Raw genomic sequence first — 57671 nt, 5'->3', positions numbered from 1 at the left:
ACATCAACAAATCCTTCATAACCTTTTTTTGAGCTACTTTTACCCACAACAGCAGCCATTTTGCGGGTGAAGAGAGCAATAAACAGGCGATCGAATAGGTTATCTTGGTAGGTGCTGGGTTCAGGTGCAGTCATAAATCCTGTTAATATCTGAGAAGTTTTTTGAAGACTTTGAGCTTGTCACCATAGGGAGGATATCGCAAGTTGAGATCGAGCCAAAACCAGCGCCTTAAGACACTTTTATAATGGCTAAAGGTTTGAAAGCTGGCTAATCCATGATAACTGCCCATACCACTTTGTCCAACTCCTCCAAAAGGCAGTTGGGGAATGCTCACCTGCAAAATGGTATCGTTGAGGACTGCGGTTCCCGATGAGACTTGTTCTAGGACTTGGCGCTGAAGTTGGGCGTTTTTGGAGAACAGATAGAGGGCGAGGGGTTTGGGGTGTTGATTGATTTGGGCGATCGCCTCTTCAATTCGGCTATACTCTAAAATCGGTAAAATCGGCCCAAAAATCTCCTCCTGCATCACCGAAGAATCCCAAGTGATTCCCTCAAGTATAGTCGGGGCAATATAGCGAGTTTCTGGATTCACTTGTCCACCACAAATGAGGTTTCCTTCTTGTAGGAATGCCTGGAGAGAATTAAACCGTTTTTCATTGACAATGCGGGCATAATCCGGACTCTCTTCAGGATTTTCACCATAGAATTCTTTCACTTGAGACAGCATCGCTTGAATTAGATCGGCTTTCACCCTTTGATCTACCAGCACATAATCGGGAGCAATACAAGTTTGTCCCGCATTCAGAAATTTACCCCATATAATCCGTCGTGCTGTGCATATTATATCACAATTTTGGTCAACAATACAGGGACTTTTCCCCCCCAATTCTAAGGTAACTGGCGTTAAGTTTTTCGCTGCTGCTTCCATGACAATTTTACCAATTCTGCCACTGCCAGTAAATAAAATATGGTCAAACTTCTGGGCTAATAACTCTTGACTAACTTCCCCATCTCCTTCAACTACAGCAATAGAGTTTGGATCGAAATTTTCACTAATAATTTTTGCTAAAATTTGGGACGTTTTCGGGGAAATTTCTGAAGGCTTAATTGTGGCACAGTTTCCGGCTGCTATCGCTCCCACCAGAGGCGTTATGGCTAAACTAAAGGGATAATTCCAAGCGGAAATAATTAGCACTACGCCCAAGGGTTCGGGATGAATTTCGCCAATCGATGGCCACATCACAAGATCGGTAAATGTGCGCTTAGTTTTAGCCCATTTGTCTAAGTTTTTTAAGGTATAATCGATTTCGGCGATCGGATTGAATTCATAATATCCTTCCTGTTCAGGTTTATGTAAGTCCTCTTTCAAGCCCGCTAGTATTTTGGACTTATTTTGCTCAATGACATCCCTGAGTTTTTGGAGCTGGGCTTTCCTAAATTTTAAGTCCCTGGTTTTTCCCGATTGGAAAAATTCTCTTTGTTGGGCAACCAGTTGTTCGCAGTTCCTGTTCATAAATAATTATTAAATTCTCAATATACGGCTCATCAACTCTCTTCATATTCTAGATCATTTTTCGATATTGGGGGAATAGAGGAATCTTGAGAAGAGCCGATCCCTAATTCTCTACGGTAAATCATTCCTTGTTGGGGCATTCCTAATTCTAAACCTTGTTCATCGAAGGTTTTCTTGACTCGACGCAGATATTCTCGGATTGCATAGCTATAGACTCCCGGTTTGGTTTCAAAGCGCACTCCAATGTGCGTTCCTCCCGCATCAATGGAATGTACACCGCGCACTTCAGCTTCGATAATTTTCTCATTCCAATCTGGATCTTGCCAAAGGTCTTGGGCTAAGTTATCAAGGAGTTTTAAGGCATAATCTACATCAGTTTTATAGCCAACATAAATCAATATTTTTTTTCTAGCCCAATCTTTAGAGGAGTTTTGAACGACGCGAATTTCACTATTGGGAATGGTGATTAAACAACCTTCTTGATTTCGTAGGCTAGTAATCCGTAAATTCAGGTTTTCGACACGACCAAAAAAACCATTAATCGCAATAAAATCGCCGATCGCGTACTGATCTTCAAATAAAATCAAGCAGCCATTAAGAGTATCTTTAATTAGGGCTTGGGAGCCGAAGGAAAGGGCAAAGCCGACAATTCCAGCACCCCCTAAAATTGGAGCTAAGGGAACACCCAAGGTATTTAGGATTAATAGGCTACCTAAACCTAGAAAAAATAAGGCGATCGCCCCTTTGATAACAGGAGTAAAACTCTTAACCCGCAGGGACATGCGGTAAGAATCTTCTTCTGAGGTCGATTGATGCTCAATTAGGGCTTTAGAGAGGTAATTTAAGCCCACAAAAGAGCCTTCAATGGCCATATGGGTAGCGAGAACAAAAAAGATGAGTAAGACGGGTAAATCAAAGAGCCAATTACCCAGGGGACGGGTGAAGGGGAAGCGCCATAAAACTAAGGATAAAGACCCTAACCAGAGCAGTAATTGTAGCCAGTGTAAAACTTGAGTTTTTAGCCGAAATACTTCTTTTTGCTCTTTTTGGTTAAGGTCACGATCTAGGGCTGCCAATTGATTCCCTAAATTCGACTCTTCTGGTGAAGCGGATGTTTGCTCTTCTTTTCTCTGGTTTTGGGTCTTTTTTTTGAATCTAGACTTGATTAATTTTTCTAGATAAATTACAACTAAACTCGCCAAAATAGTCATAGAAAAAATTCCTATAGAAATCCTAATTTGGCGATGAAGATAGCTCGGCTGTAGTTCTTGATAGCCTTCAATTAGGATTTTTTTTAATCCCTCAATTGCATTAGGCGTTAATAGGGAAATGGGTTGTCCATACAACTGGCTATCTGTCTCTGTAATCTCTAAAATCTGTATGGGTTGAAGCTGGGGAGGATCGGAGGCAATTAAGACTGTATATTGGTCATATTCTTTGGCCGTAATTTGTAAGGTTTCGGGGTTAAATCCGGTGGTAATTGCTTGGTTGAGGTTGCTTTCAATGCGATCAATACGCTGCTGTAAGGGGGTTTTGCGTCTTCCTGTTTGTTCTGCTAGAGAGGGACGAGCGGCGACATCAAAGAGCTTGCGTCCATTGAGGGTAATCGTCCCATAGACTAATTGGGAACTGTCCGAGGTGACTTTTGAGATTTGATTTCCCCTAAGAAGACTGGGAATTTGCGGATATGCAGGAGGGGAAAAGTGAGGCAGGAATAGGGTGAATAGGGCGATCGCAATACCGATCGCTATCAGTCTACCATAGCGTTTGAATCGGACTTTGCATAAGGGCATCATGGGTTAGGGCGAAGAGATAGACTCTAATATTGAACCATGAATCAAGGCTTATGAGCGAAAACAAGGGGCCCTAAACCCCTTGTTTAGCCTAGCATCCTAGAAATATGTCAATCAGGGCGTTAACCTAAAATGGCTTGAGCGGCTTGTCTTCCAGAAAGGGTTGCTCCTTCCATGCTGTCAATATAATCTTGTTGGGTATAGCTTCCGGCGAGGAAAAAATTGGGAATTGGCGTTTTTTGCGCCGGACGATAGGGGTCCATTCCTGGTGCTTCTCGATAGAGAGATTGGGCGAGTTTGACCACAGAATACCAAGTCATGTTGAGATTGCGGGCAGAGGGGAACAGATCCTGCACTTGTTTTAGCACATGATTGGCGATCGCCTCATTACTTTCGCGAATAAACGGATCTCCAGGTGTTAACACCAACTGTAACAGCGATCCTTGTCCCTGTCGATAATAATCTCCAGGACTCGCCAGGGCTAAATCGGCAAAGCAGGAAAAATCAGCATCCGCCGTATACAGTAAATTATCAATTCCCGCCGCTTTTTCTAATTGCTTGCGTTGAGTTTCATCATTTAATTCCGTCACCCAACCATCAAAGCGCAATTGCACTGTAGCCACCGGAACCGTATCTAATTTATAAATATTATCGAACTCCGGCCACTTGCGCCAATCCGAGGGTAAAAGCTTTTGAATTCCCGGCACATCACAGGCACAAACATAGGCATCAGCCGTAATAGTTTCTTCCCCTTCTCCATCGGCAACCACGATGCCAGTTACCTCAGTTTTACCCAGATTTTCTGTAAACTGAATCTCCCTAACTCGGCGACGAGTGTAGATTTTTGTGCCCCGTTCTTCTAAATAATTAATAATCGGTTTATGCAGATATTCATGGGGCGATCCTTCCAACATTCTTAGCACCGAAGCTTCCGTTTTTGCGGCAAAAAATTGGAAGATAGTGAGCATACAACGAGCAGAAATATTTTCCGTATCGATAAATCCTAATGCATAGGCGATGGGGTTCCACATACGCTTCAGGGAGCCATCCGAGCCACCCTGCTTGCGAAACCAATCGGCAAAACTGATAGAATCGAGGTTACGAATCGTCCTCATTGCGCCGTCAAAGTCCACCAAACCGCGTACAATAGGACTGGTTGATAGGGCGATCGCATTCATCACCTTATCCTGAACCGAGAGTTGGGAAGTCGTGAAAAAAGCCTTCAAACCATTAAACGGCGCACCCACCAGAAAACGGAAATCTAACTCTCCCGTCTTTCCTCCCCGGTTGACAAAGATATGGGTATGTTCCTTCAAGCGCAGATTTTCAAAGGCTCCCACCTTCCGCATCAAATCAAACAGATTGTAATAGCAGCCGAAAAAGACATGCAATCCCATTTCAATAGGATTGCCGTCTGCATCCACCCAACTGCCAACCTTCCCCCCCACAAAGGCGCGGGATTCAAAAAGTTCCACCTGATGACCAGCATCAACCAATTCAACGGCAGTAGACAAGCCAGCTAAACCTGCCCCAACAATGGCAACACGCATCGAACGTCCTAAATATCCTTAACAGTTTCTTTACAGATTGTAACAGACTTTGGGTAGCCTAGATCGTCTTTTCACCCGCAGTCCCTAGGACTTCTTGATATAAAGAATCACTGATACGAAAATTTGCTTCGTTAATCAGGCGATCGATAATGGGTCGAATTTCTGATACCCATCCCCGATGCTTCGTGACTAGCAAAATTCCTAATAAACCGGTAATCGATAAACCTAAACGTAAAGCTTCTCTACGTCCGAGACGTTCATCAATTAATAACTCGTCTGCGTTTAATTCTAAGGCTAAAGCGATCGCTTCCGATTCTCCTAAGTCTAAATGATACTGATTTTGCAGCTCTTCAATCAGGGGTTGATTGCTGGGTTGATAAATCTCAATCCAATCTAGGGATAACGCGACTGCAATGCGTGCATCTTCCTGACTACCTCGCTCTAGTTCAGCAGCAACTGCGGGAGGAATCAAGACTTGTCCGTAAAGCTGTTGGAGCAAAGAAAGATAATCAATGATGGCTAACCCATTTAAAGATGATGTATCACTAACAACAATCATCTTCCTATAACCATCCCTTAGATCTCAAATGCTGGATATCTGCTTGCCATTCTTCCACATCATAATGGATGTTAATCCCGCGTTCAGCAATCAACTTTTGGAAACCGATCTGGGACAAGTTCAGGAGTTCTGCTGCTTTACCTAAACTAATTTTATCCTGCTGAAATAAGAATAAAATCAGTTCTTGCAGAAGTTGTTCTTCCGATAGTCCACTGGCTTTTACAATTTCTTCTGATATCACTAAACTCATACAATACTCTCCTTCCAGAAACCGGGTTTGTGCTATCACCTCTGTATCCTAATCTAAATTCCTCTCAGAAACCGGGTTTCTCATCTCCAGGGACAACTTGAGTCAAATGTAGGGGCGAAAAATTTTTCGCCCCTATAACCGTGTCTCATGGATTTGAATCGCCTGTTTAATTACCGGTGAAAGACTGTAGCGCTTATCTTTCCGTTCAATTAAGGAACGATGGCATAAGGAATGGAGCGCATTGATCGAGTCTGAAGATGAAAGCGCCTGATTTTGCAGCAATTGTCCTAACGTAAGCGGTTCCTCTGCTTGCGCCAACAGATGAAGCGCTTGCTGTTCTAGGGGGGATAAGCGATTGAATTGTTCCTGTAAATTGTCCTTCACATTTTCCGGTAATAATAGTCTCGGTTCGGCTGATATGTCCGTTGGCTCAATCTCTAGCTCTTGAATCAGAGAAGCCACACTTTTTAACCAGAAGGGATTGCCTTCATATTGGTTCAAAATTGCCCACTTTTCCATATCCTCTAGCTTGCTCTCTCTGAGCAGAGTTTGGCTTGATACAGGATCTAAACCTTTTAATTGCAGCATCCGAACCCCAGGAGATTGCTGATTCAGAGCAATACAGTCTCTAGGATGTTCCTAACCGATGAGAATCAAGCAACTTTGATGGGGTAAGTTTTTGATTTTCCTGAAGAAGGATTTATAAGATTCATAACCCGGTTTATATTGGCCAGCGAGTTCTCTAGGACAGCACAAGTTTTGGATGTCCTCGAATACAATCAAGCAGCGATTTTTTTGTAGATATTTAATTAGGGGTAATTCTTTCTTTTTCTCACCAGAAGCATCTTCAGCTTGAGGAGAACAGAAAATATCGATTAAGTCTGCTTCTAGCTCATTCAAAGTAGGAGCATGTTCTAGACTTCGCCAAATCACAGTTTCAAATTCAGATTTAATCTGTTCGACCAGTTGTACAGCGAGTTGAGTTTTGCCAAAAGACTGGAGGAGATGTAACCATGGTAATTCAACTTGGAGCAATCTATGATGTTGATCTCGATAGAACTACTGCTGGTGCTGTATTTACGACAATTGCAGCTCCTCTAATTGGTAGTAAAGTCGCACACTCAGTTCTTGACTTTGTTCCTGTTGTAGGATGGGCAGCTAAATCGGCAGTCGCTGCGGGTGTTACAAAAGTGGTTGGTGAAGCAATGATCCGATATTTTGAGGATTGCTCAACTCTGCCTGCATAGTTCTATTGGGGGTAGGGGCGAACGGCCGTTCGCCCCTACAGATTTTGTAAATAGTAATAGAAGGAAAAATATCAAGGAGATATTGCATCAAAAGAGTTCCTGTTCGTGAGGGGGAAGCAGTTCATCTCGATAGGACTCGAAAGCAGGGAAATCCCAGACTCCTTGATAAGATAATATTGCCTCTGGCCATTGGCAAGATGAAATTGTTGACGTTTCGATCCTGTGGCGTAATACTTGCAGAATTAAGGTCGATAGGGGCATATTAGATTGCTCCGCTTGACGGATGAGGTCTTGTTCCAGGTCTGGCGGTAAGTTGATGGTAATTTGCATCGATGATTTTCCTCAATTTATCCCTCTTTTGCCAAAATTTTATCACACCCTACTAGACCGGCAAGCTTGATTTTGAGGGTAAGAATGTAGTTGGGTTTCGTTCCTCAACCCAACACCCGTCTGACGAAAGTTGGGTTTCACTTCGTTCAACCCAACCTACAATTTTTTCGCTTGCCGGTCTACTACTGCCTAGAAGTAGCATTAATTCACGGCTGTAGGTAGACTAGAGGTAGCAAATACGGGAGGCTTGGTTTGAGCATTAATCAATCAACCGCGATCGCCACAAAACACTCTATTGGATGTAGGGGCGAAAAATTTTTCGCCCCTACGGGTTATGCTCAGGAGAAAGAATAACCACCATTACAGCGAGCCTATAGTGACACCAGCCCATCCTCTTGCGAAGATAGAGACGATATCTTCGAGAAATGACCACTCATTTAAGGCAACTATGTCCTACGATCGCGAAAAACAGGTAGCCATGGAAGCGGCCATCTTAGCCGCAAAACTCTGTCAGCAGGTACGCCAAGACATTCCAGAGGCGATCGAAAAACAAGATAAAAGCCCCGTAACCGTCGCCGACTACGGCTCCCAAGCCATTATTTGCCAAGCCCTCGGCGAAACCTTCCCCAACGATCCCATTGTCGGAGAAGAAGACGCAACCGAGCTACGCAAACCCGAAATGGCCGACACCCTCAACAAAATACTCGGTTATGTGCAAACCCTAATTCCCGATGCCACCGCCGACCAAGTAACCGACTGGATCGATCGCGGCAATGGCTCTGTATCCCCCCGATATTGGACGCTAGACCCCATTGACGGCACAAAAGGCTTTTTGCGTCAAGATCAGTATGCCGTCGCTCTAGCGCTCATTGAAGACGGGGATATCAAGGTCGGCGTTTTAGCCTGTCCCGCCATGCCCGTCGAAGGCTCAGAACCTGGTATGCTCTACATTGCCGTGCGTGGAGAAGGAGCGCAAATGATGCCCTTAACAGGAGGAGAACTGCAACCCATCCATGTCGTCAGTCCCGACGACACAGAAAACCTACGCTTTGTCGAAAGCGTAGAAGCCGCTCACGGCGATCAATCTCGCCAAAACGCCATGGCTCAAGCCGTCGGCATTACCGCTCCCTCCGTGCGCGTAGACTCCCAAGCCAAATATGGCATCGTTGCCTCTGGAAAAGCCGCCCTCTATTTGCGCTTACCCTCACCCAAATATCCCGATTACCGGGAAAATATTTGGGATCATGCCGCCGGTGCGATCGTAGTAGAAGAAGCAGGAGGAAAAGTTACCGATATGTATGGAAAACCCCTCAACTTTGCTGATGGCCAGAAAATGATGAATAACCGGGGAATTGTCGTCAGTAACGGCATCTTGCATGAGAAAATTCTCGCCGTTTTGAACAGTTAAATTCCGTAGGGGCGGGTTCACAGAGATGGAGCAATAAAAACCCAAAGCTTAATCAATCCGCCCCTAACTTGCTAACCGCTCCCAACTTAATCCCCCTTCTTTCCCCTGCCCAAACCAACGCAATAAATCGGCTGATTCACCCACCGAAAGACCAGGCAAACCCAAAGCTTTCCTCGGATTTTCTGTCGCTAAACCAATCGCTTCTCCTAACTCGCAAATCCCCCAACGCACCAAATTTTCTACCCCAGAAAACAAAGGTAAAGTCGTACCCGATAACGTACCATTGAGTAATCGTGCCGTTCCCTCCTTCACCTCAATTTCACGATTATCCCAGGGATAAACTCCATCCGGTAAACCCAAAGGAGCAAGCGCATCACTCACCAGAAAAACATTCTTAGAATTAGCCCGCAATAGAATATCAACCATCGTCGGACAAACATGAACACCATCAGCAATTAACCCACAATACACCTGAGAATTCACTAGAGCAGCACCCAATAAACCAGGATCTCGATGGTGTAAACTCGGCATAGCATTAAAGGCATGGGTAACCATAGTTGCCCCCTGTTCAAAAGCAAATTTAGCTTGCTCTAAAGTCGCTTGGGAATGCCCAAGACTCACCGTAATTCCCAAAGAAGTTAAATAAGGAATGACTTCACCCGTAGCATCGAGTTCTGGGGCAAGGGTAATGACTTTGACAATTTCTGCATAATCTCCTAACACCCGTTTCATATCTTCTAGAGTTAAAGGCAGCAGATATTCCCAAGGATGAGCGCCCCGTTTTTGCAAGTTTAAACAAGGCCCTTCTAAATGAATACCCAAGGGTTTCGCACTATTAGCTGGAGGTGAAAATTCCGCCAATACCTTTAGCGATCTATGGATATTTTCAATAGATGTAGTCACCAGAGTAGGGAGAAAACAGCTAACGCCTTGTTGCCAGAGAAATTGACAAATTTGATTCAATTTTTCCTGGTCGGCAGAGGTAATTTCTGGAAAGGCTAATCCCAATGCGCCATTAATTTGTAAGTCTATACCCCCTAAAGAGATCCAATCCCCTTGAACATCTAAGATGGGTTGCTCTCCAATCAGTCGATTTTGGGAGGGTAAGATAGCTTGAATCTTACCCTCCCGAATCACTAAAGTCTGTCTATCTGCATATCCGGGCAGGTTGGCGTTAATAATATTCAGGTTAGGATTCATCTGTTAAACCTTACAAGTCCAGTTGACCAATAATATTTTGTAGGACTTGAGCAGAGTGCTGAAGTTGTTCTTGTTCTATCTGATTCAGAGATAGATTAATTAACTTAGTCGCTCCTTGACGGTCTACTAAGGTCGGCAGACTAATACACAGTTCGGGTAATTCATATAACCCTTCTACAAAACGACTGACGGTCATAATTCGCCGTTGGTTACGCAGAATTGCTTTGACAATATCCGTTACGGCTAATCCGATCGCATAGGAAGTATAACCTTTGCGTTGAATAATTTCATAGGCAGCATTCTTGACCTGATTAAAAATCTCTGCCAACTGGGGATCGTCGCTACTTGGAGATCCCGGCCGTCCATCACAGAGTTTCATTCCAGCCACATTCACCATACTCCACACCGGAAGCTCGCTATCCCCATGTTCGCCAATAATATAGGCATGAATACTACGAGCATCAAGATTGAGTTTTTGAGAAAGCAAAATGCGGAAGCGAGCCGTATCTAATACAGTTCCTGACCCTAAAACTCGATGGCTGGGAAAACTGGATAGTTTCAGGGTGACATAGGTCATGATATCAACCGGATTACTGACAACCAGCAAAATGGCATGGGGACAATGTTGGACAACTTCTGCAATTAATCCTTGAAAAATCTTGACATTGCGTTCCACTAAGCTTAACCGACTTTCACCGGGTTTCTGACTTGCACCAGCCGTAATAATGACAATATCAGCATTTTTTCCCGCATCAGCAACCGTTCCAGCTCGAACGAGGGTAGGGGAAATGAAGGGCATTCCATGCATCAAGTCCATGACTTCGCCTTCTGTTTTTTCTTGGGCAATGTCTTGTAAGATTAATTCATCAAAACAATCTTGAATAAGTAAAGAATAGGCGCAGGCTAAACCAACTTGTCCTGCACCAATAATTACTCCTTTTCTGATGCTAAGGGGACTAGAAGTTGTCGATGAGCTGGGATTGGAAAAAAGATGTTCAAACATAAGTGGAAATGGGGAATAGGGAACAGGGAATTGGGTGAATCGAATCATGCCAAAATGATGCTGGCATATTGTGCTGCACCATAGGCGGCGCTGTCGGAAAGGGTATCAATTGACCATTCAACTCTAGTGTTTTTCAGATGGGGGAAACAATGATCGATTTCATGGCGAATCCAACCAATGGCATCGGTTTTAAATCGTTCATAGGAAGCATCTGATGCATTTTGCTGTTTTTCCTGCGCTCCCCCTGAGATCACGATCAGGTCGCAGCCAACAATATTAAGGACGGTTCGGGCTGCTCTGCCTAAGTTAGTAAAATATTCATGCCAGATATCCGTAACATCTTGTAGGGGGTCGTCGGACTGACCCAGTTGGCGCAGGGTTTTGGCCACTTCCATGGGTTCACCTTGCAGTGCTTCGGGTATGTTGCCTTGGGCTTGTCGATGTTTGACCATGTTTCTGAGTCCGAGTAAGGAGGCTCTGGTTTCAGCACATCCCGTTGCACCACATCCACAAAGGTCGGCTTTGTCGCTGCTATCGGTGAGAATATGGCCTAATTCGGCGGCGACTCCAGGAGCGCAGAAGATTTTGCCGTTGATAATTAAGGCTCCTCCTAATCCGGTTCCGGTAATAAACTGGGCCATGGAGGAGGAGGATTGATTTTGAGCTTCTCTGACCGCATATTCTCGGTAGGCGGCGGCATCGCCATCATTGAGGAGGAGTGCGGGTAAGTTGAAGCTATCGGCGAGTTTCTGTTTAACGTTTACGCCTTGCCAGGAGTGGTCAATGTTGGTGGGATAAATGCACAAGCCTGAAGGGTCGATGGGGGTGGGACAACATGCACCAATGGCTTTGACATCCTGGAGGTTGATGTTATGGGTTTGGCAAATTTCTGTGGCAGCGCTTTTAATGACACTGATGGTGGCATCGGGGCCTTCAGAGGCGCGACTGGGGTTGTCTAAACGCTCTCCAATCACCCCTTTTTCCCCATCCCATAATCCCAGTTTGACGGTGCTGGCTCCGATGTCGATACCCAGATAAATGCTCATTTTGACCTCCATTAAGCGCTATATTGCATCCTATCAAATCCTGAATCTTAATCCTCTACGCTTATGTCCGATCCTCTGGTTGGTATTATTATGGGCAGTGATTCCGATCTGCCCACTATGAAAGCGGCGATCGCCGTTTGCGAAGACTTTCAAGTGCCCGCAGAAGTGGCGATTGTCTCTGCCCATCGTACCCCCGAACGGATGGTGAGCTATGCCCAACAAGCCCATCAACGGGGTCTTAAAGTCATTATTGCCGGGGCAGGAGGGGCCGCCCATTTGCCAGGAATGGTGGCTTCTTTAACCCCTTTACCGGTGATTGGCGTGCCTGTACCCTCTCGCCATTTGCAAGGACTCGACTCCCTCTACTCCATTGTCCAGATGCCTAGAGGGATTCCAGTTGCCACCGTGGCGATCGGCAACGCTCAGAATGCCGGACTCCTAGCCATCCAAATTTTAGCCACCCATCAACCCCAACTGCTGCAACAGATTCAAGCCTATCGCCAGCAACTCAATCAATCCGTAATTGAGAAACAAACCCAATTAGAGCAGCTCGGATATCAAGATTACTTAGAAATCATGTAATATAAATTTTCAATTGAATAGACAAAAAGTATTCAAGAATACAGAATAAACTCATGAGAATTGATGCAATCTATCTATCGTATTTGCAGAACCAATTCAAGGAGTAGCCAAGCTTAAGTAAACCTTAAAACCGGCATTGAGTTTGACTTTATCTTCTATTGGACTGGTTCTATGAAAAGCTGGAAGGCTATTTGTCGTCCCCTACTCAGTGAGTAAACTGCATCTCCCAATTTGTGCGGTGATTCTCAGATCAAGAAATTCATGGAAAGACAATCATTGAAAACTCAACGCCTTGATATCGGAGGGAGTCCGAAAAATCTCCCCAACCTCTTAGCTAACCGATCCTGGAGGCAACAGCCCCCACTAAGCGCCCTACGCCTGTGGTTCGGTCGCAGTGCCCTAAACTGGATAGCCTGTATTCCCCTATCCGCAATTATCGTCGTGATTTGGGAAGTGGCAGCCAAAGCCCAAGAAGCAGCCGAAATAGATACAGGGTCTCCGGAATATATCCAAGGAGTCCTGAATACCATTTGGATTTTAATAGCTTCCATCCTGGTCATCTTCATGAATGCTGGGTTCTGCATGTTAGAAACGGGATTTTGTCGCCAGAAAAACGCCGTCAACATCCTCGCCAAAAACCTGATCGTCTTTGCCCTTGCCACTCTAGTCTTTTGGGCCATTGGCTTCTCCCTCATGTTTGGCTCCGGCAATGGCTTCGTAGGCAGTGGCGGTTGGTTCCTCAGCAGCACTGATCCAGCAACCTACGGACTCGATCCCTTCCCTGCGGGTTTACCGATTCCAGTATTCTTCTTGTTTCAAGTGGCCTTTGCTGGAACGGCTGCCACCATCGTTTCCGGAGCAGTAGCAGAACGGATTGAATTCATCGCCTTTATCCTCTTCTCCCTGCTGCTCGTAGGAATTGCCTATCCCATCTCCGGTCACTGGGTTTGGGGCGGCGGTATGTTAAGCGAGATCGGTTTCCTCGGTACAGGATTTTCTGATTTTGCCGGTTCAACCCTAGTTCACTCCGTTGGAGGTTGGTCTGCTCTCATGGGGGCAGCGATCTTAGGGCCCCGGATTGGTAAATACGAAGATGGTCAAGCCCGCGCAATTCCCGGCCACAATATGAGTATCGCCACCCTGGGATGTCTGATTCTCTGGATTGGCTGGTTCGGATTTAACCCCGGTTCCCAACTGGCGGCAGATGAAGCGGTTCCCTATATCGCAATCACCACCAACTTGGCTGGTGCTGCCGGTGGGGTATCGGCTACCATCGTTTCTTGGCTCAAAGATGGCAAGCCAGACCTCTCCATGATTATCAATGGTATTCTGGCGGGTTTAGTCGGGATCACAGCCGGTTGCGATGGAGTCTCTTACTGGGGTTCTGTGATTATTGGTGCGATTGCTGGAGTCCTGGTAGTCTATGCCGTTGGGTTTTTCGATACCGTTCTCAAAATTGATGACCCCGTAGGGGCAACTTCAGTTCACTTGGTGAATGGGATTTGGGGAACTTTAGCGGTGGGTTTGTTTAACATGGAATCCGGCCTATTTTATGGCGGTGGAGCCAATAAACTGATTGCCCAAATCATCGGTATTCTCACCATTGGTGGCTTTACGGTGCTGCTAAGTACCATCTTTTGGTTAGCCCTGAAAGCAACTGTCGGTATCCGAGTTCATCCTGAACAAGAGTTTGAAGGATTGGATATTGCCGAACATGGTATGGAGGCTTACAGTGGATTCCTAAAAGAATCTAGCGTGGTGATGAGTTCAGGCATGGCAGATGCCGTAAAGTCCACGAGTGCTAAAGGTCACAACTCTTAGCTCTTGCCCTCAAGTAAACTGATTTCCTCTCACGAGGACCGCTAAGGATTCACAGTTTTCCTTAGCGGCTTTGTTTTGTTAATGATCCGATCCTATGATGGGATTGGTAAACGAGTCTGTTGAATCGGTGTAGGGTTGTGTTCAGCCACAGAAAAAAAATTCCCATTTGGGTAGGATTATCCCTATCAGCCAATGTAGTCTTAGGTTTGTTGGCAATCCAGGGGCAGCGCGAGATTGGCTCGGTCGAAAGGCGATCGCTCCTACCGGTGACGGATCAGCCTTCAGGTATCCCGGCTCAAGCCCAGATCCTCTCAGTTACCGGGCCCCAAGAGAATTCTAACCCAGACCCTTATACCCCCCAAAGTCATCATCTCACCTATCAAGAATGGGTGGAACTGCTGGCCAAAGAAGCCCAAGTTGCCGCCGTTAAACAACCAGAAAAGTTATCGGTCTTAGCAGGAGATTCGATCAGTTTATGGTTCCCTCCCTCCCTCCTGCCCCCTGGGCGTACTTGGCTGAACCAGGGCATTTCTGGAGAAACTTCGGCGGGGTTATATCGCCGCTTACCCCTCTTGGATGGCACGAAACCGGATACAATTTTTATTCTCATTGGGATTAACGATCTCCTTAAAGGAGTGAGCGATCGCGAAATCTTGGATAACCATAAGCAAATTATTCAAGACCTAAAATGGAATCACCCCCAAACCCAATTGGTCGTTCAGTCGATCTTGCCCCATCAAGGGCCACAAGCGACTTGGGAACAAAGAGAACGTCTGCTGCAAGTGCCCAATGAACGAATTCGCCGACTCAATCAAGAACTCTGGGCCCTAGCTCGGGCCCAAGGAGTATACTATCTTGATCTATATCCCCTGTTTGCAACTGCACAAGGGAGTCTACGGGCTGAGTTGACCACCGATGGTTTACATCTCAATCATCAAGGCTATTTGATTTGGAGTGCCGCCATGCAAATGTTTAGCCAACTTCACCTAGACTCTCGCCAGGGCTATCCCTAACTTGACAACACTAAACCATCCATGGATACTAAAGCTTTTTCTAGCACGCTCAAAAAATCTGAGAATTACCATCGCAAAGGGTTCGGTCACAAAGAGGAAGTGACCCAATTGATGAATACCGCTTATCAAAGTCCCCTGGTACAACAGTTGCGGGAAAATAATTATACTCTGACTCAAGGCAAGGTAACGATCCGATTGGCCGAGTCCTTTGGATTTTGTTGGGGAGTGGAACGAGCGGTGGCCATGGCCTATGAAACCCGCGAACATTTCCCCACGGAAGCAATCTGGATTACCAATGAAATTATCCATAATCCGGCGGTCAATGACCATCTGCGCCAGATGAATGTGCAATTTATTCCGGTAGAGGGCAATACTAAAGATTTCTCTGTGGTTCAATCGGGAGATGTGGTGATTTTACCGGCTTTTGGCGCAAGCGTGCAGGAAATGAAGGAGCTATACGACAAGGAATGCAAGATTGTGGATACGACTTGCCCCTGGGTATCTAAGGTGTGGAATACGGTGGAGAGACATAAGAAAAAAAGCTACACTTCCATTATTCATGGTAAGTATAAGCATGAGGAAACGGTCGCTACCAGTTCTTTTGCCGGGAAGTATTTAATTGTGCTGAATTTGGCAGAAGCGGAATATGTCTGTAACTATATTCTTCATGGGGGAGATAAAACGGAGTTCTTGCAAAAGTTTAGTCGCGCTTGTTCTCAAGGGTTCGATCCCGATCGCGATTTAGTCGCAGTGGGAATTGCCAATCAAACGACCATGCTTAAAAGTGAAACGGAGCAAATTGGCAAGTTGTTTGAACATACTATGATGAAAAAGTATGGCCCTGATGTCTTGATGGAGCATTTTCATAGTTTTAATACCATTTGTGATGCCACCCAAGAACGCCAAGATGCCATGTTAGGCTTGGTGGAGGAAAAATTAGATCTGATGGTGGTTATTGGGGGGTTTAATTCCTCGAATACCACCCATTTACAAGAGATTGCGATCGCCAGAGGAATTCCTTCCTATCATATTGATAGCGGCGATCGCATCTTGGCTGATAATCGCATTGAGCATAAACCCTTGGAGGGCGATCTCACCATTGCAGAAAATTGGTTACCCCTTGGTGCAATTACCATCGGTATTACTTCAGGTGCTTCAACTCCCGATAAGGCGGTGGAAGAAGTGTTAGAAAAGATTTTTGCCGCTAAGGACGATTAACCGGGAAGGGAGATATGTCCCAAAAAAATGATACCCCCATTTTAATCATTGCCCTGATTGTGGGTTTGGGCGTGGTCGGTTTTGGTTTATGGTGGTTCCTGAATCGGGGAGAAGCAGAGATCCTGCCCAGTAATCCCCCAACTGAAACCCCAAATGCTCCAGTTAGCTTGGGCCCAGTGGAAGAGCGGCTCAGTCTTGGAGAGCGGCTGTTAATTGAGGAGGGGGCAACCCCCCAGAAACGGAGTGCTGTAACTCAGATAGCAAGGGCAAATTGGCAAGGGGCGATCGCCCGTAAACCTAGTCGTTCAGGTATCCAGGAAACTCTATTATCGTCGGATTTTCAGGTCATTGGGGCATCGGGAACCCTTCGCTTCTTGCCATCGGGCGATCGCAATCAGAGCCTTCAGTTAGTCGAAGTCCAACCGGGTAATAACAGTGGTTTCGGCTTTGACTTCCTGCTCCTAGATGAATAATGACAGCGCTTTGCGCCCTGTAGTGGGGGAATGGGGGAATGGGGGGAGCGAACAACAGACTCAATCTGGCTTTGAATTATTGCCGCTATCTTTAAAAACCAAAATTAATGTCCCACATAATAGCGAAAACTGCTGTATCAGCACACCATGAAAAAGCACCGATCCCAATTCCAGATCGGTGCTAGAAAAGTTTAGCCCCTTTGAATTCAGTTCAGAAGCTTGAGGATTTATTGTTTCGCGATTTCTTGAGTCAGAATTTTCAGTGCTTCGGCATATTGGGGATCGGTCTTTGTCCCAATTTCATCCCGATGTTTAACTAAATATTCTTTTTGCTCATCGGTCAGTTCCACCAAAATATCCGGTTCAATACCCAATTTATTGATATCCCGCCCATCAGGAGTCAGATATTTAGCAATAGTGACCGCTAACCCCGATCCATGGGCCAAGGGTTGCACAGACTGTACTAACCCTTTCCCAAAGGTTTGGGTTCCCACAATGACAGCTCTTTCATTATCTTGTAAGGCTCCAGAGAGGATTTCACTGGCACTAGCCGATCCACCATCAACTAGAACCACCAGAGGTTTATCCGTTAAGGGGCGACTATTAGCCCGTTGTCGCTCTGTTTCCCCTTGTCGGTCTACGGTAGAAACGATCGCCTCCCGACCCGGTAACCACATCCGGGCGATCGCCACACTTGAATATAACAATCCCCCAGGATTGGAGCGCAAGTCTAAGATATAACCGGATGCCCCTTTGGATTCCAGATCCTCAATCGCTGCACGCATCTCTTCAGCCGCCGGAGCGCTAAATTGGGTCAATCGAATATAGCCAATATTATTCCCAGCCCCTTCCTGGCGATAGCTATAGCGTACCGGATGAAGTTCGATGCGCTGGCGCTGAATGGGAAAATCCATCTCCTCTTGACCGCGTAAAATCGTTAACACCACTTGAGAATCAACGGGCCCTCGAATCAGTTTTACCGCATCATTGACATCCATTCCCGTAGTATCTTTACCATCAATTTTAATAATAAAATCTCTGGCCTGAATTCCCGCTTCAAACGCAGGAGAATCTTCAATCGGAGCAACCACCACTAGGCGATCGGTTTCTTCATCCATGGAAATCTGAATCCCGACTCCCGTCAGTTCCCCAGAAGTATCAATTTGCATATTTTTGAATTCTTCGGGGTCCATAAACCGGGTGTAGGGGTCGTTGAGTTCCTTCAACATTTCCCGGATGGCTCCATAGGCTTCTTGATCGGAGGTATAGTTTCGACTTAGATATTCTTGACGTACCTGTTCCCAATCCACCTGATTAAACGTACCATCAACATATCGATTGTTGATAATTTGCCAGACTTCATCGACTAATTCTTTGGGCCCATCTTGGAAAAAGGCTTGCCCTCTTAAATGAATGCCTGCACCAGCAACAGTTACAGCGGTCAGCATTACTGCCGTTGCACCTAAAACAAGTCCGCGTGTAGTTTTGGTCATAAGCTTCCTGAACCGGGGATATTACTTTAGCGGGAGTTAAGCCCAATCTAGCACATGCTACTCCATAGCGATCTATGGAGTAGGGGATAATGCGACCCATCGCTGCTGCGATCGCGCTTTTCTGGTTCCCTTATGCGATCGCCTTCGAGTCAAATCCGGAGATCTCGATCGAGGACTTTCTTTCCTTAACCTATTATGTTACGGATCGACCCAGCGGCCATCCGCTTTAATTAAATTGATTAACTCCTCCACGCCTCGATCTTCTGGAACCTTCTTAATTTCCTCTTTCCCTCGATACAGAGAGATATATCCCGGTTGTCTGCCCACATAACCATAGTCCGCATCAGCCATTTCCCCTGGCCCATTGACAATACATCCCATCACCGCAATATCCAAACCCGTTAAATGCTTGGTCGCTTCCCGCACCTTATGCAGCACCTCCTCCAGATTAAACAGCGTCCGGCCACAAGAAGGACAAGCCACATATTCCACCATCGTCTTACGCAGTCCCAGCGCTTGAAGAATGCTATAACATACTGGAATTTCTTTTTCTGGCGCTTCCGTCAAAGACACACGAATCGTATCCCCAATTCCATCAGCCAGCAGCGTACCAATGCCTGCGGTGGATTTAATCCGGCCATACTCCCCATCCCCCGCTTCCGTCACTCCCAGATGCAAAGGATAGCTCATCCCCAATTCATCCATCCGCTTAACCATCAAGCGGTAGGCCGCCAGCATCACCGGTACTCGTGAAGCTTTCAGGGAAATCACCAAATTATAAAAGTTGAGGGATTCACAAATACGGATAAACTCCAGAGCCGATTCTACCATCCCCTCTGGAGTATCCCCATAGGTAAATAGCATCCGCTCCGCCAACGACCCATGATTAACCCCAATTCGCATCGCTTTTCCTTGGTCGCGCAAAGAAATCACCAGGGGTTCTAAGGTTTCGCGGATTTTTTCGCCAATTTCCGCAAACTCCGCCTCTGTATATTCCTGGCGGTCTGCCTTGGGTTTTTCAAACACATATAACCCTGGATTAATCCGCACCTTATCCACATGCTTGGCCACTTCTAGGGCAATTTTCATGCCATTGTGGTGAACATCGGCCACCAGGGGAACCGGTTGATAGGTGTCTTTAAGCTTCTGCTTAATCTCTGCCAGGGCTTTAGCATGGGCTAGACTGGGAACTGTTACCCGTACAATCTCACAACCAATTTCATGTAATCGACGAATGGCGGCCACTGACCCTTCAATATCGAGGGTATCTTCATTAATCATCGATTGTACGACCACGGGATGGCCGCCCCCAATCGTAATATTGCCCACCGGCACAGGCCGAGTTTTCCGGCGCTCAATGGTGGTGGAAACTGCCGGAGAAGAGGGGGATTGAGTTTGGGTGGGATTCGGTAGAGTTTGCATAAACACTCAAGCAGATGGAAAGGCTATCAATAGGGTCTCATATTTCGGGCCATCCTGGGAATAGGAAAGGCTCTTAAGAGTCATGGTCTGGGATAATCCATTGGGGAGGAGCCATTCTTTTTTTGCGTAGGGCTTCATCAGCAATGGCCAGCATTTGATCGAGGGAGGTTTCTTGAATGAAGTTAGAGGCTTGTTGGGCGTATTCTCGATTGGGACATTGGTCACCGAGAACACATCCGTTAATACAGGCTTGGGCGCAATCAATTTTAGATTCCATGGTCGAGTTTCCTCGCTTCTACTCTTGACGTACCTTATCTTAAGTTTTGCCGATTATGCTAGTTGCTACCAGAATCGGCTTCCTGCGATTCATGAAGGGTAAAACCTTGAGAGCCTTGATCGATTTTCGCAATCGTGCTATGGTAGTTTACCTACGGACGTATAGCTCAGTTGGTTAGAGCGCCACGTTGACATCGTGGAGGTCACTGGTTCGAGTCCTGTTACGTCCATTGGGCAGTTTTAGGATGACGGTCTGAGCTGGGTCATGCAATACAACTCAACTCAGACAGTTAGTTAAATTCCCAATCTTAAACCTGAAAATTGGCGATAATCCGGCTCATGGCTTCTTCTACATGGGCGCGACTGTTGAAGGCGGAGATGCGGAAGTATCCTTCTCCGGCAGCGCCAAATCCCGATCCAGGAGTGCCCACTACATAGCACAAATTCAGTAATTTGTCAAAGAAATCCCAACTGGACAATCCTTGGGGCGTTTTCACCCAAATATAGGGGGCATGAACTCCACCATAAACAGTTAATCCAGCCTCGGAGAGCTTTTGACGGATGATTTGGGCATTTTCGAGGTAAAACTGGATGAGACCTTGAATTTGGCTTTGTCCTTCTGGGGAATAAACGGCTTCTGCGCCACGTTGGACTATATAGGAAACGCCGTTAAATTTGGTGGATTGGCGACGATTCCAGAGTTGATGGAGGGTGACTTCTGTACCATCGGCCGTTTTGGATTTGAGGCTTTTGGGAACGACGGTATAGGCACATCGAGTACCCGTAAATCCCGCATTTTTGGAGAAGGAACGAAACTCGATCGCGCAGTCTCTTGCGCCTTCAATTTCATAGATAGAATGGGGGAGTTCCGGATCGGTAATAAAGGCTTCATAGGCGGCATCAAAGAGAATCACGGAACCATTGGCTTTAGCGTAGTCTACCCAAGCCTTGAGATCAGCCTTAGATGCGGTTGCACCGGTGGGATTATTGGGGAAACAGAGATAAATAAGATCGACGGGGCGATCGGGGATTTTGGCGGTAAAGTTATTCTCAGCCGTAATCGGTAGATAGAATAACCCTTCATATTCTCCCTTATCATTAACTGGCCCCGTATGACCCGCCATGACATTAGTATCGACATACACGGGATAAACGGGATCGGTGACGGCAATGGTATTATCTTTGCCAAAAATATCAAGAATATTACCGGTATCACATTTACCGCCATCGGAAACAAAGATTTCGGAGGCATCAATGTCACATCCCCGTGCTTGGAAATCTTGGCTGGCAATCTTTTCCCGTAACCAACCATACCCTTGTTCTGGGCCATATCCCTTAAATGTAGCGCGATCGCCCATTTCTTCCACTGCCTTAATCATCGCCGTGCGGCAAGCTTCCGGTAGAGGTTCCGTCACATCCCCAATCCCCAGCTTAATAATAGGAGCATCCGGATTAGACTCAGCAAACACCTTTACCCGTCGGGCAATCTCCGGGAACAAATAGCCCGCCTTTAATTTGAGATAATTTTCGTTAATCGTGACCATTGCGGCTTTTCTTGAGACTCTTTCTACCAGCTTAGGCGTAAACCGGTATCATAGGAAGACCATTTATCCAGCCAGAGCCAGAGGTTGTTCTGGCAAGAAAGCCAGGACAATTTGCTCAGAAGGCACACCTAAATCGAGTAAGTCTTGGATAATCCCCTGTTCTAGCCCATCATATTCGAGATAAATACGTTCATCCTCTAGGGTAATGTAGATCAAGTTACCCCGCACCCTACAGCCCTGACTCCAGCCTGTTTGCATCAGGGCATAGCGGTCTTGAGTTTCATCAAACACTGTATCTAGACGAATTTGCCCGTGAGAAGGGGTTAAGCGCCCATATTTACTAATCACCTGCTTGACTTTATCTCTCAGAGTCGCGGTATCCATTGTTTCACCTCTACAATTTCCACATCCACAACCAATAGATTGAGCGGCAGGTCTCGGATGACCAATTGGCCAATCGGCTCTTGCAATAGCTCATTGTACACCTGGGTACTCACACTTAGATAAAGTTTTCGCTCTGGGTCAACTTGTGCTAAAAGCAATCGATACAGCGTATATTGTCCGATCGCTTGTTCGAGTTCAGCAATAGGCGATTTGCCCCGTAGTTCCTTAATCTCGATAGCAATGCGGTAATTATCCCGCTTGGCTCCAATAAACTGTCCGGTTATTCCTAAGTCTACAAACAAAAATCGCTCTCCATAGGAGATCACATAGGGATCATCGGTAATTATCCACCCCTCTTTTTGTAGAGCTGCTTTGACCTGAGCATGAATGAGATCTCTAGAGGGCATTACCTGAAATAACTTTGAGATAATTTTCGTTAATCGTGACCATTGCGGCTTTTCTTGAGACTCTTTCTACCAGCTTAGGCGTAAACCGGTATCATAGGAAGTGCTTCGATCAGAGTGTTGGGTTAAATTACCAGAGCCGATGAATTATCTAGTTGCCGTATTGCGCGATCGCATTCAAGCTGAGGAAGTCTACTGTGCCTTAGAAAAAGGAGGCTTACCCATAAGCCAAGTGAATATCTTAGGCAAAGGTTACAAAAGTGCCGATGAGTTTGGCCTGATCAACCCCAACCAAGCTGCCCAAAAACAAGCCCAACTGATGGCAACTTGGTTAGTCCCCTTTGGTTTTTTTGGTGGCGTTACCTTTAGTGTTATTTCTGGTCTCAATACTTTTGCCTGGGCTGGCGAAATGGGCAATCATATTGTGGGCGGACTGTTAGGTGCTGCTTCTGGGGGCTTAGGAGCCTTATTTGTCGGGGGGGGTGTGGGTTTAATTAGCGGTAGTGGCGATGCACTTCCCTATCGCAACCGCTTACAAGAAGGCAAGTATTTAATTGTGGTACAAGGATCGAGTAGTCTGATTGAACAAGCGACGATTATTATTCGCCCCTTTGAACCAGAAAGTTTACAAGGCTATACTGCACCCAATCCCTCCTAAAATATGAGAATGCTGAAAGTTATTGCAGCCCATGAAGCCCAGGATCTAATCGCAGAATTGGATATCTATCTCCAGGGGTTTTATCCCGATGAAAGCAATCATTTAGATTCTGTGGATGTTCTCTCTCAAGAGAATGTCTATATGGTTGGCGCTTTTGTAGAGGATGAATTAGCGGGAATGGGTGCAGTTAAAGGATTTGATGATTATGGGGAGATGAAACGCTTGTATGTTAAGCCAGAGTTCAGAGGTCAAGGGTTAGCCCGGATGATTATAGGGGAACTGGAAAAGCATCTGATAAATTTGGGAAGGGGTGAGGCGAAGTTAGAAACGGGCATTTATCAAACTGAAGCGATTCGTCTCTATCGAAAATTAGGATATGTGGACTGTCCCCCGTTTGGAGACTATGGAGAAGATCCTTACAGTGTGTATATGGTTAAAAGCATACTTGAAAATCCGTTGAATTCGGTATAATCTGGAAAAGTTGGCATCTGGGCCAAATTGATAACTATCAAATTCAATGAATTCATCAGGGTTAATGAGTGATAAGTCTCTTTGCCGTATCGGAGTCTTTTACGATGGGTCATACTTTACCTATGCCCAAAGTTATTTTTATGGAGAACGTAAGTTAGGCTGGCTCTCGTTTCCGCCAATTCATAGTCTAATTGAGAGCTTTATTAGTACACAAGAACAAGGCTATTTTCATTATCGCGTAGTCTATGCTGGCTGGTATCAGGGACTATTCACTTCTTCTGAATCAACCGATCATAACCGTAGAATTGACAGAAATCGGCAGATTGATTTGATGTATGCAGGCATTGAACCAAAGTATATGCCTATGTCCAAAAATAAAGGTGAAAAAGGGATTGATATTGCTATGGCTATTGATATACTTGAGATTGGTTTGGAGGGGAAAATAGATGTAGCGGTATTAATTACAGCAGATGGAGATTTTGTACCTTTAGTGCGTGCCTTAATGAAGAATGGCATCCGTGTAGCAACTGTGTATTTTGAATATCAAGCTCAGAATAGACAAACTTATGTCAGTGAAAGTCTGTTAAATGTGAGTAACTATACTTTGAATATTAATGAGTTAGAAAAAGATCGCAAGAAAGAAGGATTATTTAGAAGTTTATTTAGACAAGCCAATAAATCCCTAGATTGATTACATTTGACCTAACTATCCCGATAGGCTTTGGGAGTCATCCCGGTGACTTGTCGGAATTGTTTGCTTAGATGACTATGGCTGCTAAAGCCACAATCTAAGGCAATTTCAATGATAGATCGATCGCCGGATTTCAGAATCTGTTTGGCTCGTTCAATCCGTTGCTGAATTACATATTGATGGGGGGATAGGCCGATGGATTGCTTGAATAAACGGCTAAAATGAAATGGACTCATGTCGAGCAATTGAGCTAGATTTTTCAGTTGAATGGGTTGATCGAGATGGGCATCAATGTAATCTAAAATTCGTTGCAGTTGGCGAGGGGGTAACCCTCCCTCATAAACGGGTAATTGGGGTTGGGTGGTGGCATGATGGCGAAGAAAATTGACGGCTAAAACATGGGTGAGGGAATCTAAATACAGGGGGCTGGTCAATTCGGGTTGTTGCAATTCAGCAAGGAGCATTTTGGCGATCGCCTCTAGGGGAGAATGACGTACCTGAAACTGGGGTATGATTTGTAGGCGATCGCTATCTTGACTCAGAGTTTCCCTAGCCACATCGCGCAAAAGGCGATCGCTCACCTGAAGCAGCAAGCAATCTTCCTCCCCCTTCCATCGCACAAATAAAGGGGTATTCGCAGGCGTAATTAACAAATCTCCAGCACGATATAACCCCCGATAAGTCTTGCCATCTTGAGATTGCACATACTCAATCGGACGGGGTGCAAGAGAGATAAATAAGCTATGCTCATCCCGGAAATGACAACTCCCTTCCCCAGTCGGATTCTGGAGTCGGGTCACTTGAACCGTTTCCTGATGCTCAGATAAGTGACAATCTTCAACAGGTGAAAGAGCAGGATGGTGCATGTTAAGGAACCCAGTAAGCCTTGTGTCGATTATATAGTCTACTCAACTGAATCGGCTTCCCGGTTAATCCCCTGCTTTCCTGTACGGACTTTACCCTTTAGCTTTGAGTTAAAATAGGGATCGAGCCGTTAACCCCCTATGCGAGTGACACCCCTATCCCCCATTAATGCCGCCCAAGATCGGCCAGCTCACCAGACAATCCACAGCGAAAATAATACTAAAACCGTTATTCTGGCCGGTGTGGTAGGTAATGTAATCGAATGGTACGATTTTGCCCTTTATGGCTATTTAGCTCCCATTATTTCCGTACTATTTTTTCCCCATAATAACGAACTGATCTCCCTACTACAAACCTATGGTGTATTTGCAGCCGGGTTTGTTATGCGACCTATTGGTGCGGTAATTTTCGGTTATATTGGCGATCGCGTCAGTCGTCGTACTGAACTCTTTATTTCCGTCATCTTAATGGCAATTCCCACCTTCCTGTTAGGTCTCCTACCCACCTATAGCCAGATTGGGATTGCCGCACCAGCGATCTTAATTTTGCTCAGATTAGTACAAGGGTTATCCGTAGGTGGTGAATTCACGGGATCGGTCACCTATGTAGCCGAAACTGCGCCCCAAACTCGGCGCGGGTTCACTACTAGCTTTGTCAATGTGGGGTCTACCACCGGTTTATTGTTAGGTTTAGGAATGGTTGCCCTCCTTACCCATCTCCTCTCTGAGATTGATTTATACCATTGGGGCTGGCGCTTGCCCTTCTTGTTTGGTGGGGTATTGGGATTAACCGGACTCTACATTCGGACGAATCTACCGGATTCAGAGGTGTTTGAAGAACACCAGCAGGAAAGACAAGTTCCCCTACTCAAGGCTCTGAGAAAATCCTTAGTCCCCATGCTGCAATCTATGTGTTATGCCGGGGCCTACAGTTCGACCTATTACATTATTATGGTCTATATTCCGACCTACTTGGATCGGTTTACGGATATGCCCCGTAGTAGTGTTTTAGCTGTCAATGTGGTTGCCCTAGTTATTCAGATTGCCCTGCTTCCCCTCTTGGGTTGGTTATCTGATAGTGCCCTACGGCGTAAATCCTTGTTGTTGCTGGCAACCCTGAGCGTGGGGTTATTAAGTTTTCCTGGATTTTGGCTGTTGTTGCAACCGGATCGTTACCAAGTTTGGTTAGCTCAAATCTTATTGGCAGTCTCCATCGTCCCCTTATTAGCAGCCTCTCCCGTGATGATGGTAGAACTGTTTCCTACAGAGACTCGCCTGACTGCCTATTCTCTGTCGTTTAATCTAGGGGCAAGTATTATGGGGGGAACGTCTCTGTTGGTTTGTACTTGGCTGATTAATATCAGTGGAAATATTTACGCTCCTGCACTGTATTTAGCCATTAGTGCGGTAATTAGTACGATCGCCTTGGGGTTTATGGGCGATCGCAGCCGCGAACCCTTACTTTAGCAATCCTTCAAAGATAACAACTCGTTAATTGAATTGGCGAGCATGAAAGAGGGCATAGCGATCGCCTTTATCCAAGAGTTCCTGATGGGTTCCAGACTCGACAATTTGTCCTTGTTCAACCACTAAGATGCGATCGGCTCGGCGCACGGTGGCTAACCGGTGGGCAATAATAAAGACGGTACGATTTTCCATTACCCGCTCTAGGGCTTCTTGTACTAGGCTCTCTGATTCTGAGTCTAGGGCAGAGGTGGCCTCATCGAGAATTAAGATCCGAGGATTGAGATAGACGGCACGGGCGATCGCCACTCGCTGTCGTTGTCCCCCCGATAACGTCATTCCTCGCTCTCCCATCCAAGTCTGATAGCCTTCGGGCAGTTGCTCGATAAACTGGTGAGCATTGGCAATTTTAGCCGCTTCTTCGACTTGCCCAAGATCGAAGTCTTTTTGACCAAAGGCAATATTTTGGGCGACTGTACCGGAAAAGAGGATTGTTTCTTGGGGTACGATGCCGATTTGTTGCCGCAGGGAGTTTAACGTCACTTTACGAATATCGACCCCATCAATGAGAATTTCACCGCTCTGCACATCATAAAATCGTAGGAGCAGGTTGACGAGGGTGGTTTTACCCGCGCCTGAAGGCCCCACGAGGGCGATCGCTTGGCCGGGTTTGGCCTGAAAATTGAGACCCTGTAAGACGGGTTTGTGGCGATCGTAGGCAAAATAAACTTGGTTGTATTCTACGGTTCCTTCAACTCTGGGTAAGGCGATCGCCTCTGAACTCTCCACCACCTGGGGCGCAATTTTCATTAACTCAAATACCCGGTCTACGGAGGCTTCGGCTTGCTTAAACTCATTAAAATTACTGGTGGCAAAGGAAATGGGATCGATCAGCATCGCCGTTGCCACTACATAGCGCAAGAAGCCATTCCCGGTCAAGTTTCCCTGTTGAATTTGCCATCCGCCCAAAAACAACAGGAAGATGATGCTCATGGCTTCTAGAAAGCCGACTACAGGAAACTGAATCGCCTTTAAGCGTTCCGCATTATACTTAGCTCGACGATTGCGTTCCGCTTCTAGACTAAAGCGCTCGACTTCATAATCAGCAGCTCCAAAGGCTTGCACCAGACGAATGCCTCCCAAAACTTCGGAGATTAAAGAAGCTAAATCTGATACTCTATTTTGACTACGGCGGGAATACTGAAGCAACTTTTCCCCAAACCATCCCACCAAAAGAGCCATTAAGGGGGCGACAATGGCTACGGCTAGGGTAAGCTGCCAGTTAATGTAAACCATGTAGCCAATAACGACAATCAGCTGGAGAATGCTGGGGAGAAACTGGTGAAAAATCTTGTTAATGGCTTCGCCAATGCGATCCACATCTTCCGTGAGTCGATAGGATAAATCGCCGGTTTTGGCCGTTTCAAAGTAATCTAAACTGAGGCGATGCAAATGGCGATAGACTTCTTGCCGTAAGTCGCGAGCAATGAGAAACGCGGCTTTGGCCATCAGAGCATCTTGTCCATATTGTACCAAGCCTCGCAAGAGAAATACGCCTGCGGCGATCGCTGCAACTTGGGCAATTTCCACTACTAAACCTTGACTGATGAACTGGGCAATGTCCCCCGCAAGTTGGGCTAAAATGGGCCAAAACCCAGTAAACACCAGCGTACAAAATAGAGCTTGGGCGATCGTTTGCCACTCTTGGCGCAGATAAGGAATTAAATCGTAATAGCTTGAGCGCGGTTTCACCCTTGGTTAGTCCTTCAAATGAGTAATAAGTCACGACTGAAAATAAGGTGGCACACGATCGCAATTTGAGGTCATCCGGGAAGCCAAAAATCTCATATGCCGATCGCCCAGTGATGCCTAAAACCGTTGTCGTAATTCTTAATTTTGCAACGAACTCTATCTGCTGCTTTCTTTAATCTTCTCTTGACTCTTGACTTGGCTTTGGCTATTTGCGAAACTAATTGATCTAACTTAAAACAGAGTTTTTGGATGGATAAGTTTGCTCCATTTCCTAGCCAACCATAAGAGTCTTCTGAAAAGAACGTCATGAACGTGCGGACACCTGGATCTAAGGCAACCACCCTTCCTTGGTTGTCAGAAGGAAAAGGTTGCACTTCTTCAGAGATAGTCAGGTAATACTCGCCATAGGCAAGGGTTACCCGACCGTCACTGAATTCTTTGGGTAGTGCTTCTTTGAGGATGCACTTCCCTAATTTTGTGTGGTAAAACCCATAATCCCTAATAGCCGATTTAGGGACAAAGATTGATTGCTGTTTGTCTTTGCGACTCCTGAATCTACAACGGCGGATCTTCCCATCTCCCATGAATCCTTTCTTAGCTGCTTTTACAGCCAAGCAAGCATCTCTAACAGCAATTGATTTGATTTGATAGGGAACGGATGATGCCCATTCCGGTAAACTCTTTAGGATTTCTCCTTTGATCGCAAACCAATTGGCTTTTGTATCCGGCTGCTGCAAGTATTCAATTGTTCTGTTGTAGACAAAGCGAGATGTCCCAAACCATTGTTTGAGTCTTGCTCTTTGTTCAGGGTTTAGGAATATTCGGATCTTCCTTGATCTTCTTGCTGTAACTTCTGAGTCCGTGCATTCTACAAGAGAAGACGTGGAGAATGGCAAGAAGATCTGACGTGAGTTCTGTTTCTGGGCAGTGAACAGTTTGCTCAAGAACCACGATTGAGCCACCGTTTTGTTGTGCCATGAACTCGAATAGCTCGAATCCAAACCGGCACAATCTGTCTCTACAGGCAACAACAATTGTGAGCTTATCGCCTTGCATAAGTCTGACCAATAAGGAGCGCAATCCTTTCCTTTTGAAGTTGAGTCCTGAGCCAATGTCTTGGATGACTTCGGCTCCTGGATATTGGCTTTGCATGAAGGAGACTTGTCTTTTGAGGTCGTCTCGTTGCTTTGTGGAACTGACTCGACAGTAGCAAATAAGGGTAGGGTCAATTGAATCGCGTTGATAGGATTCAACGTCGAATAATCTTTGCCCGGCTTCGTTTTTAATGCTTTTGATTTTGCCACTGTCCGCGTACTTCCTCAAGGTATTTGGGTGTAAACCCAGGAATTCAACTGCTTTTCTCAAGGGTACATATGCCATACTCTCTATTTTAGCATATGTTATCTATTGTAGGCAAAAGTGAATAAATGCTTTACTGTTGACTAACCTCTCAATCTACTCGGTCAGATACTAATCTATAATTCTACATCCCGGCTACTGCGTCGAACCTCATATTGAGATATTGAGTAAAAGGTTAGGGCGACCCAAGCATACATGCATCAAAAACTGCATAACTATATTAAAATGATATCTAAGCCACATCAGGCACAGATAGTATGATTCCCAGTTCACTCCTCCCATTACAGCCCCATCCAGAGCAAGATGTATCCCTAGAAGAAAAAGAGATTGCAGAGGGTATCGACTGGTTAAGCTTCCATCGAGTATGGGGGCAATTGAGCGATGAAGTGATTGAGGCGATCGCCCAATCCCTGCGTTTACTCAAAGTCGAACCTAGCCAGGAAATCTATCATGAAGGTCTAGAACCGATTGGGTTATACCTGATCAAATGGGGTTCGGTGGAGATTTATCGCTCTTCCCTGGTGGGGAAAACTCATATTCGCTATTACAGTGCGGGGGAACTGTTTGGCTATATTCCCTTGGCACTTAACGAAACCACAGCAACCTACAATACGAATGCTGTGGCGATCGCCAAAAGTGAACTCTGGTTTCTCAGTCAAACCGACTTTGAGCAGCTCACCAACCAATATCCTCCCATCGAAAAAGCTGTCAATACCTTTCTAGCTCAAGACTTAAACCACTTTGCTAATCGCATCGCTACCGAACAAATCCGCATCCAAGGACTACAACCGTTTATCCGCCCCATTCCCACAGATCACCTGATTACGGGCAAAAGTAAACTCAGCCAAAAACTAGCCGCACAGATTGAAAAAGCGACCCAAGACCTGAAACCGATCCACCTCCAATCCCCTCCCGGAGGCGGAAAAACCTTTCTGGCTGGCTATATTCATCACCATTCAGGGATTAAAGACCATCCTTGGGCTGAACTCGACTGTGCTTTGCTTCCTCGTGACGAGAGTGGGGCCCTAAATACAGATAATCTTTTTGGTCGTGTGGGTCAACAACTGGGGGCGATCGAATTGCTAGAGCGAGGAACCCTGTTAATTGCCAATTATCAGCTTCTGAGCCAAAAAGACCGCGATCGCCTCTTGCACTATCTGCAAACGAACACTATTCACCCTAACCCTGAAGGCCTCCCGATCCAGTCCTGGGTACGCCTGATCCTCAGTAGTCCCTCCTCAATGTCCTTGGGGGAGGTTCCCCATCATAGTCTTAAACTCCCCTCCCTAAAACAGCGAAAACTCGATCTCCCTAGCTTTGCCCGTTATTTCCTGGATAAATACTGCCAAGAAAGCCAGCGATCGCCCCTGAACCTCAGTCAAGCGGATTTACGCCGTCTGATTAGCTACGACTACCCCGCCAACATTGCTGAACTCGAAAGCATCCTTAAACGGGCGGTGGTCATGACTCCCCCCGAACAAGATATTATTCCCGAACAAGTCCTCTGGTCGGTTGAATCGAAAAAAAATGCCTTTCGGGTCGATTTACTCAATCAACTGCCCTGGTTGCGTCGATTTCTGCTCAGTGATTGGTGGCCGGAACGCTTCTGGGTAATTGTGATGCTCCTGTTTATCCCCGTCACCCTCATGGGTTATCTGGGCCCCCAAACCCGCGACTCTAGCGTGACGCTTAATCTCTTTTGGGCCTGGTGGTGGCCGTTTTATCTGTTGCTCTTTCCTATTATTGGTCGCTTGTGGTGCGCCATTTGTCCGTTTATGGTCACCGGAGAATGGATCAGAACCATTTCCCTGTGGATTTGGCCCCGTCAACTGCTCCCTTGGCCGACTAAATGGATGAATCGCTGGGGAGCTTGGCTGCTTTGGGCCGGTTTTGTGGCCATTTATCTCTGGGAAAAACTGGCAGATCTGCCCCATACGCCCCATCTCTCGTCTGATTTATTGCTGATTATTACAGCCGGTGCGGTGATTTTTAGCCTCATTTATGAGCGCCGTTTGTGGTGTCGCTATCTCTGTCCTATTGGCGGCATGAATGGCATGTTTGCTAAACTGGCTTTGACGGAGCTGCGATCAACTCAGCAAATTTGCGGCAGTCAATGTAGCACGTTTGGCTGTTACAAAGGCAGTGATGCGACTCCGGTTACCTTTCCTGACTCCCTACCGAATGAGGGACAAGCAACCGGGGGTTGTCCCCTCTATTCCCACCCAGCTCAACTGCGGGATAACCGGGATTGTGTGTTGTGTATGACTTGCTTAAAAGCTTGTCCGAATCGCTCCGTACAGTTGAATGTGCGGTTTGTGGCGGCGGATTTATTGGAAAATCACCAGCCGTTTTGGGCAGAGGTGGCACTACTGCTGCTCCTGTTTGGTGGAGTGTTTATGCATTCTGCTGACAAAGTTCTAGGCTTTTTTGGTCTGGATAACACTCTGATTGCGGGAAAACCCTGGTTTATGGCTTTGCCAGTGGTGCTGTTGTTGCTGAGTATTCCTTGGGTTTTAACTTATAGCGTTCATGCGATCGCCCGCTTCTTTGACCGGGAAATGCCCCCCTATTTGGTTACTATTTATGCTTATTTACCGATGACGTTGGGGGCGAATTTAGCCCATTATGTCCCGGCGGCGATGACGGAAGCCGGGCAACTGTTACCGGTGACGGCTCGCACGTTTGGCTTCTCTGGTGCGGGTTGGCCGGTGCTAACCTGGAGTGGGGATGTGGCGGCCTTTTTGCAAGGGGCGGTGCTGTTGGCGGCGATCGCCTTTAGCCTCTATCCCCTGTTCAAAATTACTCAACGCCCATTCTGGAGCAACCTACCCCATCTATTCCTGATGGCAGCATTGACATTGATCTTTTTCCAACTGCTGTTATAAACCGTTAATTGTTAATTGTTCATGCGAATTTACCAAAACATTACCGAACTCATTGGCGCAACGCCCCTAGTCCAGTTACGCCACTTGCCAAAACAGTTTAATTGTCAAGCCGAGATTGTACTGAAATTAGAGGGACTTAATCCCGCTAAATCCGTTAAAGATCGCATTGCCCTCAGCATGATTACGGAAGCGGAACAAGCGGGACTGATTACCCCTGGGGTTTCGACGATTATTGAAGCCACATCCGGCAATACGGGGATAGGGTTGGCTATGGTTTGCGCGGCGAAAAACTATCGCTTAATTCTGACAATGCCGGAGAATATGAGCCGCGAGCGTCAACAGATGGTGACTGCTTATGGGGCAGAGGTGGTTTTGACTCCCAGTCATTTGGATATGGTGGGAGCCATTCAACGGGCGAATGAATTGCTGGCAAGTACCCCTAATTCCTTTTCTCCCCAACAGTTTAGTAATCCTGCCAACCCGAAAATCCACTATCAAACCACTGGGCCGGAATTGTGGTCAGATACGGAGGGTAAGCTGGATGTGTTGGTGGTGGGTGTGGGGACGGGAGGAACCCTCACGGGAGCAGGTCGCTATTTGAAAAAAAAGAAACCAGCGCTTAAAATTGTGGCGATCGAGCCGAAAGCTAGTGCCGTTTTAAGCGGCGAGAAACCGAGCGTTCATAATCTTCAAGGTATTGGTGCGGGCTTTATCCCCGATGTCCTGCGGGTTGATTTGATTGATGAGGTGATGGCTATTTCTGAGGAACAAGCCTATGATATCGGTCGCCGTTTAGCGAAGGAAGAGGGTATTCTGAGTGGGATTTCTACGGGAGCGGCGGTTTATGCGGCGCTGCAAGTGGCCCAACGTCCAGAACATCAGGGGCAGATGATTGCGGTGATTCAACCGAGTGGAGGCGATCGCTATTTGAGTACCGCATTGTTTCAGAATTATAGTCATAAAAAGTCTTCACTTAATTTTAAAATATTATCGTGAGTGCAAAAAGAAACTGAAGATCTATAATCGCTCTCATAATCTTCGGTTTCTTTCACCCAATATTGCCCGGCGCAAAATGATGAATCATTCCACCCTTCCCATTGGGGATCTTGTTGAATTTTCTGCAATAACACTTTCGCTTTTTCGGGATTAAGTTTTAAGATAACATAATCGCTACCCTCACCATTCCAATAAGTCTGTGAAGATATATCGATGACTGTTGCCTCTTCTTTGGAAAAAGCAACTCCAGTTAATTGATGCGCCATTCCAGTCCATCCAGATTTCAGAGATAGGGGGCTAATTAAATTAGCTAAAAGCGCTAAAATTGGCATCAAAGATGCTAGAGCAAAGGGAATGAGAATCATGTATTGTAAGATTGTCCAGACGGATTTGGCTATAGATTGCAGGTTCGATTTTGTTTTCATGTTCATCAGAAGTTAACTAAGAACTGCATTCTTATCTGCTCGTCTTCAAAGAAAACGGCAAAATGTTACAAATATTAATAAATTCTGGAACAGTTTGGGTCAACCTTTCTTCTGGGGGATGGGGGGAAGCCTCACGGGAGCAGGTTGCTATTTGAAGAAAAAGAAACCATTACTCAAAATGGAGAAAACCGGCTCTCTTTAAGAAAACCGGTTTCTAGGTTGAATCGAGAATGGCTATACTATAGGGTCTTTGAAGCTTTTGATCTTAAAAAAGGGTTCATTTTATCGGTTGCTTGCTTAAGCTAGAGCTAGACCTTGGTCTAGATCATCTTCCACTACACTCAAGTTGGGGCGGGACTCTTTCAGGATAGCCGGTTCTAAGCACTTAGACTGGGCCTCAACCCTGGTTAAGGGTTGATATTGCCAGAGACCTAAGCCTTCTAAGCCTTCCCAAGATGGGGCAAAGGCTGGCAGCGCTAAGGAACAAGCTTTCCATCCCCCGCTTACAGGAACACCAAGCTGTTGGCAGGTTCCCCCTCGCCGTCCTTCGGGCGTAAAGTGGCGGCAATACCGGCAGGCGGAAGTTGGACAATTGGAGTTGCTCATGGGGAATCCTCGATCGGGGAATAAGGGGCAAGTATCGGCTTCCTCTCTATTTTCAGTTATCTTCTAGACAAAATGAAAATAGCTTCATATTTTTTTTATCTTTACTTTAACTTTGGACATAAATTCCCTGTTTTCACTATCATCCTTTTCACGGATAAGGGAGGATTTCTGGGAAAAAACTATTGGGGATCAATGAGACTGCCCAGATTACGGCCAGGGCTTCGATCTAGATTGCAAATGCTGTAATCCTAGGACTAAAACTAGGCATAAAGGACTCTTAACCTTTACATTAGAGAGAGCGGAAAACAGTAGCCAGCGTTACAAAAAATCAAGCTCAAGATGGCTCTAATTTAAATCTTTGTGAATAAAAATGTAGAGATTCCCTATCATTACCCATCAGAATAAGATACAATCAACGCTTAAATAAGCAGATTCACCGAATCCCTAGCGGCGAGACTTTGGCGATGAGTAACCGTTTTCCTGGAAAACCCCCCACCCAACCCCATCAGACCGATGCCATCCCCTTACCCCTGCAAGCGGCTCTAACCAGTCTCAATGTCAGCCTGGAGGAGGAGTTAACCCGGTATCGGCGCTATCGCCAGGGCTATACTCCAGCCCTGAAAAGCTATGCTTTAACCCCAACTGCCCAAGGTAATGCAGGCAAAACCCTAGATTGGGTCTCGCCGCCGCCTCCAGAACGGCCAAAACCGAACTCATCCCCGGTTCAAGAGACTCTAGAAACGGCTTCAGAATCTCCAGCTTCCCTATCGCCTTCGGCTAATCCCGATTTAGGGGCTGCCCTATCTACCTCTTTTGCGCCTCAACATCTGGCGGAACCGGATACGGGGTTTGAACCGGATAGCCCCCCAGAGGATTACCTGGAATCTTCAGAAGAGCTGCTCAGAAGTTTGGCGGAGGAAGAAGAGGAAGACGAAACGCCCGTTACGACTCCAGCTTTTAACCCCTGGCTTACTCCCCTGGGTATTGGTTCTACTCTGCTCTTGATTCTGCTGTGCATTACATTTGGGGTGATTTTTTTCAATCCTTCTCTGATGCGTTACTTGTTCCCCAATAGTCCCTTGCGGCAGCCTAACCCTAGTGTTCCCGAAGAATCGACTCCAGAACCTACGCCAACTCCGGCTAATTCTTCTGAGGTTTCCCAGTCCCTGAGTCATCCCCTTTCGGAATTTGGCCAGTTAACCCTAGAGAGTTTGAGTATTCTAGACCCCAAGCAGCCCCCCCCACCTTCCCCAGTGGCTTCGCCGGTGGTGGCGAAACGTCCGCTAGAAGAGCCGTCTACTAAAGCCTCGAAGTCGGAGCTAAAATCGGGGCTGAATTTGCGGGTGTTGAGTTTACCGGTGTTTTCTGCTGCTCCTGAATCTGAGCCTGCTCAATCCCCTGCTCCGCAAGCGGTAGAATCCCCAGCGCCCCTACCTCCTCCACCGGTTCCGAGGGCAACTGCTCCTCTGAATCCGCAAGAGTTGCCCCAGTTGCAAGCAGCGAATCCGATTGTGCCCCCACAGGCTCCGTCTTTTGCTGAACCAGTACCCCATCAAAGTCAGCTTCAGGGCTTTGCTGGCTCGATTCCTATCCCGGTAGATATGCCTGCTCATCAGGAGTGGATGCCGGAACCGGTGGTGACTGTGCCGGAAGTGCAGGATCTTCAATCCTATTATGTGGTGGCGAATTATGAGAATGGGACGGCTATGGCGAAAATTCAAGCCTTGGTTCCGGATGCCTATTTACGCAATTTTGCGGATGGTATTTATGTGCAGTTGGGGGTATTCGATCATCGGGGGATGGCGGAAGCGTTTTTGGAGGAACTGAGGATTGAGGGAATTGCTGCCAAAATTTACGATCATGAGTCAATAGAGATGGGATTATGAGTGTTGTCGATCGCCTAATTCGTGCTGTTCGTGCCCAGGTGAATGATTGGATTACCCAACGGCAAGATCCGGAAAAGTTGCTAGAAACGGCTATCTTGGAATTGCAAGATGACTTGGTGCGGCTGCGGCAATCGGTGGCTCAGGCGATTGCCGTGCAAAAACGTACAGAGCGACAATATCATCAAGCCACAAGGAGTGCCGAAGATTGGCACATACGGGCCCAACTCGCTCTAGAAAAACAAGATGAAACTCTGGCTAGGGAAGCGCTTACCCGCCGAAAACCTTACCTGGAAACGGCGCGAATGTTCCAGCAACACCTGCAACAGCAAGGGGTTGTGGTGGATCGGATGAAGCAGGATTTACACGCCTTAGAGGCTAAAATAGCGGAGGCTAAAGGGAAGAAAGAACTCTATATCGCCCGTGCCCGTGCGGCTAAAACTTCCGAACAATTGCACCAAGTGATGAATCAATTGAATCCTAGGGGTACATCAGCAGCTTTAGAGCGAATGGAAAATAAGGTACACCAACTTGAAGCGCAAGCGGAACTAGCCCAAGGGGGACAAGATCCCCTGGAAAGAGAGTTCCAAGCTCTAGAATCAGCAGAGCAGAATTCCGTAGAGGAGGAATTGACGGTGATTAAAACCCAACTCAAAAGCCAGGGGACTCGGAGCCAATCGGAGTACGATCAGGAATTGGAGGAGTTGCGATCGCGACTCAATGAATTGTAATTGAGTAATGGGCAATTGGGGATCTCCCCTATCCCCCATCTCTCTATTCCTCCACCTGCCACTTCCTCTTACCTTTAACACTCAACTATAATCTGTATATAGACCCTGATAGCAAAGCCGAGTTAGAACTATGGGATTATTCGACCGGATCAGCCGAGTTCTGAGAGCCAACGTAAACGATCTCGTTAGCAAAGCAGAAGACCCGGAGAAGATACTAGAGCAGTCTATTATTGACATGCAGGAAGATCTAGTACAACTCCGGCAAGCGGTTGCTAGTGCGATCGCCAGCCAAAAAAAGAGCCAGCAACAATATAACACAGCCCAGAATGAGGCCAATAAATGGCAGCAACGGGCGCAACTGGCTCTCCAGAAAGGGGATGAAAGTTTGGCACGGGAAGCCTTGCAGCGCAAAAAAGGACAGACGGATAGCGCTAATACCATTAAAGCTTCTCTAGACCAACAAATTGCCCAGGTGGAGACCCTGAAGAAAAATTTAATGCAGCTAGAGAGCAAGATTTCTGAGGCGAAAACGAAGAAAGATATGCTCAAAGCACGGATGCAAGCAGCTAAAGCCCAAGAAAACTTGCAAAATACGGTCTCGAACATGGGAACGAGTAGTGCTTTAGCGGCGTTTGACCGGATGGAGGAAAAAGTGCTGCAAATGGAAGCCAGAAGCCAGGCAGCCTATGAAATTGGGGGAACGGGGCTTGAAGAACAGTTTGTGGCTTTGGAAGGGAGCGATGTGGATGATGAATTGGCAGCCATGAAAGCTCAATTGAGTGGCGCATCCCCGAATCAAGCAGCTCTTCCCCAAGATAGCCGTTCCACTGGCTCTGCTCCAAAAGTTGAGGATGAGTTGGAGCAACTGCGTCGGGAACTGGATAAAAGCTAGGATCACAGGAACAATGAACAATTAATACTTTAAAATAATTGTTCATTGTTAATTGTTCATTGCTAATTATTTCGGTGATGGTTATCCTGCCTCTACGGGCGATCGCCTTACAGATGCTATTCTTATGGGTGGCGATCGCCATTGAATCCTATCTGCTCCATAGCCAACTCCAACTCCATCGCCGCTTCAGCATTTTTTATGCCGCCACACTCAATCTACTTGCTAACTCGATCGGTTGGTTCTTATTCTTTAGTTTAGAAAAACTACTACCTCCTGCCATTCGCCAAAGCTTGATGCGTGTAATCCTACTCGGAGAGTTAGATCAATCCAATTCATCCTGGATTTTACTCGGAATTATCAGTGCTTTTTTCATGGGTTGGTTGGTCAAACGGCAAGGGATAGCCCTTCTACGCAAGATCCGTAACTTTTGGATAGAGAAAAAATATGGAGAAGGCGGATTTAGCACGGCTGCCAGTGAAGCCTTTATCCAAAAAGCCATTTCTCGTGCTATCTTTAATGCTCATTTAATCAGCAACAGTGCGATTTTAACCATCGTCATTCTTCAATTGATAGCGCTACACTCTAGTAAGAGTTGATTGGTCTTTTCTCCTCTCCATCCCCTATTTGCTAAGGAGTTTATGAAAAACTTAATTCAACTGTTTAATGCTCTATTTTCCAGACCTCCCACCCTCTGGCAAATTCTATTTATGATCGGTTTTGGCTTCTGGGCTATGGCAGCTCTGATGCCCATCTTTCAAAAGAAAGAACTCCAAGAACTGGTGGCTCTATTGGGATTTATCAGTTTACTCTGTAGCCTATGGTTTTTTCTCAGTCAATGGACTTTGCGCTATTTAGGAATAGACTTAAAACCGATTATTGTTTGGTTATTCTTTTGTGTGGTAATTAGTAAAAAACCAAATAAATTGCCAGATGAATTTCTTTGGTTAACCTATCCACAAGTTATCGCCCTGACCCAGATATTACCAGATTTGATCAAAATATCCTCCATCGATCTGCAATCAAGAGAAGGTAAACAGCGCTTACAAAGAAATATTATCATTTTTCTCAGTAGTTTACTGGTCAGTTGCTGGATTTACTTGTACTTTATGATTAATGCATGGGGACAGGAGCATTCAGAATTAATGGATGTGGAAAAAATGAAAAACAGCTTATTTGTGATACCATTAAATCTGGAAAAGATCCGTCCATTCATCAATTAACCCTTATTTTAACTGCTGTTAGACAGACCTATGAATTTTAATCGACTCAGGGTTGTTGCCAATAATGTATTTGCTGAAACCATCCGCGATCGCATTCTCTATGTCCTAGGATTATTCGCGATTATTATAGTATTTATGATCCCCATCATTCGGGAAGTCGCCTCTACCGTAGAAGATAAAATTCTCCTGGATGTAGGTTTAGGATTGATGGAGATTCTAGGGGTAGCGGTTACAGTCTTTATCAGTACGGGATTAATTAACAAAGAGATTGACCAGCGCACCATCTATTTACTGATTGCCAAACCCCTGAATATCTCAGAACTGATTGTGGGAAAATTTTTGGGCATTACCGCAGTTTTAAGTATCCTAGTGGGTGGCATGATGGCAATTTATCTAGGAATTTTAAGCCTGAATCAAACCAGCTATCCGTCATTAACTGCCCTGATTATTTCGGCTCTGTTCCTGGTTCTGAAGCTATCCTTGATTACAGCAGCAGCGATTTTATTTGGAGTCTTTACCCGTTCCTTAGTGGCTCTATTTCTCACGTTTGGCATTTATTTCATGGGCAATTTGAGTGCTGATATGGTTAAACTGAATGCCTTAGTGGAAAATCCCCTGTTTTCCCGTCTGAGCCAAGTCTTGTTTATCATTGTGCCCGATCTATCGCGCTTAAATTTGAAAAACTTAGCGGTGTATGGGATGAATTCTTTACCCGATGCTTTGACTCTGGCAACGAATGCGGGATATGGTATAGTTTACACGATGGCGTTATTAGCTTTAGCCACGATTATTTTTGCTCAACGGGAATTTTGAGATCCCAGTCAGCCAGAGCTTTACTGCTTTCGGAGGGCTTGCCGATACTCCAGCATAGCATCCAAGGGTTCGGGATAATTCACATAGGTTGCCAGAACATTTAAATCCAGATTGGGCAGGAATTGACTGCGCTCTGTTAACCCATAACCCTGTTGTTGTCGAGAATAAACCCAAAACCGATTCTGTTGCCAAAACCACACCTCTGCTACGTCCAAACCTTGATAAATATCCAGTTTATCTATTCCTCCACTTGTTAGCACAACCTCAATGGCAATGTCAGGTAATGCTTTATTCTCTGCAATACAGAAAGAAACATCGGGTTCTGCCCCCCGTTGTCTTGCCTCATTTTTAAATGTAGTCGAACCCAAACCATAAAAACGGATGCGATTTTCCTCTAAATAAACTCCCAACAGTCGCCCAATATTATCCTTAATGATTTCATGTTGACGACTGGGCATGGTTAATTCTAATTTTCCTTCTAAATAATGAACTCGCAATCCCGGAAAGTTATGGTCGAAGTCGATTAAAAGCCCTTCGTAGAGTGACCAACTGACATCGGAAATGGTATATTGTTGATGGGTTTGGTTAGAGTGGAATTCAGGGTATGTGTTGATTTTGTCGAGTAACAGAGGATTCATGCTTTTTTTTAATTCCTAGCGTGATTCTGTGGCAATTGTATCTTACAACTTTACAGGGTAAAACGAACAAAACATGGATATCAGGGAAAAACTCAACCGTCTACAAGTGTTATTTGCGGAAATGGATCGGGCGCTGATCGCCTATTCCGGCGGAATTGATAGTACATTGGTGGCGAAAATTGCTTACGATCAATTGGGCGATCGCGCCCTCGCTGTTACTGCCGAGTCTCCGTCCCTGCTGCCGGAAGATTTAGAGGATGCTAAAGTGCAGGCGGCGGCGATTGGGATTACCCATAAGATTGTCCAAACCCATGAAATGGAGAATCCCAACTATACGTCTAATCCCGTCAATCGCTGCTATTTTTGTAAAAGTGAACTCCACGATACCCTCAAACCTCTCGCCCAAGCTTGGGGCTATCCCTATGTGATTGATGGGGTAAATGGGGATGATTTACAGGATTATCGCCCTGGAATTCAAGCAGCAAAAGAGCGGGGAGCTAGATCGCCTTTGGCAGAAGTTGGGGTAACTAAAGCGCAAGTGCGGGAACTCTCTAAATACCTAGAACTCCCCTGGTGGGATAAACCCGCTCAACCTTGTCTGAGTTCTCGCTTTCCCTATGGCGAAGAAATTACCCTGTCTAAATTACAACGGGTGGGGCGAGCCGAGCGCTATTTACGGCAACTGGGTTTAGCTCAAGTGCGGGTGCGCTCGGAGGGAGAAACCGCCAGAATAGAATTACCGCCAGAACAGATTCAATCCTTTGTTCTCTCTACAAATTTACCAGCACTGGTGCAACAGTTTCAGGGATTGGGCTTTCTCTATGTCACCCTTGACTTAGAAGGGTATGTCAGTGGCAAACTCAATCGCGTTTTAGGGGAAGTGGCTAGAGCATGACTGGGCTAAAATGAGTTATGCAAGTAGTGCGAGCATCTTGCTCGCTAAAAGTCAAAAGCGAGCAAGATGCTCGCACCCCCCCAAAACCTAAAGACACGGGGATAAGGATATGTCTTTAATTCCCCCATTCCCCCATTCCCCCATTCCCCCACTCCTCCATTCCCCCACAATGCTTGACCAAATTGCTAAAGCTTTTGAACGTAAGGATTATCGTACAGCTCAGAATTTGCTGAAGAATTTCTTGCAAAAAGAACCCCAGAATCCTTGGGGAAGGTTGTACGCTGGACGGTTGTATGAGGAACGAGGGAAACCGGATTTAGCTGAACCGATTTATCGGCAATTATTGCGTCAAGCGGAACATCCGAAAATTGTGTCTCAAGCTCGTTCTGGACTGCAACGACTGCAAAGCCAAAAAGAGGCTCAGGAGCAGCAAAAACGGCAAGAGGCGATCGCCCAAGTAACTCAAGATCCCAATCAAGCTAAACCTGGACTCTTAATTATTGAGCCGGTAGTTGGAGATGCGCGTAAAGCGGCAGCAAAAGAGTTTGCCCGAATTATGAATCTGGATTTCTATAGCGCCCAACGCCAACTTCCTGGAAAGTTTTGGCGTTTGCATCGTACCGGTACTATAGGGGCTTTGGGGGTTTATGGTCGAGAATTGCAAGAGGCAGGTATTCCGGCATTTTGGGTGAATTTAGAGAAAATCGAACAGATTCGGGTGTTTCGGGTGCAGTCTATTTCGGAACTGGGAAAAAGTGTGAGTATTATGTGCCAGGATGAATTCAATCAGTTGGGAAGGTTGAGTTTTGAATGGTCAGAAGTGGCGCAACGGGTAGAGGGAAGACTGCCCATTTTTGAATCGGTGGTGATGTTGGATAGTAAGGGTAAACAGGAGAGGGTTGAGCGCACTCAGGATTATGTTTATTTGTGCGATTTACATCTTCCCCAGAGAAATTGTTTATTGCGGTTTTGCGATCGCTCCTTTGAGTTTCATCAGAGTGTGGGCATTGTTTCTCCAGACATTCCACGATCGCAATTGACGACTCGTCTGCAATGGAATCGTTTAATCCAAGTGATGGTGAAAAATTTACCCCAGATTCCGATTTGGTCAGATTTTACGCCTTTTGGGGAGATGGTCTTACAGGAGGCTAAAGTTGTAGCAGATATTAGGGATCTCTTTGGCGCAATTCGCCCCTATATTGATATCTTTCGCAGGGCAGAAACGGATTGGGATCGGGCTTTTGCCTTGTACAGTGGCTTGGTCTTCTGTCGCCCAGGGGATTAAATATTAATGAGAATTGCAATTGTTCACCATGGGGCGATCGCCACGGCTGCCTTACGACGGATGTTAGAAAGTGTGGCTGCCTACCCCGTGATTTGGACAGCATCCAATGGCGTAGAAGCGGTGGCTAAATGCCATCAAAATCGACCCGATCTGATCTTAATGAATCTGGAGTTACCGGCGATCGATGGGGTAGAAACAACCCGGCAAATTATGAAACAGTGCCCCTGTGCCATTCTCATCATGACGGCTAATGGCAAACCAAAGATTGCCCAAGTCTATGCTGCCCTAGAACAGGGGGCGATCGATGCCGTGGAAATGCCCCTTTTGAACGGGACAACCGCCGATCCCACGGATGCATTCCTGTCTAAAGTCGCTTGCATCGGTAAACTGCTTAAGCACTCCTCTTTGACCTCTGTCCATCTCCCGAAACCCTCATCTCCCCCTTTAGTTGCCATTGGCTCATCGACGGGGGGGCCGAAAGCCTTAGCCAGTATTCTTTCCCAACTGCCCGTAAACTTTAGGGGTGCTATTGTGATTGTTCAGCATGTAGATGCCCAATTTTCTAGTGGCTTAGTAGACTGGTTGCGACAACAGAGCCAGTTACCGGTCAGAATAGCGGTTAAGGGCGATCGCCTGCTCTCCGGAACCGTTTTAGTTGCCGGTACTAACGATCACCTCTATCTCAAACCCGACTTAACCCTCGCCTATACCCCAGATCCCCGCCATAACCCCTATCGTCCCTCCGTAGATGTATTTTTCAACAGTCTCGCCGAACATTGCACCCGTCAGGGTATCGCCATTTTACTCACGGGTATGGGGCGAGATGGAGCCGAAGGATTACATTTACTTAAGCGTCAAGGTTGGCATACCATTGCCCAAGATCGAGACAGTTGTGCGGTCTATGGAATGCCCAAAGCAGCTATAGAATTAGACGCGGCGATCGAGGTTTTATCCCTAGATGCTATTGCTAAAGGCATCACTTCTCGGATGGGGAGATAGGGAGATAGAATAACTTAGAAATTGCTGATTATTTTTAATTAACAAATATGGATTCTACAGCAGAAAAAATTACCGTTTTACTCATCGACGATCAACCCATTATTAGTGAAGCCATTAGTCGCATGTTGGCCGATCAAGAGGATATCACCTTTTGCTATTGTAGCGATCCCACGGAAGCCTTTGATTGGGTGGAAAAGTCCCAACCAACGGTTATCTTACAAGATTTAGTCATGCCGCAAATGGATGGACTTTTATTAGTAAAGTTTCTGCGCTCTAATGACTCCTTAACCTCCCATATTCCTTTAATCGTCTTGTCGAGTAAGGAAGATCCAACCATCAAAGCCAAAGCCTTTGAACTAGGAGCCAATGACTACTTGGTAAAACTACCGGATCGCCGGGAAGTCATTGCTCGCATCCGCTATCATTCTAAAGCTTATTTAAATTTCCTCAAACGACAGGAAGCGGAACAATTGTTTAAAGCAGAAATCATGCGTCAAGCTGCCTATATTGAGCAAGTGGGAAAAGTCACTACAGCCGCATCAGAAGTAGAACGGGACAATTTTCAGCCTGATGCTCTAACAGAAGTGGCTCAACGCAGTGATGAGCTAGGACAACTGGCACGAGTGTTTAGTCAGATGGTGAGAACCGTTAAAGCAAGGGAAAAAGAATTAACGGAAGCTAATCAAAAATTGGAGGAATTACTCGCAGCTTTTGGCCGCTTTGTTCCCCATGAGTATCTACGTTTTTTGCGGAAAGAAAGTATCACTGAAGTGCAATTAGGCGATCATGTCAGTAAGGTAATGGCGGTGATGTTTTCTGATATTCGCTCATTTACCACCCTTTCAGAGTCTATGAGCGCTAAGGATAATTTTGCTTTTATTAATACTTATTTGCAACTGGTTACACCCAAAATTCATGTTCATCATGGGTTAATTGTCAAGTTTCTGGGAGATGGAATTATGGCCGTTTTTCCAGATACAGCTAATGATGCATTGGTGGCTGGGGTTGATGTGTTGCAAGCGGTGAAAGAATGGAATCAGGGACGATGTAAAGCGGGAGAAAAACCGATTGAAATTGGTATTGGTCTTCATGTCGGTCATATTATGTTGGGGATGGTGGGGGAACAAAATCGGATGCAGGGAGATGCATTTTCTGACAGTATTAATTTAACGGCAAGGTTAGAAGGATTGACTAAGTTTTATGGGGTTTCTCTGTTAATTTCGGGGGAAGTTTTAGACCATGCAACCAATGCGGATGAATTTCAGTTGCGCTTTTTAGACCGAGCTATTGTCAAGGGACGGAATGAGGCGATCGCCATTTATGAGGTTTTAGATGCAGCCGATGATACCATCAGAGAACTGAAGTTAAAAACCCAATCGGATTTTGAAGAGGGATTACACTTATATCGGCAAAAAGACCAACTTGAAGCCGCTAGAGCTTGTTTTGAGAAGGTGATTACCGTTAACCCAGCAGATAAAACGGCTTTGCTCTATGTAGAGCGAATCAGTCAGTTACTGACTGAGGGTGTGCCAGAAGATTGGCAGGGAGTATGGATTTTTACGGAAAAATAGGGGCATGGAAATGAAATTCAGGATTTTAATCCTGCAAATAAGCCGCTATTCGTTTTAATAATGCCATTCCCACAACCGAATTTCCGGTAGAGTCGAGCAGGGGACTATAAATGGCGATCGCCCCTTGCTGAGGAACTAAAGACAATAATACTCCACTAACACCGGATTTTGTCGGTAACTTCACGAGACGAGAAAAGGCGCTAGAATATTCATATAATCCACAGCTTTGGATTAACTCCATTACCCAGAGTTGATGCTCTGACTGAAGGTTAGCTTGGGAGTTGATTAACCCTAATCCCAATTGTACTAAATCTTCAAGACTCGACGATAAACAACACACCCTTTGATAGGTATCTAATGCCACTGCTTCAGAACTGCCTAAATATCCCGATTGGGCTAAGAGTTGGGTTAAATTCTGATTGATAGCATTCGGTAAAGACTCTACAGACGCGAGAAGTTGTCGATCTAAAAACAAGCGAGTTTGACCATAATCATTGAGCCAATTACAAAACTGTTCGCATTTTTCTATACCTGTTGCACCGGGCAAATGGGAACAAAGGGCGATCGCCCCACTATTGATCATCGGATTTCGGGGAAATCCCCCATCGACTTGTAATTGCGCTACCGAATTATAGGGTAAATCCGAAGGCCAATCACCCACCATCGTCTTAATTTTCCCTAAACCGAACTGTTCTAAAGCATACAGCAACACAAACGGCTTAATCACACTCATCAACGGCACATAACTCTCCCCCCATCCATCCCCCGGACGCTTTAAAGTTTGGACATAAATACCCATATGTCTAGGATCGACCTCAGCCAATTGAGGGATATAACGAGGCAAGCTACCCGATAAATTTAACTGTTCAATTTCCGTTAACCACTGCTCGATCAGAGACCGGGAGATTGTATTAAGATGTTTCACCCTCACCTCATCAAAAAACGGAGCGTAACAAACATTCCATTCCCCCATTCCCCCACTACAGGGCGCAAAGCGCTGTATCGATACCTTGACGAACAAGGGGCCCTCAGCCCCTTGTCTGTCCTCACTCGTTCCCTGGGATATCAACCGGTATTTCGCATTCCCGCCGCAATACCATTAATAGTGAGCAAAGCACCTCGCAGTAATTCGCCCTTACTATAGCGAGAAATCACCCCAGAAGAGCCACCCATATTATGTTCACGCAGGCGACTTAACAGAGACACTTGCAACATACCCAAGGGAATAATCGTACCATTGCGTAACTGCACCGATCGCTGAAGCATAGGTTCTCCATCCAAAAGCCGCTCATGGCTAGTAATCGCCAGAACCACTTGACAAGTGCGATAGAACTCCTCTTTGATTTGCTCAAACACCGGTTCAAGTCTGGCTAACTCATCCTGGGGACAGAGTTTTTCCAGGTAGTGTCGAGAAATATGCAAATCCACCTTAGAAAGGGTCATTTCCACTTTCGAGACAACCATCTTGAAGAAAGGCCATTTGTAGTAAAAATATTGCAGAAGTTTCAAGTGTTCTTCCGGTTCTTGATCGATAAACTCCTGTAAGGCAGTCCCGACCCCATACCAACTCGGTAATAAATAGCGAGCCTGAGTCCAGCTAAACACCCAAGGAATCGCTCGCAGTCCAGAAAGTCCTTTCTTTTTGTCCCCTCCCCGACGAGCGGGACGGGAGCTAATTTGCAGTTGGCTAATTTCCTGGATAGGGGTAGCGTAATGAAAGAAGTCGATAAAATCCGGTTGTTCGTAGATCAAAGAGCGATAGTGCGATCGCGACTTAATCGCCAATTCTTCCATAATCTCATTCCAGGGGTCGATATCATCAAAACCACTGCCCAGAACTCCCGCTTGCACCACTGCGGAGGTCATGGTTTCCAGATGATATAGGGCCAACTCCGGCAAAGAATACTTAGAGGCTAACACCTCTCCCTGCTCGGTGATTTTAATCCGCCCATTAATACTGCGGCTCGGTTGAGCTAAAATCGCTTCATAGGCTGGCCCGCCCCCTCGACCAACGGAACCTCCCCGACCATGGAAAATCCGCAGTTCTACCCCAAAGGGGGAAGCCACCTGTTCTAGCGCTTTCTGGGCTTTGTGAATTTCCCAGTTACTGCTTAAGAACCCAGAATCTTTATTGCTGTCGGAATAACCGAGCATGATTTCTTGCAAAGCCGTTGTTTGCTGTGACAACCCTTCGTAACCGCTCGAAATCGCTGCTCGATAGGCTGGCAACTCAAACAGAGATTGCATCACCTTGGGCGCTCGTTTGAGGTCTTCTACGGTCTCAAACAGGGGAACCACTTGTAAGGTACTCACCCCTGTAGCTGGATCGTAGAGTCCCGCTTCTTTTGCCAATAGCAACACTTCTAGGATATCACTGACATCATTGCTCATGCTAATGATGTAAGTTTGACAGATTTCTTGACCAAATTCCTGCTGAAGTTGACGCACCATGCGTAAGGTTTCGATGGTTTCGTTGGTGGTTTCAGAAAAGGGGAGTTCCCCCGGAATCAGGGGACGTAGGGTTTGCAGCTCTGTGGCTAACCATCTCACCCGTTCTTCTTCCGTCAGGTCATCATAGGGTTTGGGGAGTATCCGCAGGTATGCGGTTATTTCGTTGAGGGCACTGCTATGGTGAGAACTTTCTTGGCGAATGTCAAGATGGGCGAGTTTAAACCCGTAAATTTCCACTTGGCAAATCAGATCTTCGAGTTCTCGGCAATAAAAACCGGTTTCAGTCAAGGAACGATGAATCAGTTGCAGCTCTTTTAGGAAGTTTTCACTCGATAAATAGCTGTGGGTGGTGATGTTGCTTTCGGGAAATCTCGGTCTTCCGTCTTGGCCAATCATGGGCCGATGGGTGACTTGGATTTCCGATTGTAAATTGCGATCGCGGGTTTCCTCTAAGCGTTTGAGAATATACGAGAGTTTGAGGCGATAGGGTTCCTGACGATAGCGGATAGCCAGTTGCTCATAGATCGCTGGAAGTTGCTGCTGGTCTTGTTCTAAGGATTCCAGCAATTCTGGCAATACGTCGCTCCAGTGCAAGGACAAGCTCAGGATATCGATCAGGTGCTTGATTGAATTAATATACTTTTCCAGCACTAGGTTTCGCTGATAGCAGGCGGTTTGCCAGGTTACGGAAGGCGTGACAGAGGGGTTACCATCTCGATCCGATCCCACCCAAGAGCCAAAGGTACAAAACTTGTATTGAGGGGGAGTTAAGGAAGGGAAGGTGGCTTTTAGGGCTTGCTTAAACCTCTGATAGAGTTTGGGAATGGCATCAAAGAGAACTTCTTCAAAGTAGTGTAGGGTATAATCCACTTCATCGAGTACCCTGGGCTTAAATTGATGCAATTCATCAGTACGCCACCAGAGGCGAATTTCTTGGCGCAGTTGTTCGGTTTTTTCATTAATTTTGTTAGCTACCGCCGAGGGAACCGGCCCAGAACTCCCATTCGTTGCCACTACCCCTTCTTCCCATTGATCCAGTTGTTGGAGCAATTTAGCAATCCGCCGTTGCTTATCCCGAATGGTATGACGGACAATTTCCGTGGGGTGGGCTGTAAACACTAAGCGGATATCGAGTTGATTAATCAAAGCTTGAATCTGTCCAGGGGGTACATTCAGTTCTTTGAGTTTAGGAAATAGGGAATGAAATGTACCCAAGTCACGGCGAATTTTACTGAGGTTACCACTCCAAGGTTTAGGTTTGAAGGGTTCAGGGGTAGAGTCTTTGGGTCGCTCCCCACTTCCACTAGGAGATGGATTAGCCAGTGCTGGGGAATCCCAATATTGCTGTTGTTGCCCCCTTTGCTCATAATGCTGTTCAACAATGTTAATGAGCTGGAAATAGAGGGCAAAGGCTCTAGTGGCACGGATGGAGGCATTCAAATCTAAGTTTTCAATTAAGGCTTGGGTTTGAGGGTTAAGCACATTGGGGGCTTGACCTTCTGGGGAGCAGAGGGTACGCATTTCTTGAATTAAGGCGATCAGTTCACTGCCACATTCTTGTTGCAGTACCGACTCCCATAATTGTTCTACTAATTTCAGGCGGTGACGCAAAAGCAACTCAGAAGTTAGGCTCGCTACGACTTCATCGGAGGCGGAGGGCGAACCGTTAACCGATAAGGGACTCAAGCTAGGGTTTGAGGGGTGAAGTGTTGAACTCATCGAATTCTTATCCAGCTAGTGATACTCAACCATTCTAGGGGGTGAAGGTTGCTTTGACGGGAGGGACGATCGATTAGTGAATCGATATTTGCGGGCGGTTGGTCTGCTCTTGATTGTCAAGGGGAGAGGGGGAACAAACTGTCCATAATGAACAGTTTTCTCAGGAAAAGGGGTTTAGAGTGCTATTTTGGCGAATCAGATGCTGGTGGAGTCTGGGTGGGCTGTAGTGAGCAAGGGCAGGCGATCGCCACGAAAAAGTTCTTCCGAGTCTTGACCAACTTGTTGCCAAAACTGGCCCATATTCTTCAGAGCCAAGATCCCCAGGACAACGGGTAAGGTTGTTAAACTGAGAAGGGTTGAGACCCCTGGTGTAGGAAAAGTAGGATAAGCCTCTCGATCGGGTTCAAAGGTGTTAGGAGGTTGCATATTTTTTAGGTAAAACGATATAAAGTTTCTAAGACTCAAGCACAATTGTAATGAATCTAGTTATGGGGTTTTATCTCCCCAACTCATGGCATGATCCATCCCACCTGACTAGCTGAGTTCATCCTGAAAAAGTGGTCTCATCATAGCATAATTCCCTATTCCATCCCATTGTGTAATACCATGCATGGAGACTGGTTTTAACTCTTCCCACTCCCCCTTGATGTCATCTCCCCTATGCCGCCCATGAATTCTACTCACCCAATCGGGACTTGGACAACTCTATCCCAATGGGCCCAAGATCGGATTGGCCCAGAGGTGGGAAAAGTAAAAGTCCGAGTACGGGGCAATATTCTCCATATTCTTTGTGAAAGCGCTCCCCATTCTCCCTCCCCGGATTGGGTAGAATCCCGTTTAGTTGAGGGGTTATCTCAGACTTCCCTAGAGCATCTATTGCCAGAGGATCAACCGCCAATTTACCAAATCTGGATTTATGGCCGGGTGAGCGGGCCCAATTATCCAGAATGGACGAAACAATTGGATCTCGGTAAGCTGGCGATCGCCTCTAACCCCAATCCAGTCAGCTATCGGCATCTCGATCGCACTAAGGCAGAACCGCCAACTTCGACTCCAGAAAACAGCCTGTTAGGGTCTACTGCTGCGGTAGCTGACCCCATGAGTGCGGATTCTTCCATAGGAATGGTGGTCTCGAATCGGAATTTAGCGGCGGAAGGAAATCCCCATGCGATCGCCCGGTATCTGAGTGAAAGCCTCAGTCCCCTGGGAATTGGAGTCAAGGTTAAGGTCAAAACCCTTAAACGCCATAACCACTTAGAGACCGCATTTAAACGGCTCCATGTGGGTATCTACAGCAACTATAGCCCCGATTCGAGCTTGCTAGGCCCCAAAATTGCCGGGCAACTGCGGGAATTAGAACTATCAGGCTTTCGAGATGCGGCGATCGCCTGTCAAGTCCATGGCGAACCCTCCCCCGATTGGGTGTTACTCGTGGATCTCACCCCCCGTTCCGTCATGCTCCACCAATGGGCACGCTGGGGGGATGTGCCCGCGATCAATCGTCTGATTGACCAGGTTTTAGCCCCAGAAACTCAACTGCATATCTCGGCAATTCTCAAAGAATCTACCCTACATCTCTTTTGTCGAGGAACAACGGTTCCCGATCGAGACCGGGTGATCACCAAGATTCAAAGCCTCCTGGATGCGATCGCCCCCCAAGGTATCCATGCGGCCACCATTTACGGTCATCTGAATAATAAATCTACCCCCGCTTGGGTCGATTGGCTGGATCTACCCGCCAAAACCAACAGCAACCTCAATTTATCCACCCTAGAATTAGCCCAAAAGGGCCATCAAGTGGCCCTACAGTTTCTGCTCAATCGCCTGCTCAACCCCGAAATTGAGCAACAACTGAGTACCGGAGGCATTCGCATTCAACTGCTGCTCAAACAAGACCTCTTGCATGTGATGAGTGATGCTCCGGTTTGCCCCAACCAACGGCAAGTCGGCCCCCTAGTAGCCAAGTTCCTGCGTCAACTGAAGATACCGGGGATTGCGGGTGTGCGGGTGTATGGACGCAGAGCAGGGCAGAAACTGCCCCGTTGGAACTACGGTGTTGACTTTAAATCGAGAAAACGGTTGGTTCCGGAATCGCCCCCAGAATTTGCCGCCAGTAGCGCCTATGTGGGGGATCTGATTGCCCTCGATCATGCGCCCCATCGCTGGCAAGATTCCTCCTCTGCTCCATCCATGGGGGCAAAAGATCCCCAGGGAGAATTCGCCCCGCCCCAACAGACGACTCCTGATGCTCACCCTCGGTCTTCCGTTGCTGCTAACAAGAGTCGCCCGAAGGTTTCCTTCATTCAACGCTGCCAACAGGTGTTAGTCAGCAGTGGACTTTTGGCCCCTGATACGGAATCTGAACCCATTGAGGGTACACTGGCCCCTTATTTACCCGTGCAGGAAGCGGCAACAGACTGGGGTAAACCGGAAACCCGTCGCTGGCGGGATCGCCTGAATCCTCAATTGATGATTGCTCTGGTTTGGTCGGCTCTGGGATTGTTGCTCACTCTGGAAATGGATTGGTTTTTGGGGTATAAATTAACTCAACTTGCGAGTCCTAATCCTGCTAATGGGGCGATCGCTCCTGGCTATTTGGGTTTAGGGGGAAATCCAGCTAATGCGAGTGATGAGAGTTTGTTGGCCAATCAGGAGGAAACATCAGAAGAGTGTGAAGACAGCACCTGTTTAAGTCCTCCCTCTCCTTATCCGACGTTTAATAATCAACTGATTGATGAGCATTTGGGGCGCTATCATGCCCTGATGTTAGAGGAAGGTGCGCCCGATGTGCTGATTATTGGCTCATCCCGTGCCCTCAGAGGGATCGATCCGCAGCAGTTGCGCCAGGATTTGGCCGATCGAGGCTATGAGGAGGTGAGTATTTATAATTTTGGCATTAATGGGGCAACGGCGAAGGTGGTGGATTGGGTGATTCGGGAATTGTTGACTCCTGAGCAGTTGCCGAAGGTGATTATTTGGGCGGATGGGACAAGGGCGTTTAATAGTGGCCGGGTGGATCTGACTTATGAGGCGATCGCCAGTTCTGAGGGGTATCAGCAGTTACAAGCGCAAACCTTAACTCGACCGGAGTATGGTACGCCTTGGTCTGGGGAGTCTTCAGCCCAGACTGCTGAGGAGAACCCGGAGGGTTTGCAGGGCTTTTCCATTACCCAGAGCTACGAACAGGCTAATGATTGGCTAGAAGCGGGTTTAGGGTCACTCTCTGCGGTGTATCCCCAGCGCGATCGCCTCCATAAGCAGATTCAAAAAACCCTCTCAGAGATTTTACCTCAAGATAAGTCACCGATGATGCAGGTGGAAGATCCGGAAATGCCGCCAGCAGCGATTCTTAATCCGGATGGGTTTCTGCCCTTCAAAATTCAGTTCGATCCCAAGACTTACTATGAGCATCATCCCCAAGTTTCTGGAGCCTACGATCGCGATTATGAGTTCTTTACTTTAGAGGGGGAACAGGATCAATCCCTGAGAAATTTGATGGCTTATACTCAAGAAATGGGGGTAAGTTTGGTGTTTGTAAATATGCCTTTGACGGATGTCTATTTAGATCCTGCCCGCACTCCTTTTGAGTCTCAGTTTCAGGAGTATCTCCATACTCAAGAAGCCTTGGGTTTACAGGTGCAGGATTGGATGTTGCTGTGGTCTGGGGGAGAATACGGTTATTTTTCCGATCCTAGTCATCTTAATCGTTATGGTGCTGAGGCGATCGCCTCGGAACTGGCTCAAACTTCTGAAATTGACTGGAGGGAACAGTTAACAATTAACAATTAACAATTAACAATGAATAATTAGGGTTTAGGGAAGAGATAATGGTAATCCTGGAGAATGGCGATCGCCACTTGATGCTGTTCTCCATAGATGTTTCTGGACTTGGAGTGTGCTGTTTCATACAATTGCTCTGCTGTGGGGCGATCGCCCAAAAACATATGCACCGCCGCTAAATCTGCCATCAGCAACGGGTATAGGGGATGCTCCTGATAGCGAAACTGACTCGCTAAATCTAGAGCCTCTTGCCACAACTGTCGAGCCGCTTCATAATGGCGTTGTTTAGCGTTAATTTTCGCCAGTCCTCGCAGACATTCGGCAATGGGAATAGCATTGTCTTCCTGGCGCTCTCCTGCTCGTTCCAGCGCCCGACTAAAGTTATCTTTAGCACCGTTTAAATCTTGGTGTCTTAAGCACAATTCCCCTTGTAACTGCAAGCCACGAGCCAAGGAAAATGGGCGATCTTGCCAGAGATCCAGGGCGGTTTGTAAATGCTCCGTGGCTAAAGTGTACTGATTTTGGTAGATATAAAGCAATGCCAGACAATGGTAAGTTGCACCCAGATCGGGGTGGCGATGGGTCGCATTATCGCTCCCAATGGATGCTCGACCCTGCAACGCCTGTAAATAATAATATTCCGCCTTTGAGTAATCCTCGCGCCGCGTATACCACACCCCCAAATAATGACAGCCATTCGCCCCTGTGAGTCCTCCTGACTGCACACAAGCTTCAAACCGAGGAAAAGCCAAATCCAACTCATTGGTCGCCAAATAAAACTTACCCAGATTCAGCATTAGTATCGGCTCAATCATGGCATCTAAAACCGGCTGTTGATCCAGAGCAGAAGCCATAATTTGCACAAAAGGAGCAATACTTTCACAATGGGAGGGCGTAAACTCACTCAAATCACTCGGAAACAGCTTAATCGCCTCGTATAAATAGTCTAAAAGTTTCTGCTGTGTCTCTCGCACCAGAGGATTAACCGGCTCAGGTTTACTCACCTTAGATTGCTCTTGAGCGCGTCTATCCCACTCCCCACCCGTCGCAAACAACCACCTCAAATTATCCTTAATTTCCGTCGGTGCATAGTGCAACCTGAGACTAAACTGACGAATTGGCGAACTCCGTTGACCTCTCCCCTGCTCATCCGTAAACCCCAACCGCTCCCTTCCCATATCCGTTAGCGTATCGCGCAACCCTTCCTTCTGCACCTTCGCAGAACCTAACTGGCAAAACAGCGCCACGCTCCCCTTTTTCGCCGGAAAATTACCCTGCTGACGATAGAACTCAATCAAATTCAATAGCGCAGCAGGAGTCCCCCGTACAAAAATTCCGTAATCCTGACTCCTTAACAGCACCCCTTCCCCAGATGCACGCAACCCTCCATCATGCACTGCACACAACAAAGCAGCCACCAGCACCTCAGCACAAGCCTTACGTTTTGGGTTCCGATATTGGGGACGAGGCATGATCAATTAAAAATTAAAAATTAAAAATTAAAAATGGGTCTGGGTTTAAATTTTCCCAAGCTCTATAGCTTACAGTGTAAGCGTTTGAGAGCAATTTGGGCAAAATGAGTCACCCCACCTTTCCCAAGGAACTAAGATTGGGGTATATCCCCTCATCCCCCAGCCCCTTCTCCCACAAGAGAAGGCTGAAAGTCCCTCTCCCGTGGGAGAGGGATTTAGGGAGAGGGCAAACCCTTTGTAAATCGATGGTTGCCCTCATCCCCCAGCCCCTTCTCCCACAAGAGAAGGCTGAAAGTCCCTCTCCCGTGGGAGAGGGATTTAGGGAGAGGGCAAACCCTTTGTAAATCGATGGTTGCCCTCATCCCCCAGCCCCTTCTTCCACAAGAGAAGGCTGAAAGTCCCTCTCCGACGGGAGAGGGATTTAGGGAGAGGGCAAACCCTTTGTAAATCGATGGTTGCCCTCATCCCCCAGCCCCTTCTCCCACGGGAGAAGGGGAGCAAAAGTCCCTCTCCCACGGGAGAGGGATATAGGGAGAGGACATCACCCCCATTAACCACCATGAACACTTACCCCGACGATTCTAGTCAGTCTTCACAACTCGATACCCACTACGACACCACCCTGGATGTCAATCCTGATTTCCATCCCACTCTACCCGATACCAATACACCCGAACCCTATCCCCACCAGTGGCAACCCCACAGTTGGGACTATACCACTACCAGCTTACACAGCGATCCTACATCTAGGAGCGATCCAGACCCTTATAGCACCTATAACGAACAAACTTATCATTGGAATCACCAGCATTATGACTCTAATCGAGACCAATCCTCCGTTATCGGACATCCTGCTGAAGAAATGAACTATTGGCATCAGCAGCAAAATGATTATAGCTGTGGCATTGCCGCGCAGCAATCGGCTCTTGAACATCTCACCCATCACCACTACTCAGAAGCGCAACTGAGCCACTATGCCCAACAGCACGGCTGGTACGATCCCGCCCACGGAACCCCTAGTGAGGACTTTGGCAAACTTTTGGCAAATCAAGCCCAAGTTCCTGTCGAGAGCCATTTGGGGGCAAATTTAACGGAAATTAGCACCAAATTAAGCCAGGGTGAAGAGGTTTTTGTTGCCGTTAATTCCACCGTCGAATGGTTACCCGAAATCATCGACCCTCATTTACTTGCAGGACAACCCGCCGACCATATTGTACAAGTCATTGGGGAAAAAATTGACCCGCAAACCCAACAAATTACCCATGTTATTGTCAATGATTCGGGTTCACCAGAAGGGCGCGGTGTAGAGATTCCAGTCGAGCAATTTCAAGTCGCCATGGATGCCAGTCATGATTACATGGCATCGACGGAAAGTCACCATCAATCCTCTTGGTTTACCAGCCATTTAGGAAACGCTGAATCCATGACCTTTGGCTGTAAGATTACCTCTTATTCATCAGATCACACGGTTTATCTTGATGGAGATAAAGTTGGCACGTATAACGGCAACAGTTTCTATTGGAAAAATGGCAATGTTGCCGGGAATTGGAATTGCAATAAGCATCATGCCTACAATGCTCATGGACAAGATTTAGGCTATGCCAAAACCTGGTCAGATGCAGCATTATTAATCTACAAGCAAAGTTAGTTAAAACCCAAGAATCGACGGTTGCCCTCATCCCCCAGCCCCTTCTCCCGTGGGCGCTGCCCTGAGCGAAGTCGAAGGGAGAAGGGGGGCAAAAGTCCCTCTCCCAGGGGAGAGGGATATAGGGAGAGGGCAAACCCTCTCAAAAACCCACAAAAAAACGGTGCGTTACATTTCATTATACCAGTTTGCGATCTAATGAAGTACAGCAAGAAAAGATCCCCCCAACCCCCCTTAAAAAGGGGGGCAGTAAAAGTCCCCCTTTTTAAGGGGGATTTAGGGGGATCGAGATGGACTGCATAGCAAAGAAAAAATGTGTTACTTATTGACTAGGATAAACCATCATCATGAGCGAACAAATCACAATTGAAGACATTTACAAACTCTTTCAAACATCGCAAGCAGAAGCTGACCGACGTTCGCAAGAAGCTGACCGCCGCCTGAAAAAACTAGAAAAAACAGTCGCTCAAACCAGTAAAGAAGTAGCTGGATTAACCACACGCTGGGGGCGATTTGTGGAAGAATTAGTGGAACCGGCGGTGGTGCGATTATTCCAAGAGCGAGGCATTGAAATCGACCAAACTTTTTCTCGCGCAAGACAGCGAAGACAGGGATTAGCGATGGAAATTGATATCCTGGGCGTGAATGGTTCGGATGTGGTGGTGGTTGAGTGTAAATCTCGGTTATCTAGAGATGATGTGGATGAATTCTTAGATAAATTGCTAAGATTTAAGCAGTCATTTCCCACTTATCAAACCTATCGCGCCTATGGAGCAGTTGCCGCGATTGAAATTGACCGAGGAGTAGACCGCTATGCTTATCAGAATGGTTTATTTGTGATTCATCCATCGGGAAATACGGTGGAAATTGCCAATGATAGAGGATTTGAACCGCGCACATGGTGAGGGAATGAACAATGAACAGTTGCCCTCATCCCCCAGCCCCTTCTCCCACGGGAGAAGGGGAGCAAAAGTCCCT

General features: G+C 46.6%; 55 protein-coding genes and 1 tRNA gene (1 of these 56 only partly in view). 27 read left to right on the top strand and 29 right to left on the bottom strand.

The features are described 5' to 3' along the window. From AC3FZD_RS20935 to AC3FZD_RS20900, 8 genes are all read right to left on the bottom strand, one after another. Positions 1 to 134, bottom strand: the beginning of a protein-coding gene (locus AC3FZD_RS20935) for a DUF4033 domain-containing protein (RefSeq protein WP_488737881.1). 520 nt of this gene lie to the left of the window's left edge; 134 of the gene's 654 nt are visible here — the first part of the coding sequence; it begins with the start codon at positions 132 to 134; its stop codon lies off the left edge, out of view. 8 nt (positions 135 to 142) lie between these two features. Then, positions 143 to 1513 carry an aldehyde dehydrogenase gene (locus tag AC3FZD_RS20930; RefSeq protein ID WP_488737880.1) on the bottom strand — a complete coding sequence of 457 codons (1371 nt, stop codon included), beginning with the start codon at positions 1511 to 1513 and terminating at the stop codon, positions 143 to 145. Positions 1514 to 1545: 32 nt separating this feature from the next. Further along, a complete protein-coding gene (locus AC3FZD_RS20925; protein WP_488737879.1) occupies positions 1546 to 3309 on the bottom strand; it encodes a mechanosensitive ion channel family protein in 1764 nt (587 codons plus the stop codon). A gap of 119 nt (positions 3310 to 3428) precedes the next feature. Next, positions 3429 to 4856, bottom strand: coding sequence for a 9,9'-di-cis-zeta-carotene desaturase (gene zds / locus AC3FZD_RS20920; RefSeq protein ID WP_488737878.1), 1428 nt, complete (start codon positions 4854 to 4856; stop codon positions 3429 to 3431). Positions 4857 to 4914: 58 nt separating this feature from the next. Continuing rightward, positions 4915 to 5415, bottom strand: coding sequence for a PIN domain-containing protein (locus tag AC3FZD_RS20915; protein WP_488737877.1), 501 nt, complete (start codon positions 5413 to 5415; stop codon positions 4915 to 4917). 4 nt (positions 5416 to 5419) lie between these two features. Continuing rightward, entirely contained in the window at positions 5420 to 5665 is a 246-nt protein-coding gene (locus tag AC3FZD_RS20910; RefSeq protein ID WP_488737876.1) for a UPF0175 family protein, read from the bottom strand. Between the two features lie 132 nt (positions 5666 to 5797). After that, positions 5798 to 6253 (bottom strand): hypothetical protein, encoded by a 456-nt coding sequence (locus AC3FZD_RS20905; RefSeq protein ID WP_488737875.1) that lies wholly within the window; start codon positions 6251 to 6253, stop codon positions 5798 to 5800. 51 nt (positions 6254 to 6304) lie between these two features. Beyond that, on the bottom strand, positions 6305 to 6700 hold the full coding sequence (locus AC3FZD_RS20900; protein ID WP_488737874.1) for an NB-ARC domain-containing protein: 396 nt from the start codon (positions 6698 to 6700) through the stop codon (positions 6305 to 6307). Here AC3FZD_RS20900 and AC3FZD_RS20895 point away from each other — a divergent pair. Then, on the top strand, positions 6679 to 6912 hold the full coding sequence (locus AC3FZD_RS20895) for a hypothetical protein (RefSeq protein ID WP_488737873.1): 234 nt from the start codon (positions 6679 to 6681) through the stop codon (positions 6910 to 6912). The two genes, AC3FZD_RS20900 and AC3FZD_RS20895, sit on opposite strands and share 22 nt — an antisense overlap. Positions 6913 to 6999: 87 nt before the next feature. Here the strand turns inward: AC3FZD_RS20895 and AC3FZD_RS20890 are convergent, their stop codons facing one another. Then, positions 7000 to 7242 (bottom strand): hypothetical protein, encoded by a 243-nt coding sequence (locus tag AC3FZD_RS20890; RefSeq protein WP_488737872.1) that lies wholly within the window; start codon positions 7240 to 7242, stop codon positions 7000 to 7002. A 448-nt stretch (positions 7243 to 7690) separates the two neighbouring features. On the opposite strand from AC3FZD_RS20890, the gene AC3FZD_RS20885 reads away from it, so the two are divergent. Further along, on the top strand, positions 7691 to 8650 hold the full coding sequence (locus tag AC3FZD_RS20885; RefSeq protein WP_488737871.1) for a 3'(2'),5'-bisphosphate nucleotidase: 960 nt from the start codon (positions 7691 to 7693) through the stop codon (positions 8648 to 8650). 63 nt (positions 8651 to 8713) lie between these two features. Here the strand turns inward: AC3FZD_RS20885 and nagA are convergent, their stop codons facing one another. Genes nagA through AC3FZD_RS20870 form a run of 3 tightly spaced genes read right to left on the bottom strand, consistent with a single transcriptional unit; the run spans position 8714 to position 11899 of the window. Next, on the bottom strand, positions 8714 to 9850 hold the full coding sequence (nagA, locus tag AC3FZD_RS20880; protein WP_488737870.1) for an N-acetylglucosamine-6-phosphate deacetylase: 1137 nt from the start codon (positions 9848 to 9850) through the stop codon (positions 8714 to 8716). Positions 9851 to 9860: 10 nt separating this feature from the next. Further along, positions 9861 to 10853 carry an L-lactate dehydrogenase gene (locus AC3FZD_RS20875; protein ID WP_488737869.1) on the bottom strand — a complete coding sequence of 331 codons (993 nt, stop codon included), beginning with the start codon at positions 10851 to 10853 and terminating at the stop codon, positions 9861 to 9863. Positions 10854 to 10897: 44 nt separating this feature from the next. Then, positions 10898 to 11899 (bottom strand): ROK family protein, encoded by a 1002-nt coding sequence (locus AC3FZD_RS20870; RefSeq protein WP_488737868.1) that lies wholly within the window; start codon positions 11897 to 11899, stop codon positions 10898 to 10900. A 63-nt stretch (positions 11900 to 11962) separates the two neighbouring features. Here AC3FZD_RS20870 and purE point away from each other — a divergent pair, with 63 nt between their 5' ends. The 5 genes from purE (at position 11963) to AC3FZD_RS20845 (ending at position 17006) form a co-directional block, all read left to right on the top strand. Further along, complete coding sequence (purE, locus tag AC3FZD_RS20865; RefSeq protein ID WP_488737867.1) at positions 11963 to 12481, top strand: 5-(carboxyamino)imidazole ribonucleotide mutase; 519 nt, start codon at positions 11963 to 11965, stop codon at positions 12479 to 12481. A gap of 261 nt (positions 12482 to 12742) precedes the next feature. After that, the gene (locus AC3FZD_RS20860; RefSeq protein ID WP_488737866.1) at positions 12743 to 14302 is read left to right on the top strand and encodes an ammonium transporter; all 1560 of its coding nucleotides are present in this window, start codon (positions 12743 to 12745) and stop codon (positions 14300 to 14302) included. Positions 14303 to 14439: 137 nt separating this feature from the next. After that, on the top strand, positions 14440 to 15315 hold the full coding sequence (locus tag AC3FZD_RS20855) for an SGNH/GDSL hydrolase family protein (protein WP_488737865.1): 876 nt from the start codon (positions 14440 to 14442) through the stop codon (positions 15313 to 15315). A 21-nt stretch (positions 15316 to 15336) separates the two neighbouring features. Further along, positions 15337 to 16533, top strand: coding sequence for a 4-hydroxy-3-methylbut-2-enyl diphosphate reductase (locus tag AC3FZD_RS20850; RefSeq protein WP_488737864.1), 1197 nt, complete (start codon positions 15337 to 15339; stop codon positions 16531 to 16533). Between the two features lie 14 nt (positions 16534 to 16547). Beyond that, the gene (locus tag AC3FZD_RS20845) at positions 16548 to 17006 is read left to right on the top strand and encodes a hypothetical protein (RefSeq protein WP_488737863.1); all 459 of its coding nucleotides are present in this window, start codon (positions 16548 to 16550) and stop codon (positions 17004 to 17006) included. A gap of 227 nt (positions 17007 to 17233) precedes the next feature. Here the strand turns inward: AC3FZD_RS20845 and ctpC are convergent, their stop codons facing one another. From ctpC to AC3FZD_RS20830, 3 genes are all read right to left on the bottom strand, one after another. Further along, the gene (ctpC, locus tag AC3FZD_RS20840; RefSeq protein ID WP_488737862.1) at positions 17234 to 18499 is read right to left on the bottom strand and encodes a carboxyl-terminal processing protease CtpC; all 1266 of its coding nucleotides are present in this window, start codon (positions 18497 to 18499) and stop codon (positions 17234 to 17236) included. A gap of 198 nt (positions 18500 to 18697) precedes the next feature. Further along, positions 18698 to 19921: a (E)-4-hydroxy-3-methylbut-2-enyl-diphosphate synthase gene (ispG, locus tag AC3FZD_RS20835; RefSeq protein WP_488737861.1), complete on the bottom strand. Its 1224-nt coding sequence runs from the start codon at positions 19919 to 19921 to the stop codon at positions 18698 to 18700. 73 nt (positions 19922 to 19994) lie between these two features. Next, on the bottom strand, positions 19995 to 20198 hold the full coding sequence (locus AC3FZD_RS20830; protein WP_488737860.1) for a hypothetical protein: 204 nt from the start codon (positions 20196 to 20198) through the stop codon (positions 19995 to 19997). A 155-nt stretch (positions 20199 to 20353) separates the two neighbouring features. On the opposite strand from AC3FZD_RS20830, the gene AC3FZD_RS20825 reads away from it, so the two are divergent. Further along, positions 20354 to 20427, top strand: a tRNA-Val gene (locus AC3FZD_RS20825). A gap of 78 nt (positions 20428 to 20505) precedes the next feature. Here AC3FZD_RS20825 and AC3FZD_RS20820 read toward each other — a convergent pair. The 3 genes from AC3FZD_RS20820 to AC3FZD_RS20810 all read right to left on the bottom strand — a co-directional run bounded on the left by AC3FZD_RS20820 (position 20506) and on the right by AC3FZD_RS20810 (position 22532). Further along, entirely contained in the window at positions 20506 to 21741 is a 1236-nt protein-coding gene (locus AC3FZD_RS20820) for an LL-diaminopimelate aminotransferase (RefSeq protein WP_488737859.1), read from the bottom strand. Positions 21742 to 21804: 63 nt separating this feature from the next. Continuing rightward, positions 21805 to 22125 (bottom strand): element excision factor XisI family protein, encoded by a 321-nt coding sequence (locus AC3FZD_RS20815; RefSeq protein ID WP_488737858.1) that lies wholly within the window; start codon positions 22123 to 22125, stop codon positions 21805 to 21807. Beyond that, the gene (locus AC3FZD_RS20810; protein ID WP_488737857.1) at positions 22107 to 22532 is read right to left on the bottom strand and encodes a XisH family protein; all 426 of its coding nucleotides are present in this window, start codon (positions 22530 to 22532) and stop codon (positions 22107 to 22109) included. The genes AC3FZD_RS20815 and AC3FZD_RS20810 overlap by 19 nt, the downstream gene beginning before the upstream one ends. 139 nt (positions 22533 to 22671) lie before the next feature. Between AC3FZD_RS20810 and AC3FZD_RS20805 the strand changes: the two genes are divergently transcribed. Genes AC3FZD_RS20805 through AC3FZD_RS20795 form a run of 3 tightly spaced genes read left to right on the top strand, consistent with a single transcriptional unit; the run spans position 22672 to position 24349 of the window. Beyond that, complete coding sequence (locus AC3FZD_RS20805) at positions 22672 to 23187, top strand: hypothetical protein (protein ID WP_488737856.1); 516 nt, start codon at positions 22672 to 22674, stop codon at positions 23185 to 23187. Between the two features lie 9 nt (positions 23188 to 23196). Beyond that, positions 23197 to 23658 (top strand): GNAT family N-acetyltransferase, encoded by a 462-nt coding sequence (locus AC3FZD_RS20800; protein ID WP_488737855.1) that lies wholly within the window; start codon positions 23197 to 23199, stop codon positions 23656 to 23658. A gap of 46 nt (positions 23659 to 23704) precedes the next feature. Continuing rightward, positions 23705 to 24349: an NYN domain-containing protein gene (locus AC3FZD_RS20795; RefSeq protein ID WP_488737854.1), complete on the top strand. Its 645-nt coding sequence runs from the start codon at positions 23705 to 23707 to the stop codon at positions 24347 to 24349. Positions 24350 to 24360: 11 nt separating this feature from the next. On the opposite strand, the gene AC3FZD_RS20790 is transcribed toward AC3FZD_RS20795, so the two are convergent. Continuing rightward, positions 24361 to 25215 carry an AraC family transcriptional regulator gene (locus tag AC3FZD_RS20790; RefSeq protein WP_488737853.1) on the bottom strand — a complete coding sequence of 285 codons (855 nt, stop codon included), beginning with the start codon at positions 25213 to 25215 and terminating at the stop codon, positions 24361 to 24363. Positions 25216 to 25359: 144 nt separating this feature from the next. On the opposite strand from AC3FZD_RS20790, the gene AC3FZD_RS20785 reads away from it, so the two are divergent. Further along, a complete protein-coding gene (locus tag AC3FZD_RS20785) occupies positions 25360 to 26679 on the top strand; it encodes an MFS transporter (protein WP_488737852.1) in 1320 nt (439 codons plus the stop codon). Positions 26680 to 26703: 24 nt separating this feature from the next. Here AC3FZD_RS20785 and AC3FZD_RS20780 read toward each other — a convergent pair whose 3' ends face one another. From AC3FZD_RS20780 to AC3FZD_RS20770, 3 genes are all read right to left on the bottom strand, one after another. Further along, a complete protein-coding gene (locus AC3FZD_RS20780; RefSeq protein WP_488737851.1) occupies positions 26704 to 28428 on the bottom strand; it encodes an ABC transporter ATP-binding protein in 1725 nt (574 codons plus the stop codon). 92 nt (positions 28429 to 28520) lie between these two features. Then, the gene (locus AC3FZD_RS20775) at positions 28521 to 29324 is read right to left on the bottom strand and encodes a helix-turn-helix domain-containing protein (RefSeq protein WP_488737850.1); all 804 of its coding nucleotides are present in this window, start codon (positions 29322 to 29324) and stop codon (positions 28521 to 28523) included. Continuing rightward, a complete protein-coding gene (locus tag AC3FZD_RS20770) occupies positions 29233 to 29808 on the bottom strand; it encodes an IS607 family transposase (RefSeq protein WP_488737849.1) in 576 nt (191 codons plus the stop codon). Before AC3FZD_RS20770 ends, AC3FZD_RS20775 begins: the two co-directional genes overlap by 92 nt. 236 nt (positions 29809 to 30044) lie before the next feature. Here AC3FZD_RS20770 and AC3FZD_RS20765 point away from each other — a divergent pair, with 236 nt between their 5' ends. After that, the gene (locus AC3FZD_RS20765) at positions 30045 to 32672 is read left to right on the top strand and encodes a cyclic nucleotide-binding domain-containing protein (protein ID WP_488737848.1); all 2628 of its coding nucleotides are present in this window, start codon (positions 30045 to 30047) and stop codon (positions 32670 to 32672) included. Positions 32673 to 32693: 21 nt separating this feature from the next. Next, positions 32694 to 33668, top strand: a complete 975-nt coding sequence (cysK, locus tag AC3FZD_RS20760; protein WP_488737847.1) for a cysteine synthase A — start codon at positions 32694 to 32696, stop codon at positions 33666 to 33668. On the opposite strand, the gene AC3FZD_RS20755 is transcribed toward cysK, so the two are convergent. Beyond that, positions 33629 to 34099 carry a hypothetical protein gene (locus AC3FZD_RS20755; RefSeq protein WP_488737846.1) on the bottom strand — a complete coding sequence of 157 codons (471 nt, stop codon included), beginning with the start codon at positions 34097 to 34099 and terminating at the stop codon, positions 33629 to 33631. The genes cysK and AC3FZD_RS20755 overlap by 40 nt on opposite strands. A 291-nt stretch (positions 34100 to 34390) precedes the next feature. Further along, the gene (locus tag AC3FZD_RS20750; RefSeq protein ID WP_488737845.1) at positions 34391 to 34699 is read right to left on the bottom strand and encodes a hypothetical protein; all 309 of its coding nucleotides are present in this window, start codon (positions 34697 to 34699) and stop codon (positions 34391 to 34393) included. A gap of 464 nt (positions 34700 to 35163) precedes the next feature. Between AC3FZD_RS20750 and AC3FZD_RS20745 the strand changes: the two genes are divergently transcribed. The 6 genes from AC3FZD_RS20745 to AC3FZD_RS20720 all read left to right on the top strand — a co-directional run bounded on the left by AC3FZD_RS20745 (position 35164) and on the right by AC3FZD_RS20720 (position 40238). After that, on the top strand, positions 35164 to 36585 hold the full coding sequence (locus tag AC3FZD_RS20745; RefSeq protein ID WP_488737844.1) for a hypothetical protein: 1422 nt from the start codon (positions 35164 to 35166) through the stop codon (positions 36583 to 36585). Beyond that, positions 36582 to 37313, top strand: coding sequence for a PspA/IM30 family protein (locus AC3FZD_RS20740; RefSeq protein ID WP_488737843.1), 732 nt, complete (start codon positions 36582 to 36584; stop codon positions 37311 to 37313). Before AC3FZD_RS20745 ends, AC3FZD_RS20740 begins: the two co-directional genes overlap by 4 nt. A 130-nt stretch (positions 37314 to 37443) precedes the next feature. Continuing rightward, positions 37444 to 38205 carry a PspA/IM30 family protein gene (locus AC3FZD_RS20735; protein WP_488737842.1) on the top strand — a complete coding sequence of 254 codons (762 nt, stop codon included), beginning with the start codon at positions 37444 to 37446 and terminating at the stop codon, positions 38203 to 38205. 77 nt (positions 38206 to 38282) lie between these two features. Next, positions 38283 to 38801: a filament integrity protein FraC gene (gene fraC, locus AC3FZD_RS20730; RefSeq protein ID WP_488737841.1), complete on the top strand. Its 519-nt coding sequence runs from the start codon at positions 38283 to 38285 to the stop codon at positions 38799 to 38801. A gap of 42 nt (positions 38802 to 38843) precedes the next feature. Next, positions 38844 to 39425: a DUF5357 family protein gene (locus AC3FZD_RS20725; RefSeq protein WP_488737840.1), complete on the top strand. Its 582-nt coding sequence runs from the start codon at positions 38844 to 38846 to the stop codon at positions 39423 to 39425. 30 nt (positions 39426 to 39455) lie between these two features. Next, entirely contained in the window at positions 39456 to 40238 is a 783-nt protein-coding gene (locus tag AC3FZD_RS20720) for an ABC transporter permease (RefSeq protein WP_488737839.1), read from the top strand. A gap of 20 nt (positions 40239 to 40258) precedes the next feature. Here AC3FZD_RS20720 and AC3FZD_RS20715 read toward each other — a convergent pair whose 3' ends face one another. Next, entirely contained in the window at positions 40259 to 40876 is a 618-nt protein-coding gene (locus AC3FZD_RS20715; protein WP_488737838.1) for a Uma2 family endonuclease, read from the bottom strand. A gap of 73 nt (positions 40877 to 40949) precedes the next feature. Here AC3FZD_RS20715 and larE point away from each other — a divergent pair, with 73 nt between their 5' ends. From larE to AC3FZD_RS20695, 4 genes are all read left to right on the top strand, one after another. After that, positions 40950 to 41771 carry an ATP-dependent sacrificial sulfur transferase LarE gene (gene larE, locus AC3FZD_RS20710; protein ID WP_488737837.1) on the top strand — a complete coding sequence of 274 codons (822 nt, stop codon included), beginning with the start codon at positions 40950 to 40952 and terminating at the stop codon, positions 41769 to 41771. A 169-nt stretch (positions 41772 to 41940) separates the two neighbouring features. Continuing rightward, on the top strand, positions 41941 to 43056 hold the full coding sequence (locus AC3FZD_RS20705; protein ID WP_488737836.1) for a tetratricopeptide repeat protein: 1116 nt from the start codon (positions 41941 to 41943) through the stop codon (positions 43054 to 43056). A 6-nt stretch (positions 43057 to 43062) separates the two neighbouring features. Further along, positions 43063 to 44055, top strand: coding sequence for a chemotaxis-specific protein-glutamate methyltransferase CheB (gene cheB, locus AC3FZD_RS20700; RefSeq protein WP_488737835.1), 993 nt, complete (start codon positions 43063 to 43065; stop codon positions 44053 to 44055). A 47-nt stretch (positions 44056 to 44102) separates the two neighbouring features. After that, complete coding sequence (locus AC3FZD_RS20695; RefSeq protein ID WP_488737834.1) at positions 44103 to 45626, top strand: response regulator; 1524 nt, start codon at positions 44103 to 44105, stop codon at positions 45624 to 45626. A gap of 25 nt (positions 45627 to 45651) precedes the next feature. Here AC3FZD_RS20695 and AC3FZD_RS20690 read toward each other — a convergent pair whose 3' ends face one another. The 3 genes from AC3FZD_RS20690 to AC3FZD_RS20680 all read right to left on the bottom strand — a co-directional run bounded on the left by AC3FZD_RS20690 (position 45652) and on the right by AC3FZD_RS20680 (position 50222). Then, on the bottom strand, positions 45652 to 46551 hold the full coding sequence (locus AC3FZD_RS20690) for a glutaminase (RefSeq protein WP_488737833.1): 900 nt from the start codon (positions 46549 to 46551) through the stop codon (positions 45652 to 45654). Between the two features lie 140 nt (positions 46552 to 46691). Then, positions 46692 to 49796 (bottom strand): phosphoenolpyruvate carboxylase, encoded by a 3105-nt coding sequence (gene ppc / locus AC3FZD_RS20685; RefSeq protein ID WP_488737832.1) that lies wholly within the window; start codon positions 49794 to 49796, stop codon positions 46692 to 46694. Positions 49797 to 49991: 195 nt separating this feature from the next. Then, the gene (locus AC3FZD_RS20680; RefSeq protein ID WP_488737831.1) at positions 49992 to 50222 is read right to left on the bottom strand and encodes a hypothetical protein; all 231 of its coding nucleotides are present in this window, start codon (positions 50220 to 50222) and stop codon (positions 49992 to 49994) included. Positions 50223 to 50465: 243 nt separating this feature from the next. Here AC3FZD_RS20680 and AC3FZD_RS20675 point away from each other — a divergent pair, with 243 nt between their 5' ends. Further along, positions 50466 to 53585, top strand: a complete 3120-nt coding sequence (locus AC3FZD_RS20675) for a DUF1574 domain-containing protein (RefSeq protein ID WP_488737830.1) — start codon at positions 50466 to 50468, stop codon at positions 53583 to 53585. Positions 53586 to 53602: 17 nt separating this feature from the next. Here AC3FZD_RS20675 and AC3FZD_RS20670 read toward each other — a convergent pair whose 3' ends face one another. Continuing rightward, positions 53603 to 55048: a tetratricopeptide repeat protein gene (locus AC3FZD_RS20670; RefSeq protein WP_488737829.1), complete on the bottom strand. Its 1446-nt coding sequence runs from the start codon at positions 55046 to 55048 to the stop codon at positions 53603 to 53605. Positions 55049 to 55607: 559 nt separating this feature from the next. On the opposite strand from AC3FZD_RS20670, the gene AC3FZD_RS20665 reads away from it, so the two are divergent. Continuing rightward, on the top strand, positions 55608 to 56696 hold the full coding sequence (locus AC3FZD_RS20665; protein WP_488737828.1) for a hypothetical protein: 1089 nt from the start codon (positions 55608 to 55610) through the stop codon (positions 56694 to 56696). Between the two features lie 344 nt (positions 56697 to 57040). Continuing rightward, complete coding sequence (locus AC3FZD_RS20660; protein WP_488737827.1) at positions 57041 to 57598, top strand: DUF3782 domain-containing protein; 558 nt, start codon at positions 57041 to 57043, stop codon at positions 57596 to 57598. Positions 57599 to 57671: the final 73 nt, after the last annotated feature.

Source organism: Roseofilum sp. KMC-1, from assembly GCF_057802075.1.
Note: the sequence above shows the minus strand (reverse complement) of the source record. Positions and strands in the feature narration are given on the sequence as shown.

Bases quoted from the DNA above. Each gene is read 5' to 3' on its own strand.
- AC3FZD_RS20770 (WP_488737849.1), bottom strand. From the start codon at position 29,808: ATGGCATATGTACCCTTGAGAAAAGCAGTTGAATTCCTGGGTTTACAC.
- AC3FZD_RS20890 (WP_488737872.1), bottom strand. From the start codon at position 7,242: ATGCAAATTACCATCAACTTACCGCCAGACCTGGAACAAGACCTCATC.
- AC3FZD_RS20745 (WP_488737844.1), top strand. From the start codon at position 35,164: ATGAGTAACCGTTTTCCTGGAAAACCCCCCACCCAACCCCATCAGACC.
- AC3FZD_RS20800 (WP_488737855.1), top strand. From the start codon at position 23,197: ATGCTGAAAGTTATTGCAGCCCATGAAGCCCAGGATCTAATCGCAGAA.
- AC3FZD_RS20925 (WP_488737879.1), bottom strand. From the start codon at position 3,309: ATGATGCCCTTATGCAAAGTCCGATTCAAACGCTATGGTAGACTGATA.
- AC3FZD_RS20795 (WP_488737854.1), top strand. From the start codon at position 23,705: ATGAATTCATCAGGGTTAATGAGTGATAAGTCTCTTTGCCGTATCGGA.
- AC3FZD_RS20810 (WP_488737857.1), bottom strand. From the start codon at position 22,532: ATGCCCTCTAGAGATCTCATTCATGCTCAGGTCAAAGCAGCTCTACAA.
- AC3FZD_RS20850 (WP_488737864.1), top strand. From the start codon at position 15,337: ATGGATACTAAAGCTTTTTCTAGCACGCTCAAAAAATCTGAGAATTAC.
- ppc (WP_488737832.1), bottom strand. From the start codon at position 49,796: ATGAGTTCAACACTTCACCCCTCAAACCCTAGCTTGAGTCCCTTATCG.
- AC3FZD_RS20750 (WP_488737845.1), bottom strand. From the start codon at position 34,699: ATGAGCAACTCCAATTGTCCAACTTCCGCCTGCCGGTATTGCCGCCAC.
- AC3FZD_RS20910 (WP_488737876.1), bottom strand. From the start codon at position 5,665: ATGAGTTTAGTGATATCAGAAGAAATTGTAAAAGCCAGTGGACTATCG.
- AC3FZD_RS20715 (WP_488737838.1), bottom strand. From the start codon at position 40,876: ATGAATCCTCTGTTACTCGACAAAATCAACACATACCCTGAATTCCAC.
- AC3FZD_RS20675 (WP_488737830.1), top strand. From the start codon at position 50,466: ATGAATTCTACTCACCCAATCGGGACTTGGACAACTCTATCCCAATGG.
- AC3FZD_RS20875 (WP_488737869.1), bottom strand. From the start codon at position 10,853: ATGTTTGAACATCTTTTTTCCAATCCCAGCTCATCGACAACTTCTAGT.
- AC3FZD_RS20790 (WP_488737853.1), bottom strand. From the start codon at position 25,215: ATGCACCATCCTGCTCTTTCACCTGTTGAAGATTGTCACTTATCTGAG.
- AC3FZD_RS20905 (WP_488737875.1), bottom strand. From the start codon at position 6,253: ATGCTGCAATTAAAAGGTTTAGATCCTGTATCAAGCCAAACTCTGCTC.
- AC3FZD_RS20805 (WP_488737856.1), top strand. From the start codon at position 22,672: ATGAATTATCTAGTTGCCGTATTGCGCGATCGCATTCAAGCTGAGGAA.
- AC3FZD_RS20660 (WP_488737827.1), top strand. From the start codon at position 57,041: ATGAGCGAACAAATCACAATTGAAGACATTTACAAACTCTTTCAAACA.
- AC3FZD_RS20725 (WP_488737840.1), top strand. From the start codon at position 38,844: ATGAAAAACTTAATTCAACTGTTTAATGCTCTATTTTCCAGACCTCCC.
- AC3FZD_RS20765 (WP_488737848.1), top strand. From the start codon at position 30,045: ATGATTCCCAGTTCACTCCTCCCATTACAGCCCCATCCAGAGCAAGAT.
- AC3FZD_RS20670 (WP_488737829.1), bottom strand. From the start codon at position 55,048: ATGCCTCGTCCCCAATATCGGAACCCAAAACGTAAGGCTTGTGCTGAG.
- cysK (WP_488737847.1), top strand. From the start codon at position 32,694: ATGCGAATTTACCAAAACATTACCGAACTCATTGGCGCAACGCCCCTA.
- AC3FZD_RS20735 (WP_488737842.1), top strand. From the start codon at position 37,444: ATGGGATTATTCGACCGGATCAGCCGAGTTCTGAGAGCCAACGTAAAC.
- AC3FZD_RS20845 (WP_488737863.1), top strand. From the start codon at position 16,548: ATGTCCCAAAAAAATGATACCCCCATTTTAATCATTGCCCTGATTGTG.
- AC3FZD_RS20705 (WP_488737836.1), top strand. From the start codon at position 41,941: ATGCTTGACCAAATTGCTAAAGCTTTTGAACGTAAGGATTATCGTACA.
- AC3FZD_RS20870 (WP_488737868.1), bottom strand. From the start codon at position 11,899: ATGAGCATTTATCTGGGTATCGACATCGGAGCCAGCACCGTCAAACTG.
- nagA (WP_488737870.1), bottom strand. From the start codon at position 9,850: ATGAATCCTAACCTGAATATTATTAACGCCAACCTGCCCGGATATGCA.
- AC3FZD_RS20755 (WP_488737846.1), bottom strand. From the start codon at position 34,099: ATGAACATGAAAACAAAATCGAACCTGCAATCTATAGCCAAATCCGTC.
- AC3FZD_RS20820 (WP_488737859.1), bottom strand. From the start codon at position 21,741: ATGGTCACGATTAACGAAAATTATCTCAAATTAAAGGCGGGCTATTTG.
- larE (WP_488737837.1), top strand. From the start codon at position 40,950: ATGGATATCAGGGAAAAACTCAACCGTCTACAAGTGTTATTTGCGGAA.
- purE (WP_488737867.1), top strand. From the start codon at position 11,963: ATGTCCGATCCTCTGGTTGGTATTATTATGGGCAGTGATTCCGATCTG.
- ctpC (WP_488737862.1), bottom strand. From the start codon at position 18,499: ATGACCAAAACTACACGCGGACTTGTTTTAGGTGCAACGGCAGTAATG.
- fraC (WP_488737841.1), top strand. From the start codon at position 38,283: ATGGTTATCCTGCCTCTACGGGCGATCGCCTTACAGATGCTATTCTTA.
- AC3FZD_RS20860 (WP_488737866.1), top strand. From the start codon at position 12,743: ATGGAAAGACAATCATTGAAAACTCAACGCCTTGATATCGGAGGGAGT.
- AC3FZD_RS20665 (WP_488737828.1), top strand. From the start codon at position 55,608: ATGAACACTTACCCCGACGATTCTAGTCAGTCTTCACAACTCGATACC.
- AC3FZD_RS20895 (WP_488737873.1), top strand. From the start codon at position 6,679: ATGGTAATTCAACTTGGAGCAATCTATGATGTTGATCTCGATAGAACT.
- AC3FZD_RS20740 (WP_488737843.1), top strand. From the start codon at position 36,582: ATGAGTGTTGTCGATCGCCTAATTCGTGCTGTTCGTGCCCAGGTGAAT.
- ispG (WP_488737861.1), bottom strand. From the start codon at position 19,921: ATGCAAACTCTACCGAATCCCACCCAAACTCAATCCCCCTCTTCTCCG.
- AC3FZD_RS20930 (WP_488737880.1), bottom strand. From the start codon at position 1,513: ATGAACAGGAACTGCGAACAACTGGTTGCCCAACAAAGAGAATTTTTC.
- zds (WP_488737878.1), bottom strand. From the start codon at position 4,856: ATGCGTGTTGCCATTGTTGGGGCAGGTTTAGCTGGCTTGTCTACTGCC.
- AC3FZD_RS20680 (WP_488737831.1), bottom strand. From the start codon at position 50,222: ATGCAACCTCCTAACACCTTTGAACCCGATCGAGAGGCTTATCCTACT.
- cheB (WP_488737835.1), top strand. From the start codon at position 43,063: ATGAGAATTGCAATTGTTCACCATGGGGCGATCGCCACGGCTGCCTTA.
- AC3FZD_RS20915 (WP_488737877.1), bottom strand. From the start codon at position 5,415: ATGATTGTTGTTAGTGATACATCATCTTTAAATGGGTTAGCCATCATT.
- AC3FZD_RS20830 (WP_488737860.1), bottom strand. From the start codon at position 20,198: ATGGAATCTAAAATTGATTGCGCCCAAGCCTGTATTAACGGATGTGTT.
- AC3FZD_RS20885 (WP_488737871.1), top strand. From the start codon at position 7,691: ATGTCCTACGATCGCGAAAAACAGGTAGCCATGGAAGCGGCCATCTTA.
- AC3FZD_RS20720 (WP_488737839.1), top strand. From the start codon at position 39,456: ATGAATTTTAATCGACTCAGGGTTGTTGCCAATAATGTATTTGCTGAA.
- AC3FZD_RS20815 (WP_488737858.1), bottom strand. From the start codon at position 22,125: ATGGATACCGCGACTCTGAGAGATAAAGTCAAGCAGGTGATTAGTAAA.
- AC3FZD_RS20695 (WP_488737834.1), top strand. From the start codon at position 44,103: ATGGATTCTACAGCAGAAAAAATTACCGTTTTACTCATCGACGATCAA.